Origin of the sequence: Pseudoalteromonas rubra, assembly GCF_005887095.1 — a bacterium.
GTDB classification, from domain to species: domain Bacteria; phylum Pseudomonadota; class Gammaproteobacteria; order Enterobacterales; family Alteromonadaceae; genus Pseudoalteromonas; species Pseudoalteromonas rubra_E.
Genome location: NZ_PNCI01000058.1, coordinates 1 through 57671 on the forward strand (window position 1 = coordinate 1; position 57671 = coordinate 57671).

52 protein-coding genes and 1 pseudogene (1 of these 53 running past the window's edge) are annotated in these 57671 nt (G+C 49.5%); 31 read left to right on the plus strand and 22 right to left on the minus strand.

What is annotated here, in order from left to right; all coding sequences use genetic code 11:
- Window positions 1–50 precede the first annotated feature (50 nt).
- Together CWB99_RS20425 and CWB99_RS20430 are read right to left on the minus strand one after the other, a co-directional pair.
- Window positions 51–1160, minus strand: coding sequence for a GNAT family N-acetyltransferase/peptidase C39 family protein (locus tag CWB99_RS20425; RefSeq protein WP_138552187.1), 1110 nt, complete (start codon window positions 1158–1160; stop codon window positions 51–53).
- Window positions 1160–2608 (minus strand): RimK family protein, encoded by a 1449-nt coding sequence (locus tag CWB99_RS20430; RefSeq protein ID WP_138552186.1) that lies wholly within the window; start codon window positions 2606–2608, stop codon window positions 1160–1162. The genes CWB99_RS20425 and CWB99_RS20430 overlap by 1 nt, the downstream gene beginning before the upstream one ends.
- A gap of 268 nt (window positions 2609–2876) precedes the next feature.
- On the opposite strand from CWB99_RS20430, the gene CWB99_RS20435 reads away from it, so the two are divergent.
- Window positions 2877–3608 (plus strand): hypothetical protein, encoded by a 732-nt coding sequence (locus CWB99_RS20435; protein WP_138552185.1) that lies wholly within the window; start codon window positions 2877–2879, stop codon window positions 3606–3608.
- 41 nt (window positions 3609–3649) lie between these two features.
- On the opposite strand, the gene CWB99_RS20440 is transcribed toward CWB99_RS20435, so the two are convergent.
- Both CWB99_RS20440 and tkt read right to left on the minus strand, forming a co-directional pair.
- The gene (locus CWB99_RS20440; RefSeq protein ID WP_138552184.1) at window positions 3650–4291 is read right to left on the minus strand and encodes a hypothetical protein; all 642 of its coding nucleotides are present in this window, start codon (window positions 4289–4291) and stop codon (window positions 3650–3652) included.
- A gap of 208 nt (window positions 4292–4499) precedes the next feature.
- On the minus strand, window positions 4500–6494 hold the full coding sequence (gene tkt, locus CWB99_RS20445) for a transketolase (RefSeq protein WP_138552183.1): 1995 nt from the start codon (window positions 6492–6494) through the stop codon (window positions 4500–4502).
- Between the two features lie 361 nt (window positions 6495–6855).
- Between tkt and metK the strand changes: the two genes are divergently transcribed.
- Window positions 6856–8007 carry a methionine adenosyltransferase gene (gene metK / locus CWB99_RS20450; RefSeq protein ID WP_138552182.1) on the plus strand — a complete coding sequence of 384 codons (1152 nt, stop codon included), beginning with the start codon at window positions 6856–6858 and terminating at the stop codon, window positions 8005–8007.
- 63 nt (window positions 8008–8070) lie between these two features.
- On the opposite strand, the gene CWB99_RS20455 is transcribed toward metK, so the two are convergent.
- Genes CWB99_RS20455 through CWB99_RS20465 form a run of 3 tightly spaced genes read right to left on the minus strand, consistent with a single transcriptional unit; the run spans window position 8071 to window position 11166 of the window.
- Window positions 8071–8922 carry an HDOD domain-containing protein gene (locus CWB99_RS20455; RefSeq protein WP_138552181.1) on the minus strand — a complete coding sequence of 284 codons (852 nt, stop codon included), beginning with the start codon at window positions 8920–8922 and terminating at the stop codon, window positions 8071–8073.
- Between the two features lie 56 nt (window positions 8923–8978).
- Window positions 8979–9665 (minus strand): START domain-containing protein, encoded by a 687-nt coding sequence (locus CWB99_RS20460; protein ID WP_138552180.1) that lies wholly within the window; start codon window positions 9663–9665, stop codon window positions 8979–8981.
- Window positions 9649–11166 (minus strand): CYTH and CHAD domain-containing protein, encoded by a 1518-nt coding sequence (locus CWB99_RS20465; RefSeq protein WP_138552179.1) that lies wholly within the window; start codon window positions 11164–11166, stop codon window positions 9649–9651. The genes CWB99_RS20460 and CWB99_RS20465 overlap by 17 nt, the downstream gene beginning before the upstream one ends.
- A gap of 287 nt (window positions 11167–11453) precedes the next feature.
- Here CWB99_RS20465 and CWB99_RS20470 point away from each other — a divergent pair, with 287 nt between their 5' ends.
- Window positions 11454–12077 (plus strand): TIGR04211 family SH3 domain-containing protein, encoded by a 624-nt coding sequence (locus CWB99_RS20470; protein WP_138552178.1) that lies wholly within the window; start codon window positions 11454–11456, stop codon window positions 12075–12077.
- A gap of 210 nt (window positions 12078–12287) precedes the next feature.
- Here CWB99_RS20470 and CWB99_RS20475 read toward each other — a convergent pair whose 3' ends face one another.
- The 3 genes from CWB99_RS20475 to CWB99_RS20485 are packed head-to-tail and all read right to left on the minus strand — an operon-like array spanning window position 12288 to window position 15735.
- Window positions 12288–12773 (minus strand): FKBP-type peptidyl-prolyl cis-trans isomerase, encoded by a 486-nt coding sequence (locus CWB99_RS20475; RefSeq protein WP_138552177.1) that lies wholly within the window; start codon window positions 12771–12773, stop codon window positions 12288–12290.
- Between the two features lie 14 nt (window positions 12774–12787).
- Window positions 12788–15223, minus strand: coding sequence for a Lon protease family protein (locus CWB99_RS20480; RefSeq protein ID WP_138552176.1), 2436 nt, complete (start codon window positions 15221–15223; stop codon window positions 12788–12790).
- A gap of 53 nt (window positions 15224–15276) precedes the next feature.
- Window positions 15277–15735, minus strand: a complete 459-nt coding sequence (locus CWB99_RS20485; protein ID WP_138552175.1) for a zinc ribbon-containing protein — start codon at window positions 15733–15735, stop codon at window positions 15277–15279.
- A gap of 209 nt (window positions 15736–15944) precedes the next feature.
- On the opposite strand from CWB99_RS20485, the gene leuS reads away from it, so the two are divergent.
- From leuS to CWB99_RS20570, 17 genes and pseudogenes are all read left to right on the plus strand, one after another.
- On the plus strand, window positions 15945–18533 hold the full coding sequence (leuS, locus tag CWB99_RS20490) for a leucine--tRNA ligase (RefSeq protein ID WP_138552174.1): 2589 nt from the start codon (window positions 15945–15947) through the stop codon (window positions 18531–18533).
- 32 nt (window positions 18534–18565) lie between these two features.
- Window positions 18566–19066, plus strand: a complete 501-nt coding sequence (gene lptE, locus CWB99_RS20495) for an LPS assembly lipoprotein LptE (protein ID WP_138552190.1) — start codon at window positions 18566–18568, stop codon at window positions 19064–19066.
- Window positions 19066–20103 (plus strand): DNA polymerase III subunit delta, encoded by a 1038-nt coding sequence (gene holA / locus CWB99_RS20500; RefSeq protein WP_138552173.1) that lies wholly within the window; start codon window positions 19066–19068, stop codon window positions 20101–20103. The genes lptE and holA overlap by 1 nt, the downstream gene beginning before the upstream one ends.
- Window positions 20100–20744 (plus strand): nicotinate-nucleotide adenylyltransferase, encoded by a 645-nt coding sequence (gene nadD / locus CWB99_RS20505; RefSeq protein WP_138552172.1) that lies wholly within the window; start codon window positions 20100–20102, stop codon window positions 20742–20744. The genes holA and nadD overlap by 4 nt, the downstream gene beginning before the upstream one ends.
- A 99-nt stretch (window positions 20745–20843) precedes the next feature.
- Window positions 20844–21161: a ribosome silencing factor gene (gene rsfS / locus CWB99_RS20510; RefSeq protein WP_054014211.1), complete on the plus strand. Its 318-nt coding sequence runs from the start codon at window positions 20844–20846 to the stop codon at window positions 21159–21161.
- Window position 21162: 1 nt separating this feature from the next.
- Window positions 21163–21633 carry a 23S rRNA (pseudouridine(1915)-N(3))-methyltransferase RlmH gene (gene rlmH, locus CWB99_RS20515; protein WP_138552171.1) on the plus strand — a complete coding sequence of 157 codons (471 nt, stop codon included), beginning with the start codon at window positions 21163–21165 and terminating at the stop codon, window positions 21631–21633.
- An 8-nt stretch (window positions 21634–21641) separates the two neighbouring features.
- Window positions 21642–23513, plus strand: a complete 1872-nt coding sequence (gene mrdA / locus CWB99_RS20520; RefSeq protein WP_138552170.1) for a penicillin-binding protein 2 — start codon at window positions 21642–21644, stop codon at window positions 23511–23513.
- Entirely contained in the window at window positions 23510–24616 is a 1107-nt protein-coding gene (gene rodA, locus CWB99_RS20525; protein ID WP_138552169.1) for a rod shape-determining protein RodA, read from the plus strand. Before mrdA ends, rodA begins: the two co-directional genes overlap by 4 nt.
- Window positions 24616–25377: a septal ring lytic transglycosylase RlpA family protein gene (locus CWB99_RS20530; RefSeq protein ID WP_138552168.1), complete on the plus strand. Its 762-nt coding sequence runs from the start codon at window positions 24616–24618 to the stop codon at window positions 25375–25377. The genes rodA and CWB99_RS20530 overlap by 1 nt, the downstream gene beginning before the upstream one ends.
- 54 nt (window positions 25378–25431) lie before the next feature.
- Window positions 25432–26595 carry a serine hydrolase gene (locus tag CWB99_RS20535; RefSeq protein WP_138552167.1) on the plus strand — a complete coding sequence of 388 codons (1164 nt, stop codon included), beginning with the start codon at window positions 25432–25434 and terminating at the stop codon, window positions 26593–26595.
- A gap of 140 nt (window positions 26596–26735) precedes the next feature.
- Entirely contained in the window at window positions 26736–27014 is a 279-nt protein-coding gene (gene ybeD, locus CWB99_RS20540; RefSeq protein ID WP_040644649.1) for a DUF493 family protein YbeD, read from the plus strand.
- Window positions 27015–27028: 14 nt separating this feature from the next.
- Entirely contained in the window at window positions 27029–27682 is a 654-nt protein-coding gene (gene lipB, locus CWB99_RS20545; protein WP_138552166.1) for a lipoyl(octanoyl) transferase LipB, read from the plus strand.
- Entirely contained in the window at window positions 27679–28644 is a 966-nt protein-coding gene (lipA, locus tag CWB99_RS20550) for a lipoyl synthase (protein WP_046004199.1), read from the plus strand. Before lipB ends, lipA begins: the two co-directional genes overlap by 4 nt.
- A gap of 341 nt (window positions 28645–28985) precedes the next feature.
- Window positions 28986–29834 (plus strand): hypothetical protein, encoded by an 849-nt coding sequence (locus tag CWB99_RS20555; protein WP_138552165.1) that lies wholly within the window; start codon window positions 28986–28988, stop codon window positions 29832–29834.
- A gap of 569 nt (window positions 29835–30403) precedes the next feature.
- A complete protein-coding gene (locus CWB99_RS20560) occupies window positions 30404–30616 on the plus strand; it encodes a hypothetical protein (protein WP_138552164.1) in 213 nt (70 codons plus the stop codon).
- A gap of 1165 nt (window positions 30617–31781) precedes the next feature.
- Window positions 31782–34052: pseudogene (locus CWB99_RS20565) on the plus strand (LodA/GoxA family CTQ-dependent oxidase).
- Between the two features lie 11 nt (window positions 34053–34063).
- A complete protein-coding gene (locus CWB99_RS20570; RefSeq protein ID WP_138552163.1) occupies window positions 34064–35221 on the plus strand; it encodes a tryptophan 7-halogenase in 1158 nt (385 codons plus the stop codon).
- 84 nt (window positions 35222–35305) lie between these two features.
- Here CWB99_RS20570 and CWB99_RS20575 read toward each other — a convergent pair whose 3' ends face one another.
- Together CWB99_RS20575 and CWB99_RS20580 are read right to left on the minus strand one after the other, a co-directional pair.
- Complete coding sequence (locus CWB99_RS20575) at window positions 35306–36088, minus strand: hypothetical protein (protein WP_138552162.1); 783 nt, start codon at window positions 36086–36088, stop codon at window positions 35306–35308.
- A 401-nt stretch (window positions 36089–36489) separates the two neighbouring features.
- Window positions 36490–36786 (minus strand): hypothetical protein, encoded by a 297-nt coding sequence (locus CWB99_RS20580; protein WP_138552161.1) that lies wholly within the window; start codon window positions 36784–36786, stop codon window positions 36490–36492.
- A gap of 43 nt (window positions 36787–36829) precedes the next feature.
- Between CWB99_RS20580 and CWB99_RS20585 the strand changes: the two genes are divergently transcribed.
- Complete coding sequence (locus CWB99_RS20585) at window positions 36830–38005, plus strand: type III PLP-dependent enzyme (RefSeq protein ID WP_138552160.1); 1176 nt, start codon at window positions 36830–36832, stop codon at window positions 38003–38005.
- Window positions 38006–38547: 542 nt separating this feature from the next.
- On the opposite strand, the gene CWB99_RS20595 is transcribed toward CWB99_RS20585, so the two are convergent.
- Complete coding sequence (locus CWB99_RS20595) at window positions 38548–38898, minus strand: helix-turn-helix domain-containing protein (protein WP_249332024.1); 351 nt, start codon at window positions 38896–38898, stop codon at window positions 38548–38550.
- A gap of 278 nt (window positions 38899–39176) precedes the next feature.
- On the opposite strand from CWB99_RS20595, the gene CWB99_RS20600 reads away from it, so the two are divergent.
- Window positions 39177–39881 carry an XRE family transcriptional regulator gene (locus CWB99_RS20600; RefSeq protein WP_138552159.1) on the plus strand — a complete coding sequence of 235 codons (705 nt, stop codon included), beginning with the start codon at window positions 39177–39179 and terminating at the stop codon, window positions 39879–39881.
- 66 nt (window positions 39882–39947) lie between these two features.
- Here the strand turns inward: CWB99_RS20600 and CWB99_RS24830 are convergent, their stop codons facing one another.
- The 4 genes from CWB99_RS24830 to CWB99_RS20615 form a co-directional block, all read right to left on the minus strand.
- Window positions 39948–40604, minus strand: coding sequence for a calcium-binding protein (locus CWB99_RS24830; protein ID WP_138552158.1), 657 nt, complete (start codon window positions 40602–40604; stop codon window positions 39948–39950).
- A gap of 174 nt (window positions 40605–40778) precedes the next feature.
- Complete coding sequence (locus CWB99_RS20610) at window positions 40779–41666, minus strand: CHAD domain-containing protein (RefSeq protein WP_171045411.1); 888 nt, start codon at window positions 41664–41666, stop codon at window positions 40779–40781.
- Window positions 41667–41831: 165 nt separating this feature from the next.
- Complete coding sequence (locus CWB99_RS24205; RefSeq protein ID WP_171045412.1) at window positions 41832–41993, minus strand: hypothetical protein; 162 nt, start codon at window positions 41991–41993, stop codon at window positions 41832–41834.
- 99 nt (window positions 41994–42092) lie between these two features.
- A complete protein-coding gene (locus tag CWB99_RS20615) occupies window positions 42093–42560 on the minus strand; it encodes a VOC family protein (RefSeq protein WP_138552156.1) in 468 nt (155 codons plus the stop codon).
- Window positions 42561–42793: 233 nt separating this feature from the next.
- Here CWB99_RS20615 and CWB99_RS20620 point away from each other — a divergent pair, with 233 nt between their 5' ends.
- Window positions 42794–43549 (plus strand): Nif3-like dinuclear metal center hexameric protein, encoded by a 756-nt coding sequence (locus CWB99_RS20620; protein ID WP_138552188.1) that lies wholly within the window; start codon window positions 42794–42796, stop codon window positions 43547–43549.
- Between the two features lie 7 nt (window positions 43550–43556).
- On the plus strand, window positions 43557–44369 hold the full coding sequence (locus CWB99_RS20625; protein WP_138552155.1) for a methyltransferase domain-containing protein: 813 nt from the start codon (window positions 43557–43559) through the stop codon (window positions 44367–44369).
- A 214-nt stretch (window positions 44370–44583) separates the two neighbouring features.
- On the opposite strand, the gene CWB99_RS20630 is transcribed toward CWB99_RS20625, so the two are convergent.
- From CWB99_RS20630 to CWB99_RS20640, 3 genes are all read right to left on the minus strand, one after another.
- Complete coding sequence (locus tag CWB99_RS20630) at window positions 44584–45492, minus strand: winged helix-turn-helix domain-containing protein (protein WP_138552154.1); 909 nt, start codon at window positions 45490–45492, stop codon at window positions 44584–44586.
- Between the two features lie 158 nt (window positions 45493–45650).
- Window positions 45651–46340: a DUF4336 domain-containing protein gene (locus CWB99_RS20635; RefSeq protein ID WP_138552153.1), complete on the minus strand. Its 690-nt coding sequence runs from the start codon at window positions 46338–46340 to the stop codon at window positions 45651–45653.
- Window positions 46341–46482: 142 nt separating this feature from the next.
- The gene (locus tag CWB99_RS20640; protein ID WP_138552152.1) at window positions 46483–47064 is read right to left on the minus strand and encodes a TetR/AcrR family transcriptional regulator; all 582 of its coding nucleotides are present in this window, start codon (window positions 47062–47064) and stop codon (window positions 46483–46485) included.
- 127 nt (window positions 47065–47191) lie between these two features.
- Between CWB99_RS20640 and CWB99_RS20645 the strand changes: the two genes are divergently transcribed.
- A complete protein-coding gene (locus CWB99_RS20645; RefSeq protein ID WP_138552151.1) occupies window positions 47192–48235 on the plus strand; it encodes an alkene reductase in 1044 nt (347 codons plus the stop codon).
- Between the two features lie 55 nt (window positions 48236–48290).
- Here the strand turns inward: CWB99_RS20645 and CWB99_RS20650 are convergent, their stop codons facing one another.
- Window positions 48291–48686: a rhodanese-like domain-containing protein gene (locus CWB99_RS20650; protein ID WP_138552150.1), complete on the minus strand. Its 396-nt coding sequence runs from the start codon at window positions 48684–48686 to the stop codon at window positions 48291–48293.
- 598 nt (window positions 48687–49284) lie between these two features.
- On the opposite strand from CWB99_RS20650, the gene CWB99_RS20655 reads away from it, so the two are divergent.
- The 3 genes from CWB99_RS20655 (at window position 49285) to phaC (ending at window position 52367) form a co-directional block, all read left to right on the plus strand.
- Complete coding sequence (locus tag CWB99_RS20655; RefSeq protein WP_138552149.1) at window positions 49285–50034, plus strand: SDR family oxidoreductase; 750 nt, start codon at window positions 49285–49287, stop codon at window positions 50032–50034.
- A 90-nt stretch (window positions 50035–50124) separates the two neighbouring features.
- Window positions 50125–50472 (plus strand): phasin family protein, encoded by a 348-nt coding sequence (locus tag CWB99_RS20660; protein WP_046006440.1) that lies wholly within the window; start codon window positions 50125–50127, stop codon window positions 50470–50472.
- 125 nt (window positions 50473–50597) lie between these two features.
- A complete protein-coding gene (gene phaC, locus CWB99_RS20665; RefSeq protein ID WP_138552148.1) occupies window positions 50598–52367 on the plus strand; it encodes a class I poly(R)-hydroxyalkanoic acid synthase in 1770 nt (589 codons plus the stop codon).
- Between the two features lie 73 nt (window positions 52368–52440).
- On the opposite strand, the gene CWB99_RS20670 is transcribed toward phaC, so the two are convergent.
- A complete protein-coding gene (locus tag CWB99_RS20670) occupies window positions 52441–53307 on the minus strand; it encodes a M1 family metallopeptidase (protein ID WP_138552147.1) in 867 nt (288 codons plus the stop codon).
- Window positions 53308–53434: 127 nt separating this feature from the next.
- On the opposite strand from CWB99_RS20670, the gene CWB99_RS20675 reads away from it, so the two are divergent.
- From CWB99_RS20675 to speB, 3 genes are all read left to right on the plus strand, one after another.
- On the plus strand, window positions 53435–54757 hold the full coding sequence (locus CWB99_RS20675; RefSeq protein WP_138552146.1) for a hypothetical protein: 1323 nt from the start codon (window positions 53435–53437) through the stop codon (window positions 54755–54757).
- A gap of 159 nt (window positions 54758–54916) precedes the next feature.
- Window positions 54917–56830 (plus strand): biosynthetic arginine decarboxylase, encoded by a 1914-nt coding sequence (gene speA, locus CWB99_RS20680; protein ID WP_138552145.1) that lies wholly within the window; start codon window positions 54917–54919, stop codon window positions 56828–56830.
- Window positions 56831–57671 carry the 5' portion of an agmatinase gene (gene speB, locus CWB99_RS20685; protein WP_138552144.1) on the plus strand. The gene runs 80 nt beyond the window's last position, so only the first 841 of its 921 coding nucleotides appear in the window; it begins with the start codon at window positions 56831–56833; the stop codon falls past the right edge of the window.

Genomic DNA, 57671 nt, shown 5'->3' on the forward strand with positions numbered 1-57671 from the left:
ATTTGCTCCTTCAAATTGAACAGGTATTAAGTGAAATTGGTATAATATCGTCAGAATGACTCATGTAGTACTACCAGCGCACTGAGCTTACTGGCACCAAACGAGGCCATTCTTTCAAAGTCTTCCCGTGCAATTGGTACCTGCTGACAGTCAATTGCCTGCTGCTCATCTTCCACATCTGGGTCATTGACATACAAGCAAAGTGCATCGATGCCAGTGATTAAAACCCAGTGCGGTGCTTTCTTGCCGTTTAACCGGTAAGTGCTTATCAAGGCCAAGATCGAACTTCCCTGAGACAGCCACAGCTCCACCTGTTCAAGTTGAAGGCTCGCGCAATGAACGGGAATATCCCGATATTCACACTCTTGTTTAAACTGCTCGTGTACCAGCGTCATTACCTGTTTTTTCTGCTCGCTGCGCACTCCATCAATAAACAAAGGCTGCGCCGTATTAACCACCACTTCGGTGGCAAAGCCACGCCTTTCAGCAGCCAGTGCCAAGCCAAACGGATGGCAACCACCATGCCCTGAGGTCATAAAAATGGTTGTGGCTTCTCGCCAAATCTCCAGTTCAAGACTCTGATCTCCCATGCAACTTGCGTCTATGCTGGCCATCGCCATCATCAAAGACGCAGGCCCGCAGGTAAACTCCGTGGTTTGTTGATACCAGGGTGCCACCTGCAAAGTTGCCTGTTCAGCGCGCTTGCGAATACACTTTTGCATTCTCAGCGCATCATCGTGATCTTCGTAATAATTATGATATTCACCAAACACCCGATATCCCAGCTTCTTGTACAGAGCAATGGCTGCGGTGTTACGCTTAGCGACTTCCAGTCGCATGTAAAACCAGCCAAACTGAGCTGCCTGAGATTCCAGTTCAGTCATCAACTGACTGGCAATACCTTTACCCTGTTGCTGTTGCGATACAGCCAGTGAATATAGACGAGCAAGTCGTGTTCCCTGATGCAACCACAGCAGTCCATACCCCACCAGCTCACCTGCCAGTCGGGCAGTCAGCAACAGGCTGTGCTCGAACCCGATATGATGCTTAAACTGACGACGACTGAGCCTGTCACTGCTAAAGCAACGCGCTTCCAGCTCAACCAGCTCGGCCAAGTCCTCTGGCTGGGCTTTTTCTACCACCATAGCGGCCTGCAACATTACTTTTTACCCCTCGCTTCAAGACGACGTAAAAACTCAGACATGATCTGCATGTAAAGCTCATCGCCCAGATACTTATCTTCCACACCCTGATCAATGCTGGGGTTATCGTTCACTTCCAGCACATAAGCCTTGCCTTCATGCTCTTTGATGTCGATGCCATACAGGCCATTGCCCACCACAGCAGCCGCTTTCAGCGCCGCGCCCAATACCGCCTTAGGCACTTCAAAGGTGGGCAAAGTATCAAATCCACCCGAGAAGTTACGCTTTGAGCTGTGGTTGTAGATCTGCCAATGATTACGTGCCATATGATACCGGCACGCATAGATGGCACGTCCATTCAGTACCCCTATACGCCAGTCATAGTCGGTATACAGATAGGCCTGAGCCAGCACAATGGCCGACTCGCCCAGTAAGAGATTCAACCGAAATTGTAGCTCCTCTTTGGTTTTTACCTTGTATACGCCCTTAGAAAAGGCACTTTCCGGCATTTTAAGCACCATAGGTAATGACAACTGTGCGACCAGCTCTTCTATTACCGCTTCTGAGCACTGGCTGACAAAACGCGTCTCCAGAGACGGCACTTTTTTATAGTTAAACGCATCGTGCAAAAACACTTTATTGCAGCAGCGTAAAATAGAGCTTGGGTCATCAATCACCACCAAGTCTTTTTGCTCAGCTTCCTGAGCAAGGCGATAAGTATGATGGTCAATGGCTGTGGTCTCGCGGATAAACAACCCATCGAACTGACTTAAGTTATATAACTCAGCCGCCTCGACCAGGTGCACTTTGATACCCAGTTTAGCCCCAGCCTTAACAAAACGACTGACTGCATTTTTGTTACTCGGTGGTAGCTGCTCCTGATGGTCGATCAGCATAGCCAGATCCCAGCGGTGTTTTTTACTACTTTTTCGTTTCTTCCACTGCATTGCGTGGACCCGGCTTAGCACCTGAGCGCAAAATGCTAGCTCGTCTGCATCAACAGACGAAAAATCACCACGCAGCACCTGTATCTGTACCCCTGCGCCCAGAGGCTGGACATCCACTCTTAGCAAGGGGGCCTGAAACTGCGCAAACACCTGTGCTGCCAGCTTGGTATAGTCCGCCTGTTGCGTTTCACCCATGCAGACCAACAATGACAGAGGCTGTAATACCTCGATGCCCTGTTGAGTGCACCAGGCTTGAGACAAATATATTGTGCAGCCTTCATCTCCCAGCTCATTGATCACTTTGACACTCGGCAGCGCCTGGTGATTGCGTGCCTCAGCCAGTAAGGAGCAATAATAGCCCTGACTTAAGTACCTGCGACAGTCGCACAGGTTTATCACTCTGAGCTTAGATTCGCCGAGTTTAGGATACTCTTGCAGGTAAGTTTCGAAAGTCACCACATTGTCATTCAGTGGCAAGATATCTGCATTTTGATCAACAACAAATAGCGTAGACAACATTTTAGTCCTTAGTGTGGCCGAGCTTATATGCTTTTAACACAGTGCAACAGGCCACCTGTTTATGATGGTTTTTTTCAACCGGTATAACGCTATTTGTATGTAAAAAGCACGCCAGAGACAAACGATCAATTTTGATGCTTAAGATGAGCAATTCTTTTCTCATGTTCGCTGCCAGGGCGCCTTTGTCTTTGTATTGCAAACAAAAAGTTGCAATTTAAGGGACAGTGCTGCACACTTGCGCCATTTTTAACGGAATAGAATAAAACGCATGAAAAAAGTAATCTTAATACCCGTAGCAATGACCGTTCTGGCTGGATGCTATTCCACACCCAAAGCACACAATGATATGGTCAGATTGAACAGCTCAGAGGTCAACGAAGAGGCGCTCAAGCTTGAGCTTGCTTTCGGCAAGGCAACCACACATGTAATGCCTCATGAAGGTGGCTTAGACGCGGATAGCGAGTCGAAAGGGCTGAGTTCTGCCAAACTGTCGCTGGGTTTCGGATTTGAGCTTGACGCCATCATTGCCAGCGATGTCAGCTATGGGCTCAAATATCAATTTTATGGTAAACATCGTGAACATGCGCAAAGTGGTGACTGGAGTCATGCAGTACGGCTTGGTTTTGTCACCAATAAGGACGACGGTACCACCGACACAGAGAATACCTACCGACACTGGAGACTTGATAAGCAACTGCTGGATGTGTCCTTTATAAGCGGGTACAGAATTACACCACAGCTTTTAGCCTATGGCAGTGTCTTTTATCAATCTGGTGATATGGAAATTATTTACTGTGCAAAGCGAGAGGGCTGCAGTACAGATGTGGCCAATAAAGTACTCGACTATGATGGACATAACTACGGCCTGAGCTTAGCCATAGAACATGCCTTCTCGCCCAATTGGTATGGCACATTAGAGACAATCTACCACCGCTCCAGCTGGTTTGACCGTAACAGCAACGAAATGGGCATCAATGTAAGCCTCGCCTATCGGTTCTAACCAAACCCTATGTGCTTATATTAAAGTGCATCTAGATACATTCAGCGAGATAAAGTTTTGCTAGCTGGTTTCGCTGAATGACCCCGATTTTTCAAAACCCCTGCTTGCTTTATCCTAAAAAGCTCATCCACATAGACGCCCTGTCGGCAAATAGCTTTGCCATTAGCGTGTTCAAAAGCAGGCTCCGGAAACACTTCCTTTGCATACGCCTCATTGTACATCACTGTGCTATATTCGATTCTCGGGCTGAATTCTATATTCTCTAATGGCTTAGGTTTCACTGCTTCTTCGTATTCAAAGGGGGTACCGCAATAGGCCCAGCCACCCGACTTTGTCTTATAAACATCAAAGAACTGGTACTTTTCGTGGTATATCTTTCCGTCATGCTCTGAGACAAATAACAGTACATACTTATACCTTGAAAACGCAGGGGTGCCGTAGTGATCGTAGACTTCAAACGAGATTACATCGGAATTAAACTCTCCATGGACCTGCTCCAGGATTTTGTATTTCGCTTTGAATGCCTCGTCCATTAGGATCACATCGTCGCTCACAGTGGGCTCAAACTGATAAAAGTCCACCTGCTCCCCAACAAATGCAAAAATACCACTTTCACTCTTTATACTCGCAGTGGCAAACACATTAAGAGAAATTAGCATTAGGGTGGTAAATAATATTCTCAACCTATGACTCCTGATGACCAGTAATCGTTTAATGATAAGAGCACGAGGTTCAGGCCATACCCGAAGTAGTAGCCCCCTCACTCCAAAACACTTAATTATCACAAAGAACAATAACCTATCATCAGCTCATCAAAGGCTCAAGCCAATTCAGAGCACAAAAAAGCCGCTTAGGTTTCCCTAAACGGCTTTTTCAATGCAAACTTTGAGCTTAGTTGAACAGGGCAGTCGCCTTGGCAACTACGTTCTCAACGGTGAAGCCGAAGTGTTTAAACAGCTCAGCCGCTGGTGCCGACTCACCAAAGGTGCTCATGCCAACTACCGCACCGTTCAGGCCAACATACTTGTACCAGTAGTCTTCGATACCCGCTTCAATCGCCACACGACGTGTTACCGCAGCTGGCAATACAGACTCTTTGTACTCAGCAGACTGTGCATCAAATACATCAGTAGATGGCATAGACACTACGCGTACACGTTTGCCGCTGTCACGAAGTTGTGCAGCTGCTTCCACAGCCAGTTGAACTTCTGAACCAGTTGCGATCAGGATAAGTTCTGGCTCACCATCACAGCTCAGTACATAACCACCTTGCTTAATGGCTGCTACCTGCTCATCGCTGCGCGCCTGTTGCTCAAGCCCTTGACGGGTAAATACCAGTGACGTCGGGCCGTCTTTACGCTCGATAGCCTGCTGCCAGGCAACCGCAGATTCAACCTGGTCACACGGGCGCCAGTTAACCAGATTTGGGGTCATACGCATGCTTGCCAGCTGTTCAACCGGCTGGTGAGTTGGGCCATCTTCACCCAGACCAATTGAATCGTGGGTGTAAACAAAGATGCTAGGTTGCTTCATCAAAGCAGCCATACGTACTGCGTTGCGTGCGTATTCCATGAACATCAGGAAGGTTGCGCCGTAAGGGATAAAGCCTTTGTGCAGAGCAATACCATTCATAATGGCCGACATACCGAATTCACGTACACCGTAGAAAATGTAGTTGCCTGAGGCGTCGTCTGCCGTTAGGCCTTTGGAGCCATCCCACAGTGTCAGGTTAGAACCTGCGAGATCTGCGGAGCCACCCATAAACTCAGGCAACAGCGGGCCAAATGCATTCAGTGCATTTTGTGATGCTTTACGGGTTGCAGGGTTGGCCGGATTAGCCTGGAGCTGTGCAATGTACTCAGCACTTTTCTGTGCCCAGTCAGCAGGTAACTCGCCTTTAGTACGACGCTCAAATTCCGCTGCCAGTTCAGGATAATGCATCTGGTATTCTGTGAACTTAACCAGCCACTCACTCTGAATTTGCTGACCATGTGCAGAAGCATCCCATTTGCCGTAAACAGACTCAGGAATTTCAAACGCCTCATGCTCCCAGCCAAGGAATTCACGAGCTGCTTTGATTTCGTCATCACCCAGAGGTGCACCATGGCAATCATGGCTGCCCGACTTGTTTGGTGAGCCGTATCCAATGACTGTTTTACAACAGATAAGCGTTGGCTTGTCTGATTCTGCACGTGCAGCCTCGATAGCCGCTGTGATTGCGTCACTATCATGGCCGTCGACACCCGCAATTACGTGCCAACCATATGCTTCAAAACGCTTCGGCGTGTCGTCGCTGAACCAACCTTCTACTTCACCGTCGATTGAGATGCCATTGTCATCCCAAAATGCGATCAGTTTACCCAGACCCAGCGTACCAGCCAGTGAACAGGCCTCGTGAGAAATACCTTCCATTAAACAGCCATCGCCAAGGAAAGCATACGTGTAGTGATTTACAATATCGTACTCGTCGCGGTTGAACTGAGCTGCCAGCGCTTTTTCCGCAATTGCCATACCGACGGCATTAGTGATGCCCTGCCCCAGCGGGCCTGTGGTCGTTTCAATACCAGGCGCGTAGCCATATTCAGGGTGACCTGGTGTTTTGGAATGCATCTGGCGGAAGTTTTTCAGTTCATCAATAGATAGATCATAGCCAGACAAATGCAACAGAGAATAAATGAGCATGGAGCCATGACCATTTGATAATACAAAGCGGTCACGATCAACCCAGTCAGGATTATTTGGGTTGTGCTTTAAATAATCGCGCCACAATACCTCTGCGATATCGGCCATACCCATAGGGGCACCCGGGTGACCGGATTTGGCCTTTTGAACTGCGTCCATGGACAGAACGCGTATGGCATTTGCAAGTTCTTTGCGAGATGGCATGAAGTCTCCTACCTTTTATGTCTTTTGAGTGGCAAATCTGTACCTATAATACCCGTGTAGCGACGTTGTCATGTATGCCGGATGTAAGGCAACTTAAAGTGTGACACGTCAAAGCTGCAGGTAACTCGATTAGAAAATTGGTCCCCATTCTTACCTATTAGGGTAACCACTGCAATTAAAAATCAATGAAATATCGGGCTACTCGCGGACTTTTTTACTGCGTTTTTTGCAAAGGTTTAAAATTAGACGTCTAGGCGTAAAAAAGCTATGCAGCCGAGCGTGTTTTCGATAATATATCGCTCTGATTTTTTCGCGCTATTCCTGTAGTTTGTGAAGCGCAATATTTGTGAGCATAAATACAATGGCAAAACATTTATTTACTTCTGAATCTGTTTCTGAGGGTCATCCGGATAAAATCGCCGATCAGATCTCTGATGCGGTACTAGATGCTATCCTTGAGCAAGATCCAAAAGCACGTGTTGCGTGTGAAACTTACGTTAAAACCGGTATGGTCATGGTCGGTGGTGAAATCACTACCAGCGCCTGGGTTGATATCGAAGAATTAACGCGTAAAACGGTACGTGAAATCGGCTACACCCATTCAGATATGGGCTTTGATGCTGACTCGTGTGCAATCCTGAACACCATTGGTAAGCAGTCTCCTGATATCAATCAGGGTGTTGACCGTACTCGCCCAGAAGAACAAGGTGCGGGTGACCAGGGTCTGATGTTTGGTTACGCTTGTAACGAAACAGACGTTTTAATGCCTGCACCAATTACCTATTCACACCGTCTGGTTCAACGCCAGGCACAAGTACGTAAAGATGGCACTTTGCCTTGGTTACGCCCTGATGCTAAGTCTCAGGTTACTTTTGCCTATGAGAATGGCAAAGCGGTTGGTATTGATGCCGTGGTTTTGTCGACTCAACACTGTGACTCTGTGTCTCAGGATGACCTGGTAGAAGCAGTAATGGAAACCATCATCAAGCCAGTATTGCCAGCAGAGCTTATCACTGAAGCCACTAAGTTCTTCATCAACCCAACTGGCCGTTTTGTTATCGGTGGCCCTATGGGTGACTGTGGTCTGACTGGTCGTAAAATCATCGTAGATACCTACGGTGGTATGGCTCGTCACGGTGGTGGCGCGTTCTCTGGTAAAGATCCATCAAAAGTTGACCGTTCAGCCGCGTATGCAGCGCGCTATGTTGCAAAGAACATTGTTGCAGCAGGTCTTGCTGACAAGTGTGAGATCCAGGTGTCTTATGCCATTGGTGTTGCAGAGCCAACCTCTATCAGTGTGGAAACCTTCGGCACAGGTAAACTGGAAGAAACTCGCCTGATCGACTTAATCCGTGAACATTTTGATCTGCGCCCGTACGGTCTGATCACTATGCTGGACCTTGAGCGTCCAATCTACCAGCCTACTGCGGCTTACGGTCACTTCGGTCGTAACGAGTTCCCATGGGAAGCAACAGACAAAGCTGAAGCACTAAAAGCAGCTGCTGGCTTATAATTGTAAACCTTGATTTACAGAAAAGGCGCCTTAAGGCGCCTTTTGTTTAAGAAATCAGAATAGTTAATTCCCTGAGATCAAAAATTCCTCAATATCTTCTTTAATATCTACATATTCATCGTCATGAATATTTAATATAATCATCACCTTATCTTTAAAAGCATGCCAATCAGCACAGTTACGAAAGTATTTACCTTCAAAGACCAGATTTTCAGCCAATTTTAGAATAGCGAAAGCTTGCTGCTCGCTATCGTCGTGCTCTTCATCCAGGTACAGGGGATCATGATGACGCAATATGATCTGACACATGGCCTTGGGAATATTCCATGAGCTGGCCAGATAATAACCCACCACAGCATGATTAGTTGGGTATAGCAGCTCTTCATAGCAGGCTAGCGTATACTCCGGCCGCTGTATGGCACGAGTCATGACTTCCTTATAGTTGTCATAGCGCATAGCCATCGCGGGTATACCGGCATCATGAAACAAGCCAAGCAGCTGTAAGTTTTCGACCGGCACATTGGCGCGTACCCGCTTACCGATTAGCATGGCTATCTGAGAAATATCAATGGCATTGTCCCAGAATCGCTCTAACGAGATACAGCACAGGCTTTGATCGAATGCTTCTTTCAACAAATAGCCCGTCACAATCTGGGTGATACTATTAAGGCCCAAAAACATCACGGCCTGTTTGATGTCTGACACCGTTCTGGACATGCCGTAGGCAGGAGAGTTAATAACTTTTAACACAGCAGCGGACGTCGCAACATCCTGAGAAATGATGTTCGCAACGCGATTGAGCTCGGGCTCTTCACTGTTGAGTTCACTCTGAATATGCTCCAGAATTTCAGGCTTTGCTGGCAGGTTAAATCCGGAACGCAACTCCGCCAGTGTTTTTTCATCGATATTGACCATAACAGTAAATACGTCAGACTAGTTTGCTTTTAGTGTAGACGATGAATTCGCGATGATCATTCGAACGGGCAGGTATTTGTGGGTATAAGGGCCCAGGGCTCCATGCTGTCCGGATGCGTCTTCAATAAGTTATATAGCGCATTAAACGAAGCCCGGGTATTGCGCAGTGCAACTTTATCAGTAAACCATTGTGGTGCCTCGCCCTGAATGTCAGCTGAGATGTGGTAATCGATATAAACTGCGTTGTCTTGCTCCGTCAGTACCCATTGCACCATGACAGGCTGAATACGAATAACACCCTGCTCAGTTGGGTAATCTGAGACAGAACGTATCTTTAATACATAGCTTTCTTTGGACAATTGCAGCAAGCAGGCGTGTGTCACCATGTCTCGTTTACGAAGCGGCCAGGGTAAATCAAATTGGGTCAGAACGCGCGTCTGATTAGCTGCAGGGCGAGATAAAATCGTCACTGTGCTGACATGTTTCACCCATAAAGGAACGCGCTCGGTATCATTTAGCAGATTGACCACAGATTTTGCACTGATCCCGGGCCATCTGCCGGTTACACGTATTTTCAGGGGTTGATCAAATGGCTTATGGTAGGTGATCGACAGCAACTCCGATTGATGCCAGGGTTGCCATCGCTCTGACGTCTGTGTACTGTGACCCCGCATAGCATAAACGACAAGCCACAGTAGCAAACACAAACAGGCTAAACCTTGCTTATCACCAGTAGGGTTCACTGTTTAACGATGCCTGACGACTTTGCTCCATTGCACTGACGAGAAAGTCGGCTTTTTGTTGCAACCAGACCAAAATGTCCTGCAACGCTTCACTGGACTGGCCCTCACACAGCTGGCGCAAATAGAACAAGGTTTCAAGTTCATATATGCCATAAACAATATCAACCCATGGCGCTCTGAACGCCTGACGGGTTTCTTTGTCGTACAATTTTCCCAGACAATGGCCACTCAGTAGCATATTTTCCAGCGGCTGACGACACGCCAGGTACTCTTTGACTGTCATAGCACTGTCCGCAGGGAACAGCGTAGTGAGTTTATTCCAGTCATGATCATAAGCTCGCTTTGCCAATGCCCCAACCGGGCTTTGCGCTGCCGTGATGGCATTCTGATCCCAGTTTTTACGCCATGATTTGTCCAGTAACCAACGGGTCAGCGCCAAAATCAAACGGTTATATCGCGAGCAATGGAACAAGTCTTCAATGTCAGTCACCGTTGGCTGAACGTCTTTCATGTCCGTGATCACCTGAGCCAGTTCAGGCGCATTGGAGATCCGCTTATAATAGGCGTGCCGCTTCGACGTATAGGTTTTCAGGTGTATAGCATTCTCCACCCAGCCTAATTCTGATAAAAGCCACTTAAGCTCTTTACGCAAAAATTCTGTTGAAGACTTGTCGACAAACTCTTCAAAGAGCCAGAATGCGTGCCGGATCAGGCTGATCCCATCTATCACACGCTTGAGTGTTTTAAGACTTGGTGCGTCCAGGTAACACTGCTCATGCTTTTGGACAAACTGAATACCATGGTTGACCGTTGCTATTAGCGCCTGCTCCTGTGAGCAGCCTCTGGGCAATTTGATGACACCCAGTGTTTTATTGGCCTTTAGTGGCTTATCGTCAGCAAGACGATAACCTCTGGCCGCTTTGGAATACAATCCAAGACGCAAACCTATGTGCTGTAACAAGTGATCAGCCAGCAAAAACAGGTCATTTTTATCGCCTTCCACAAGCTCTATCTCAAGCTCAGAAATAGGCTCAACCGAACCTTGCGCACTGATCTCGCCTTTATCAAGGACGACTTCAATTTCACTGCCTGCTTCGGTTTCAATCAGCCAGGTACGGCGGATAAAATTAGTACTGAAGATCGGGAATAAATTACTGGCAATCGATTCAAGCTGCACACCCATAGGCCAAATACTGCTGTCAAAGGCATGAATATCAGGTCGACTCCCCTTGATTGGTAAATTGTATTCAGGACGTTGATGTAACCCACCCACCACTTCACCGGCCAGCTTTATCGTCTGTTCGCACTCGTCGTCATTACAGCGTGTTCGCAAACCTATATCTAATGCACGCAACTCCCGACTGGGTGTGTCAAAATAAGCATTTTTTAGGTTCTTAGCAGGTTTATTGCTGACTTTTTTAGCAAACTGGGTAATTAGGGCTGGGATCAGCGGAACTTCATTGTCTGAAACCAAAAATTTCAGTTCTATCTCAGTGTCCATCAGGAGTGTGATTTACCTATGTAATTTTAGAACCCACAAAATATACAAAGGGTCCGCACTTTGCAAACCTTTTAGTAATTATTAGCGCATTATCACCACCATTACCAACCGGTTCCGTGAATTACAGGTGTAAACGAGCGCGCACACGACGTCTCGCCGCGACACATGATATACGCCAAAAACGACCTGCAAGCGAATTCCGGACAAAACCTGCCCCTTGCCTTTGTGCTGGGAAATCCCTACTATTTTGGTAACTTTATAAAGATATCAATATTTAAGGCCTGCGAATGCTGAAAAATATCGCTTTGCCGCTGCTGCTGTCTGTGCTGTCTCTGAGCGCAATGGCGGAGCAAACCGACCTGCAAGATGAGCCCACAGTGGCGCAGTCAGCAACCGACAATAACGGTTATATTGTCGACGACTTATACCTGTTCATGCACACCGGTCCCGGCAAGAATTATCGAATCCTGGGCTCGGTCGAAGCGGGTACCCCGATCACTATCCTAAACTCAGAGCAGGATGATTATATCCAGATAAAAGATGACAAAGACCGCGAAGGCTGGGTCCAAAGTCAGTTTGTCACTTCTGAACCGGGGTTACGTCAGAGACTCGCAAGTGCTAATCAGGCACTGAGCGATAACAACGCGCAGCTCAATGCCTTACAGAGCAGAATTCCACAGCTTGAGCAGGCCAACTTACAGCTGCAGCAAGACAACACAGCGCTCAAAAGCAACATCACCGAACTGGAGCAAGCGCTGGAAGCTCAGGTACAGGCAAGCCTGAACAAATCACAAACAGAGCAACATATGTTGCTAAGCTATGGTGGCGGAATTGGGATCGCAGGTATTTTAATTGGCGTGATACTCACGCTGGTGCTGTCAAGGCGCAAGCGCTACGACGGCTGGGCGTAAAAGTCGCAATACAATATACGCATAAAAAAAGGCCTTTCGGCCTTTTTTTATACCAATTTGCTTAATTAAGTGTTCTATTTTGAGGCGAGAAAATAGGGTCGATAACCAGGCGAAAACTTTGCTATTTAGTTATTCTAAATGAGAAGTTTTCAACGCCGTTAGTGCCATATTTGCTCCTTCAAATTGAACAGGCATTAAGTGAAATTGGTATTACTTGCCTGCGATGGCGAGTAACTCAACTTCAAATATGAGCAACGAGCCCGGTGCAATTTTCCCGGCCGCCCTGTCTCCGTAGCCCAGATCCGGGCCGATAAAAAAGCGAAACTTATCACCCACAGTCATCAGCTGAACGCCCTCAGTCCAGCCCGGTATGACCTGGTTCAGGCCAAAACTAATAGACTCACCGCGCACCACGGAGCTGTCGAACACTGAGCCATCCAGCAAAGTACCATGATAATGTACGGTTACTTTGTCTGTCGCGCTCGGATGCTCAGTCCCGTCGCCTTTGTTTAACACTTCATATTGCAAACCAGAGTCGGTTGTTGTGACTCCACTCTTTTGCCCGTTTTGCGCCAGAAATTCAGCCGCCTCAATACGGTTACCTGCCGCCGCCTGTTTTTGCTGTTTACCATTTTTAAAAATGAGCCAGCCCAGCACGACGATGACCAGCACGAGAATAATATTGGTTGTTGACATAGTGACTACCTAAATTATGAATGATCTTTTTCTTGTTCGCTGGCTGCTTCGCCCTCGGCGTCTTTATCATCGCCATTCACCACATCGGCGATTTGCTGCAAGCGCGCCAATGCCAGCGCATTAATACTCTGATCCGGATACTGACCATTGGCAAGCGCCCCGGCTTCACGTTGCATCAGCAAGGACAGCGCCTCATCCACGGTTGCCACGGCATAAATATGGAATCGGCCTTGCTGGGCTGCAGCCAGCACCTCGTCATCCAGTACCAGGTTGATCAGATTTGAGCGAGGGATGATCACACCCTGACGCCCCGTCAGGCCGCGCATTTTACACAGCTTAAAGAAACCTTCGATTTTCTCATTCACTCCGCCGACAGCCTGCACCTCACCGTGCTGGTTAATGGAGCCCGTCAGCGCCAGTGACTGGTCGATAGGAAGCTGAGTAATGGCAGAAATAAGGCCACACAGCTCAGCCAGCGACGCGCTGTCTCCGTCAATAAAGCCATAACTTTGTTCGATGGCAATGTTGGCGCTCAGCGTCAGGCTAAAGTTTTGCGCATATTTATTGCCCAGGTAACCGGTCAGCAGCATGACCCCTTTCGAGTGGATCGACTTGCCTAATTCGGCCTCGCGTTCCACGTCTATCACCCCATCGGCACCGGCATACACAGTCGCGGTGATCCGCGCTGGTGTACCAAAGGCAGTGTCGCCTATGTGTAGCACCGTCAGGCCGTTCACTTTACCGACCGCTTCACCGTCTGTGGCGATCAGGGTATGACCTTCTTCTATGTCGCTGAGCATGTTCTCACTCAGCTGACCGGTGCGATATTGCTTGCCCACAATGGCTTCGTCGATATGCGGCGCGTCGATTTCGCTGAGCCCGTCCTGCTTGGCGTAATAACTCGCCTCCGCCACAAGCTCAAGTACATCGGCAAAGCGTGCCGACAGCTTGTTCTGATGCTCTGCCTGGCGATAACTGAATTTCAGTAACCGCGCAAGTGCTTCGCCCGTTAAGGTACACTTAAGTGTCTGCTCACAGTACTCCTGCACCTTGGTCACAAACTGATATTGTAGTCGGTCACTGTCTGGCAAATAGTAGTCGAAGTCGGCCAGCACCCGGAACAATTCACCGAACTCTTCGTCGTACTCACCTATGGTGTAATACAAATCACGGGAGCCCAGCAGGATGATCTTCACATCCAGCGGGATCAGCTGAGGTTTCAGGGTAAAACTGCTGCCTACCGAGCTGTCCTGATAGGGCAAATCATTTTTAATCTGGTGCGTTTTCAAAGACAGCTTGAGTCCATCCCAGACCTGTGCATTGGCCAGCACTTTGTCGGCGTCCATGATCAGGTAACCGCCGTTAGCGCGGTGCAGGGCACCCGGCTGAATAGAGCGATAACTGGTGATCAGGGTGCCATGGGCGTTGGCATACTCAATTTTGCCAAAGATGTTGCCAAAGGTCGGGTTAGGCTCGTACACCACAGGCGCGGCCTGCCCTTCTTTGAACTCCACCAGAATATTCGGGGCAAAGAAGTCGCTCAACATGCCCTTGGCATCAAAGTCATCTTTATTTTCGTCTCCTGCTGCACTGTCGTCGTCCAGCCAGTCGAGCACCGCATCAACAATTTCGACCCGCAGATCTTTAAGATAACGAATGACACCAATGTGACTGGCATACTTATGTTCCAGTGCCTTTAGCAGTGGTTTGGTTGCTAATTCAATGGTGGTTTTTTTCAGTTCCCGGAGCTTTTCAGAAGATTCCCGCTTCCAGCGCGGCAACTCAATCAGCGCTTCTATCAGACAGTCTTCAAGTTTTTCAATGGCATCAAAAAAGTGCTCCTGTATCGCTTCTTCCAGTGCCATAAATTCTGCGTCATCAAGCGCTTTGCCATCCACCACAGGCGCAAAACTCACCACCCCTTTTTCTTCCATCATGGCAACGCTTTTCTTAGCCGCCAGCTCTTCCACCGCGCTCAATGCCGCGTTGTATTTATTATCAAAGTCTCTGTCCAGCGATTTCTTCTTGCGCTGATAACCCGGGTTATCAAATGCCGCAGGAAACGTGTCCACCACTTCATCAAGGAAGGAGTCAATGTCATCAGCCAGTACTTTGCTCTCACCGGCCTGCATAAACAAGGCTATGGGCTCTCTGTGGTCGTCGTAGTTATTGACGTATAACCACTCTTTGGGGGTCGGACGGGTTTTGCAATGTGCCTCGAGTTTGTCTTTGACCATAGTAAAACGACCCGTTGCCGCTTCACCCATCACAAACACGTTATAACCCGGCAGTTCCATACCCAGCGCAAAATCCAGCGCACTTTGCGCCCGGTTTTGACCGATAAAAGGCAAAGGATCCGGATAAGGGTTTTGCATGCAGGTGGAGATGTGTGGCAAAGACACACTCGGAGCCAGCTGTTCGCTGCTCAAAGGCTTAATGGTTTTCGTCATTCCTAACTTCTTTCTCTTGGCCGGCCGCACAACTGTGTCGCGCAGGGCTGTGATTAAGGGGTAAGTGCCTTACGAGCAAACTCACCGTGCCCACACTCGCTGCACGACGGAATTTCCAACGCATAATAGACATTCGTTTTATGGCCGCAATTTTTACATACTAATTGCCCCAATGCTATCCATTCCCCCTGTTTGTAGATGCCATCGTGTTGAAAGTCTTGCACTAATGCTTGCCACTCAAGCTGAGTTCGGTCTTCCAGCTGAGCCAGTTCATACATCACACTGGCTTTGAGCTCTTCCCAGGCCACGTCATCATAATGGTCTTTATGTTCACTCAGGTGAGCCAGATCGCGCTTCAGGTAATAGCGATAATCCGCCAGTTTATCCTTTGAGAGCTGCTTAATTGCCGCCTGTGCGTCCATAAACTCCTGCACCCATTTTTTTAGCTCATGCTCTTTGACATCTTTTAGCCACACTGAAAAGTCATCCAGCCAGCGCTTGTAATCCGCCATGTTTACCTCCCGACTCACGCTATTTTACAGCACTTTTAACTTACCACTTTCTCAGTATAGTTCAGCTGACGTCACAGTCCTGAAACAAATCACTGCCATAGCGCCAATGTGCTGTAATAATTCCGCTGTGAAGCGCTGTGATCAGCGCGTTTTTTCGGGTATGCTATCGGCAATTTTCAAATTAGTTTGCAAGAAGTCTGGAAACGTCAATGCAAGAGCAATATAACCCGCAAGAAATCGAACCTAAAGTTCAATCCCATTGGGAACAAAACAACAGCTTCAAAGTTGTTGAAGACGAATCAAAAGAAAAATACTACTGTCTGTCTATGTTCCCTTACCCAAGTGGTCGTCTACACATGGGTCACGTTCGTAACTACACCATAGGTGATGTGGTCTCGCGTTTCCAACGACTCCAAGGCAAAAACGTCATGCAACCAATGGGTTGGGACGCATTCGGCCTGCCTGCGGAAAATGCCGCCATCAAAAACAACACGGCGCCAGCAAAATGGACCTACGAAAACATTGATTACATGCGTAATCAGTTGAAGCTGCTTGGCTTTGGTTATGACTGGGACCGTGAAATCGCGACCTGTCACCCGGATTACTACAAGTGGGAACAATGGTTCTTCACTAAATTGTACGAAAAGGGCCTGGTCTACAAAAAAATGTCAACGGTAAACTGGGACCCGGTTGACCAGACGGTACTGGCCAACGAGCAGGTGATTGACGGCCGTGGCTGGCGTTCAGGTGCCATCGTTGAACAAAAAGAAATTCCACAGTGGTTTATCAAGATCACCGACTACGCGCAGGAACTATTGGACGATCTGGACCAGCTTGAACACTGGCCTGAGCAGGTAAAAACCATGCAGCGTAACTGGATCGGTCGCTCAGAGGGTCTGGAAATCGACTTTAAGCGCGCCGACAACGATGAGCAGTTCACTGTTTACACTACCCGCCCGGATACCTTTATGGGTGTAACTTACGTCGCTGTGGCTGCCGGGCACCCGATTGCTCAGGAAGCGGCAAAAAACAATGCAGACATCGCTGCGTTCGTTGAAGAATGCAAAAACACCAAAGTAGCAGAAGCCGACATGGCCACCATGGACAAAAAAGGCATCGCGACTGGCTTTTACGCTATCCATCCGCTAACCGGTAAGCAGGTGCCTATCTGGGTTGCTAACTTTGTCCTGATGGATTACGGCTCAGGTGCTGTCATGGCCGTACCAGGTCACGACCAGCGCGACTACGAATTTGCCAGTGCTTATGGCCTGGAAATCAAACAGGTTATTGCTCCGGCTGCCGACAGCGAACTACAAGCTGATTTAAGTGAAGCGGCGTTTACCGAAAAAGGCGTGTTAATCAACTCAGGTGAGTTTGATGGTCTGGATTTTGAAGGTGCCTTCAACGCCATTGCCGACAAACTGGAAGGCATTAATGCCGGTAAGCGCAAGGTCAATTTCCGCCTGCGTGACTGGGGTGTAAGCCGCCAGCGTTACTGGGGCTCGCCAATTCCAATGCTGAACAAAGCAGACGGTAGTGAACTTGCTGCGAGCGAAGACATGTTACCGGTCCGTCTGCCAGAAGACGTAGTAATGGATGGCGTGACCTCACCAATTAAATCAGACCCTGAGTGGGCCAAAGCAACCGTCAATGGCGAGCAGGTTTTCCACGAAACAGATACCTTTGACACCTTTATGGAGTCATCCTGGTACTATGCGCGCTACTGTAGCCCACGTTACGATGAAGGCATGCTGGAGCCGGGCGCAGCAAATTACTGGCTGCCGGTTAACCAGTACATTGGTGGTATTGAGCACGCTATCCTGCACCTGTTGTACGCGCGTTTCTTCCACAAGCTATTGCGTGACTTTGGTCTGGTCAATTCCAGCGAGCCTTTTGAACGTCTGTTGTGTCAGGGCATGGTACTGGCAGAAACTTACTACCGCAAAGATGAAAAAGGCGGTGACATCTGGATCTCACCAACCGACGTTGAAACAGAAACTGACGACAAAGGTCGTATCACTAAAGCATGGCATAAAGACGACGGTGAGCCAGTGTTCTCTGCGGGCATGAGCAAGATGTCTAAGTCAAAGAACAATGGTATCGACCCACAAGTCGTTATCAAGCAATACGGCGCTGACACCGTACGCTTGTTTATGATGTTTACTGCACCGCCAGAGCAGACTCTGGAATGGTCTGACTCAGGTGTAGAAGGCGCGCACCGTTTCTTACGTCGTGTCTGGAAATTTGCTGTCGATGTGAAAGCCGCCGGCACCGCCGAACTGGACCTGAGCGCACTGAACAGCGCGCAAAAGACACTGCGCCGTGAAATCCACAAAACCATCGCTAAAGTGACTGATGATGTTGAACGTCGTCAAACCTTCAACACCGCCATTGCGGCGATTATGGAGCTGTCGAACAAACTGGCCAAAGCGCCACTGAAAGACACGCAAGACATCGCACTGGCCAATGAAGCGCTGGAAGCCATGATCATCATGCTGGCCCCTATCACGCCGCACTTGTCTCATGAGCTGTGGGAACAACTTGGTAAGCAAGGCGATGTGTTGGATGCACGCTGGCCACAGGTTGACGCGGCAGCCTTGGTTGAAGACGAGAAACTGATCGTTGTTCAGGTCAACGGTAAATTGCGTACTAAGTTAACTGTAGCAGCAGACGCAACTCAGGAGCAGATTGAAGCGCTGGCCTTTGCCGATGAGAACGTACTGAAGTTTACCGACGGTAAAACCATACGTAAGAAAATCTACGTACCGGGTAAACTGTTCAATGTGGTAGCCAACTAATGGCTACCCTGCTGAATACACCTTTATTCAGTATGACAAGACGCTGGCATGTTATCATGCTGGCGCTGTTTGCCTGTGTGGCCTTGTCAGGCTGTGGGTTTCAGTTAAAGAAGGCCTCTTATTTACCTGAAGATCTCAGAACCTTGTATCTGAGTGGTAATGACAGCAAGTCGGCTTTGTATACCAGCCTTAAGCAAGAACTCAGACGTGCTCAGATCACACTCCTGCCCTCGCCGAAGCTCGGCAATGGCCAGGATGCAGTAGAGCTGCACCTGTACCAGGACTCGCTCGAACGTCAGACACTCAGCCTGTTCAAAAATGGTCAGGTAGCGCAGTATGAGTTGGCCTATAGCGTCCGATATCGCCTCACTCGCCCGGGTTCAGAGCCTGTCGAGCAGGAATTTGAGCTTTACCGCACCTATCAGGACGACCCGGACAATGCACTGGGCAAATCTCAGGAGCGAGAGATCATTCTCAGTGAGCTGCGTCAGTTGGCCAGCCGCCGTATTATTCGCGAATTATCTCAACTCTAATGCGTTGTTATGCAAACCAATTAGCAGGCCAGCTAAAACAGGGCCTGCACCCATTCTATCTGATTTTTGGTGAGGAGCCTTTTCAGGAAGCCCAGTGTGTTACCTCTGTGCGCCAGGTTGCCAAAAATCAGGGATTCGATGAAGTCATCAAATTCAGCCTGCTACCCGGTTTCGACTGGCAGGAGCTGGTAAATCAATATAACAGCATGTCACTGTTCAGTGCCAAAACACTCATCGAATTTGATCTCAACCAGCAAAAGCCGCCGACGCAGGGCGCAACCATTCTGAAAGAACTGGCTGCGCATCCAAATCCAGACGTGATCCTCATTCTCAAAGGGGCTAAAGCCGCTCAGGAGATTCAGCGCAGCGCCTGGTTTAAAGCATTGGATAAGCAAGGCTTGTTTGTGCCCTGCTATGCACTGACCGGATATCATTTACAGCGCTGGCTGGATGATGAGTGTAAACGGCTTAAGCTGAACTTGCATAATGATGCAAAACGCAGCCTGCTGCAGGCAACCGAAGGGAACCTGCTCGCAACGTATCAGGAGCTGGAAAAACTATCGCTGCTGTATAAGAACGCGCCTATAGATCAGGAAAAACTGCTCAGCGGCCTGCTTAATCAGGCAAAATTTGACATCTTTGACCTCAACGATGGATTACTGCGCGGTAACCCTCGTACGTTGATCAAGGTATTAAACAAGCTGGCACACGATAACGTAGAGCCCGCAAGTATTGCCTGGACGCTAAACAATCAAGCCCAGTTGCTGTTAAACCTCAAACACCTGATCCAAGCAGGTACGCCAACACCCGATGCGTTCAAAAAGCACAACGTCTGGAAAAATCAGCAACAAAACACCCAACAGGCACTCGACAGACTCAATACGGCTCAGCTTGAGCAACTGCTGGTGCTGCTGGCTGAATTCGACTCTGCCTACAAGCGTAATATTCTGGTTGCGCCTTACCAGGCGCTGGCACACATCGCATTGAGCTTTTGTCAGTCGTTACCGTTTTCTCTGCCCTATCAGGAGCAGTTATGATAGCGCTGTTTGGTGGCACCTTTGACCCGATCCACCTGGGTCACATCAATATGGCCACACAGTGTGCCAACACGCTGGGCTTGTCTGAGTTACGTTTTCTGCCCAACGCCGTGCCTGTACATAAACAGGGTCCGGACGTCAGCACAGACGACAGGCTGGCCATGTTGCAGCTGGCCACAGCCCATGACCCAAGATTTACCATAGACCGTCGTGAACTGGAACGTGATACGCCTTCATACTCTCTGCTCACACTGCAGGAGATAAAAGCCGAATATCCGCAACGTGCCATCGTGTTTTTGATGGGGATGGATTCTTTCAATAGCCTGGACAAATGGTATCGATGGCAGGAAATCATCACGCTGTGTCATATCGTGGTATACCAAAGGCCGGGGGACGACTTTGCCCCGTCAAAGGCATTACAGGACTACCTGACAAGAGCGCGTTGCACTGAGCCTGCCCAACTTAGCGCTCAATTCAGCGGCCTGTGCTATTTTTTGCCGGGTCAGCCATTTGACGCTGCGTCCAGTACCATCAGAAACGCGATAAAACGACGCCAAGTAGTTGAACCTTGGCTGAATAATACAGTCCTAGAGTATATTCAGGCACATCAATTGTACCTAAGCAATCGCGACAATACATAAACCCGGCAGAGATGGACGTGTAACCCCAGTTACAGACTTGAGTTTCCCCCCGCTAACCGTGTTACAATTGCCGCTTATTTGTAGCAAAGAGACAGAGATTTGGATTCAAAACAATTACTAGATTTTGCCTTAGACAAAGTCGATGACATGAAAGCCCGCGATATTGTTCACCTTGATGTAAGAAATACCTCTTCCGTCACTGATTATATGGTTATCTGCTCTGGTAACTCCAAACGCCATGTGCAATCAATTGCCGATCATGTCGCAAAAGAAGCACGCCATGCTGGTGAAACACCGCTGGGCCAGGAAGGTCAGGACACAGGCGAGTGGGTGTTGGTCGATCTGGGCGATGTGGTTGTCCACGTCATGCAAGATCAGACGCGTGACTTCTATGACCTAGAAAAGCTCTGGGGTTAATGTGAAGATCCAGCTCATTGCAGTCGGTACTAAAATGCCTGGCTGGGTCGAGACCGGCTTTAAGGAATATCAACGGCGCTTTCCCAAGGACATGCCGCTGGAGCTGATTGAAATCTCCGCCGGTAAGCGAGGTAAAAATGCAGATATTAAACGCATTTTACAGCAAGAGGGTGAAAAAACTCTGGCCGCGATCCCCAAAGGTAACCGCATAGTGACACTAGAAGTGACGGGTAAACCCTGGGACACCCACCAGCTGGCCGGTAATATGGAAAAGTGGCAACTCGATGGCCGCGATGTTAGCTTGCTGATAGGCGGACCTGAAGGCCTGGCGCCGGAATGTATCGCCGCTTCCGAGCAAAAGTGGTCGCTGTCCAATCTGACACTGCCGCACCCCCTGGTGCGCATTGTGGTAGCGGAAAGCCTGTATCGAGGCTGGAGTTTGAACAATAACCATCCTTATCACAGGGAATAGTCACCATTATGCTCAATCACAGGCCGACGATCCGCGACCATAGCGCAGAAGCAAACCTGTTTGCGCGTCGCGCCTTTATTGGCTTTGTATTCGTGGTTACTCTGATCGGTATCTTGCTGCACAATGTGTACAAGTTACAGGTTACTGAGCACGAAACTTATCAGACCCGCTCCAACGATAACCGTATAAAAGTCATTCCAGTCGCACCTAACCGAGGGTTAATTTACGACCGCAATGGCATCATCCTGGCCGAAAACCGCCCTGTCTATAACCTGGAAGTGATCCCCGAAGACGTCGATGATCTCGACACGGCATTAACTCAGGTCCGGGCCCTGATCGACATCAGCGATCAGCAAGTGGAAGAGTTTCGTAAAGACATACGTCATAATCGTCGCTTCAAAAGCCAGATCCTCAAAGGCCGCTTGAACGAAGAAGAAGTGGCCATTTTCTCGGTCAATCAACATAAGTTTCCCGGCTTCAGTATTGAGGCCCGACTGGCGCGCTACTATCCCTATGGCGATACCCTAACCCATGCGTTGGGTTATGTTGCCAAACTGAACAAAAAGGAGCTCGACGAGCTCGAGTCTGAAGGCAATGCCAGCAACTATCGTGCAACCCGGGATATCGGTAAACTGGGCATTGAAAAGTTTTACGAGTCACGCCTGCATGGCGTGGTCGGCTCACAGCGCGTTGAGGTCAACAATCGTGGCCGGATCATTCGCACTTTGGGCGTTGAGCCACCGCAGCCCGGTGAAGATCTGGTCCTGACCATGGATATCGGCTTACAGCAAATAGCCCAAAAAGAGCTCGAAGGTGTCCGTGGCGCCATTGTGGTGCTCGACCCCAAAGACGGCGGGGTGCTGGCCATGTATTCCAACCCCAGCTATGACCCTAACCTGTTTGTCCATGGCATCAGCAGCAAAGAATATCGTGAGCTACTTAATCCCGACAGACCCCTGATTAACCGAGTTACTCAGGGTCGCTATGCACCGGCCTCCACGGTTAAGCCACATCTGGCCATTCTGGCACTGGAAGAAGAGCTGGTGACGGAGCAAACCAAACTCTGGGATCCGGGCTTTTTTCAGATCCCCAATGTCGATCACCGCTGGCGCGACTGGAAACGCTGGGGTCATGGCCATGTCGACGTATATAAAGCCATCGAAGAATCCTGTGATACTTATTTTTATCATACGGCTTATCAACTTGGCATCACCAAGATCAGTAACTTTATGAGTCAGTTTGGTTTTGGCGACCTGTCCGGCATTGATATCTACGAAGAAACAGGTGCCATTATGCCCACCACAGACTGGAAGCGTCAGCGCTTTAAGGAGAACTGGTGGCCTGGTGATACCATTTCAGTCGGCATTGGCCAGGGTTACTGGACTGCCACACCAATCCAAATTGCCAATGCAGTATCCATTTTGGTAAATAAAGGGACACACAGACCGCCACATCTGGCACAGGTTGCCCGCCATGACAATGAAGTCACACAAATGTACACCGATGAAAAGCCACCCGTGGTATTAAAAAACCCGGATCACTGGCGTATTGCGCTAGAGGCCATGCACAACACGGTTTACAAAACCACAGGTACGGCGCATAAAGCATTCAAAGGCGCAACCTATGACCCGGCAGGAAAAACGGGTACGGCACAAATCGTCAGTATTGCCCAGGGCGAAGAATATGACGCTGAAAAATTGCAAGAACGACACCGGGACAATGCCATTTACACCGGATTCGCCCCCTATAATGACCCACGTATTGTGGTCGCCATTGTGGTTGAAAACCAAGGTGGTGGTTCAGCCATCGCGGCCCCCATCGCGCGGCGTCTGATGGATTATTATTTTGCCACTTACCCCAGTGATACGGAGGGACAATGAGCCCGTTGAATCAACAGCGTACTATCTGGCAAAGACTGCATATCGACTTGCCGCTGCTGCTCGCTATGCTGGCGATGATGGTCGGCAGTATCACCATTGTCTACAGTGCCAGTGGCCAGGATATGGATATGGTGGTGCGTCACAGCAAACGTATGTTTGCCGCCTTTGCGGCCATGCTGTTGGTGGCCCAGCTGTCGCCAAATACCTTAAAAAGACTGGTGTTTCCCATGTACACCGTTGGCCTGCTGATGCTGGTCGCGGTCTTGTTTGTCGGTGTCAGCAGCAAAGGGGCCCAGCGCTGGCTGGATCTGGGTATTACTCGTTTCCAGCCGTCTGAAATCATGAAAGTCGCTGTGCCTATGATGGTCGCCTGGTATATTGGACGCCACCATATGCCACCACGTTTTATGCATATTATCGTGGGCTTTGCGATTGTTCTGGTACCGACCTTGCTGATAAAAGAGCAGCCCGATCTGGGCACCTCTATACTCATCGCCAGCTCAGGGATATTTGTGCTGTTTCTTGGCGGTCTCAGCTGGAAACTGATTGGCTCTGGCATGCTACTCGCCGTGCCCGGCGGCTTTGCGCTGTGGCATTTTGGCATGCATGCCTACCAGAAGCAGCGGGTACTGACCTTCTTAGACCCTGAGAGCGACCCACTTGGTTCTGGCTACCATATTATTCAATCAAAAATTGCTATCGGCTCTGGCGGCATAGAAGGCAAAGGCTGGCTGCAAGGTACCCAGTCGCAATTGGAGTTTCTGCCCGAGCGTCATACTGACTTCATCTTTTCGGTGTTAAGTGAGGAGTTCGGGCTCACCGGTGTAGTCATTTTACTGAGCCTGTATTTGTTTATTATTGGCCGTGGCCTATACATTGCAGTAAACGCGCAAGATGCCTTCAGTAAACTGCTGGCTGGCGCACTGACGCTCACCTTTTTCGTATATATTTTTGTTAATATTGGCATGGTATCGGGTCTGCTCCCTGTTGTGGGAGTACCGCTCCCCTTGATCAGTTACGGCGGCACCTCCATGGTGACCCTGATGGCCGGATTTGGCATTATCATGTCGATAGCCACAGATAAGAGGATGTTATTGAAGTGATGAAGAGGACGTTTAAACGAGCCGCACTGCTCGGTTTCGTTGTCGTATTAAGCGCCTGTAGCAGTCGCTATCATGTGAAGCAGGATAAAGCACCATTGCGCGCGCCCACAGAGCTGGAGATGCAAGATGCTCTGGTGACCAGCGAAGCCAAAAGTGTCAGTGCGGGTCGCCCGTACGAAGTACTGGGCAAGCGTTACACACCGATGTCGGATGAAAAAGGCTATCAGGCGCAAGGCACTGCGTCCTGGTATGGGCATAAATTCCATGGCTACTACACCTCTAATGGCGAGGTGTTCAACATGTTTGATATGACCGCCGCACACAAAACACTGCCGTTGCCGAGCTTTGTCCGTGTTACCAACGTCGAAAATGGCAAGAGCGCCATTGTCAGGGTGAATGACCGTGGACCCTTTCACGATGACCGCCTGATTGATTTATCCTACGCTGCGGCCTATAAACTGGGCTTTCACCGTCAGGGTACAGCACAGGTTAAGATAGAAGCCCTTACCATGGCGCGCGATACACCCAGGCTAACCTATGTGCAGGTTGCCGCCGCCAGCAACATTGAAAATGTACAGGCGCTGGCCAGCACCTTGTCGCAGCAATTTCAGCTTGGCACACCCATTGCCTTTGAGGACAATTTATACAAGCTGAGGCTAGGCCCGATCACCGACGATAATACGGCGCAGAAACTCTTAGAAACGTTGCGCCAGGGTGAATTTAATCGCGCCTTCTTGCTTTACACAGAACATGAACTTTAAAATATTCAGTAATGACATTTAAACATGCCGATCAACAACCAAAAAGCGAGCATAATGACAGTTTTCAAACCTAAATTTATTAAACACTTAGTGGGTGCCGTGTGTTCGTTCACCCTGTTTTCGGCCAGTGCGCAGATCTTACCTTCACCGCCTCAGATTGGCGCCAAAGGTTATTTTCTGGTCGACTTTACTACGGGTAAAGTCATTGCCGAAGGGAATCCGGATACCAAACTGGCCCCGGCAAGCTTAACCAAAATGATGACCAGCTATGTGATTGGTACCGAGCTGCTGGCCGGTAACATTTCCAATGACGATATGGTCACCATCAGTGAAAAGGCCTGGGCGAAGAATTTCCCAGAATCTTCCAAGATGTTTATCGAAGTGGGTAAGCAGGTCAGTGTTAAAGACCTCAATTACGGTGTGATCATCCAGTCGGGCAACGACGCTTGTGTCGCTATGGCAGAGCACATCGCAGGCAGTGAAAGCGCGTTTACTGACCTGATGAACGCCCATGCTGAGAAACTGGGCATGAGCAACTCTCATTTTGCTAACAGCCACGGCCTGGACAGCACAGAGCAGTACACCACACCAAGAGACATGGCTACGCTGGGCGCGGCACTGATCCGTGATGTACCGGAAGAGTACGCCATCTACAAAGAGAAGTCGTTCACCTTTAACGGCATTAAACAGTACAACCGTAACTCCCTGCTGTGGGATGCCAGCCTGGATGTCGATGGCATCAAAACCGGTCACACCTCAGAAGCGGGCTATAGCTTAGTTACCTCAGCAACCAAAGGCGACATGCGTTTGATAGCCGTAGTGATGGGCACAGCCAGTGAGCGTGCCCGTAAGGTAGAAAGTAAAAAGCTCCTGAACTACGGTTTCCGCTTCTTCGAAACCATTACCCCTTATAAAGCAGGCGACAGCTTTGCGGATCAACGTATCTGGATGGGTAACAAAGAAACCGTCTCTCTGGGTATTGCTCAGGACACGCCAATTACCATTCCGCGTGGTCAGCGTAAAAACCTGAAGGCGCACTTCGAGCTGGATAAAACCCTCGAAGCGCCGCTGGCAAAAGGCAGCAAGGTCGGTACTTTATTCTTGCAACTGGAAGGCGAAGACATCGCTCAGTACCCGCTGGTCACGCTTGAAGAAATCGAAGAAGGCAGCTTCTTCAGCAAGATCTACGACTACTTACGTTTACAGATCATGCAATAACCCCGTTATTAGTGGGCTTATAATCACAGACGCCTCCCACCGGAGGCGTTTTTTTTTGTCGCAAAAATGCTAGAATGCCCGCCAAGATATGTAGTGTGCCGGGGTCTGTTCAGGCCCAGCCAAGTAGTGAGGATACCGTTGTGGTAACACCTGTAAAAAATACTAAGTTTGACGAGTACTTAGAGTTCCCTTGCCCGTTTACTTTTAAGATCATGGGCCTGGCGAACGTCAACCTGACCGATCAGGTTGTGGCAAAGATGCAAACTTTGGCACCTGGTGACTATGCACCTAAAACTAAGCCAAGCAGCAAAGGCAACTATGAATCCGTCACCCTGGTTGCCACTGTGACGTCTAAAGAGCACATCGAGCAGATCTACACTGAGATAGGTTCACTGCCAGACGTCCGATACGTGCTATAAGGCGCAAACCAGATATGAGCAACCGCAGTATCATAGTTCGTCAGCTGGGCCGTCAGGCCTATGAGCCAATCTGGCAAAAAATGCAGTCCTTTACCGACACCCGTGACGACCACAGCCCGGATGAGATCTGGCTGGTTGAGCACGAACCGGTATTTACTCAGGGTCAGGCAGGCAAAGCTGAGCACCTGTTGGCACCTGGCGACATTCCGGTCGTCAAAGTCGATAGAGGTGGCCAGGTCACCTACCATGGCCCGGGTCAGCAAATGATGTATGTGCTGTTTAACCTGCGTCGGCTAAAGATTGGAGTGCGCGAGCTAGTCACCTGGCTCGAAGAAATCATCATAGATATGCTTCAGGACTATGGCATTGAAGCCTATGCTAAACCAGATGCGCCCGGCGTTTATGTCAGTGATGCCAAAATCGCCTCTTTAGGGCTGCGGGTCCGCCGGGGTTGCTCATTTCATGGTCTGGCTCTGAACGTCAACATGGATATGAGTCCATTTTTACGCATCAACCCGTGTGGCTATGCCGGCATGGAAATGGTGCAAACCAGTCAACTTAATGGCCCTGCTACGCTTACTGATGCGGGCAATGGCCTGGTAGAACATATGCTCAAGCGCCTCTCGGCCGAGCAGGTTATACACACCCAGGGGTTTGAAAACGAATGAGTAAACCAGTGAAAATTGAGCCAGGGGTAAAGCTCCGCGACGCAGAAAAAATGGCGTTGATCCCGGTTAAAGTAATGCCAACCGAGCGCGATGAAATGCTCCGCAAGCCGGACTGGCTGAAGATCCGTCTGCCAAAATCCAGCGAGCGTATTGATGGCATCAAACAGGCAATGCGCAAGCACGGTCTGCACTCCGTCTGTGAAGAAGCCTCATGCCCTAACCTGTCTGAGTGTTTTAACCACGGTACTGCCACCTTTATGATTTTAGGTGCCATCTGTACCCGTCGTTGCCCGTTCTGTGACGTGGCACACGGTCGTCCGCTCAAGCCAGATGCCGCAGAGCCAGAAAAGCTGGCACTGACCATCAAAGACATGAAGCTGAAATACGTGGTGATCACTTCGGTTGACCGGGATGACCTGCGTGACGGTGGTGCCCAGCACTTTGCCGACTGTATTCGCGAAATTCGCAAACACAACCCGGGCATTACCATTGAGATCCTGGTACCGGATTTCCGTGGCCGGATGGACCGCGCACTGGAGATCTTAACCGAGACGCCACCTGATGTGTTTAACCACAACCTGGAAACCGCGCCACGTCTGTACAAAATGGCCCGTCCGGGTGCCGACTATAAATGGTCACTGGAACTGTTACGTCGCTTTAAAGAAGCGCACCCTGAAGTGAAAACCAAGTCTGGCCTGATGGTCGGTCTGGGTGAAGAGATGTCAGAAATCGAAGAAGTACTGCGCGACCTGCGTGAGCACAACGTCGACATGCTGACCGTTGGCCAATACCTGGCACCGTCTAAGCACCACCTGCCGGTAAAACGCTACGTGCCACCCGCAGAATTCGATGCGCTGAAAGAGTACGCCGACGAAATAGGCTTCAGCCACGCCGCCTGCGGCCCGTTCGTACGCTCCAGCTACCACGCAGATCAGCAAGCTGCGGGTAAAGAGGTTAAGTAACCCCTCAATACAAACAAGAAAAGCGCGACCTGAGTGTCGCGTTTTTTATTCATGTAAGCAGCCCATCCCTGCCAATTTCAAAGCACATACCGCTATACACATAAAAACCAGCTTTAAATCAGCAATAAGCATATTTTTCAAACTTTTAGAAGTACCTTTCATTCTTTTAAATGGGTGTTTCCTTACCCACTCTGACTCTGTCGAAAACCAAAAGCAGTCTGCTGTCAGCGCTAAATCAATAAAAAATCAGTGCAAAGTCAGGCATCACACACAAAACACGGTACTGTGAGACGGCTTCACCTTACTCAGACCACATAGCATCAGAAAAATAAGGAACAATCATGCACGCTGTCTATCGCATATTTCCTCTGTTACTCGTCGGGTTAACAACCAGCCACAGCAGTAACGCACACAATCAGGCACCTGCTTTCAAAGGGCCATATCTAGGTCAACCTTCTCCCGGGCTAACACCGCGTGCCTTTGCGCCAGGCGTGATTGCAACAGATACTCACCTCGAAACAGAAGTGTTGTTTTTACCAGATATGACTGAACTCACATTTACTCGCTCTGGGGGAGAATACGGACAAAGCACCCGGCTTGCCATGCAATACAAAAATGATACCTGGCACTGGAAGTCAATTCCTGCAGGCAAGACAAATGCCTACCAATCACGCTTTAGCCCGCCTGTCTCTGAAATCAAGAAATTCGCGCCATTCAAAGATATTCCTGTCATTGGCTACACTCGTTCTGCCGCCGATACTATTTATTTCTATGTGTTGAACTTTGATGACGGTAGCGGACATTTAAGCTACTCACGCAAAATCAATGGCAGATATGAAACACCGGTAAAAATGAGCAACACCGTTAATAAAGGTAAGTACATTGCCCACCCTTTTATTGCTCCTGATGAATCCTATCTCATGTGGGATGCTGAAAAAGACGGCGAAAACACGCCCGATATATTTATAAGCTTCCGCCAACCAGATGGCAGCTGGGGAGAAGCCATCAATATGGGCGACAAAATAAATACCCCACTGTACGAACAGCGCCCAAAGGTGACGCCGGATGGTAAATACCTATTCTTCTGGCGCGGTGATGTAAAAACAGAACAAGACGGCAGCCGCTATGTTGTGGGAAGTCCCTACTGGGTGGATGCGCACATCATTGAGCAATTAAGACCTAAGCTATAAAACTGTATAGCTCTGATACCAAGCCGCTATCATCTCAATAACACGCGCCCGTGAGGTGCGCATTTTAGCCAAGATCTGATAGCCATCGGGTGTACGGTAATATTGACCGTTGTATCGAACTCAACTTCGTCATACCAGCCCTGGGCCAGTACCCATCTGTAATACTCTTAGTGAGTGGCTTCAGCTATTTTATTTTAGGCTAAACAAAAATAATAAGCCCTGTAATTGGTCTGCACTTGGAACGTCAACAATTCAAACCACTTAGTTACAGCCCACATACACTGTTATCCATCGCTGTTCCCAAAGGCTCAGGCACAGCTGACACCTGGCTACCAAACAAGGGCAAAAGCCGCGATATCTCTGTGATATTTGTTGCATTAAATTGTTCTATCAAACACCTAAAAAACAACATGCTAGGCGTTGCATCTGTATAATTTGTATGCTTTATTAAGTGTCGCAATTCATATAATTGCGCTTTAAATATGGAATAACTGGAAATAATAAGCAGTAACTCACAGTACGAAATCAATAACTTCCGCGTATCGGCCACCGCAGGGGTCACCGCAGGTATGACGCTGGATATTCACTTTGTGAAGAATCAGGGTGCTAAAGAAATCGCCCAGCAGGCCTCTCGATTCCTGATTGTGCATAACCCAGATACAGGCAGCAAAATTCAGGTACCCAGAAGTGCACTGGTGAACAAAGACATTGCCAAAATCAAAGATCCAAAAACAGAAGCCATTTTAACCATCAACGCCAAAACAGGTGCAATTCTGGGGTAATTCGACACCCTTACATCTCGTGTCATTGCCAGCCAAACAGCCAGGTAATGACACTTCCTGCTTACCGCTGCTGTCACACGATACCTGCTCTCCCTTTATTCAGCACTCATCAACTCCTTCCTCCGCGCGTAACACCCTGTAATAGTCACCGTGCAGCTTTGCATCTAGAGTTTATGCGGGCCTTGATCGGCGCAGCTATACTCAGACAGGGCAGGCACAAAATCCCCCTGCCCGGTCGGGACAGGTAAACGACGGATGCTCAACGCATACGTCATTGCAGTTACCTGACAAGGAAACACTTTAAGCGGAAACCGTTATGAGCGATAAGAAAAAACGTAATAAGCAACAACAAGGTGAACTGGTAAACCCTAAGTATTTGAAAAAGAATATGAAGAATGCACCGACGGCCAATAATGTAAAATGCTGGACAGGTGATGATGACTTCCAACCCATTGAGCTGGCAACCCAACGCCTGAAAGAAATGTTCGTGGAAATGGGCCAGAAAACCCGTATTGAACGCGGGCAGCAGCCCGCAGAGCGCGCTGTATTTCGTAAGCAGCACGGCATAGCCTATGGTACATTCGAGATCCACAGCAAACTCGATAAAGCGCTTCAGGCCGGCGTATTTGCCAACCCCGCCAGTTACGACTGTGTGGTGCGCTTTTCCAGCGATACCACGCCGAATAGTCCAGATCTGCATACCACTTTAGGGGTCGGGATCAAATTGTTCGGTGTGAAAGGCAAAAAGTTGCTGGGTGACAGCGACAATGTCGACTTTATTATGCAGAACATCGACCGCTTCTTTGTTCGCGACGCCTCACAAATGTGTGCCTTTACCACTGCCGGCGTCATCGACCGCGACTACCCGGCTTACCTTAGCGAAAATAAAGAAACAGCCGACATACTGGACGAGATGACCAAACCCGAGGCCAGTTGCCTGAGTACTCATTACTGGGCGATACTGCCGTTTAAACTTGGCGAGCAGAATGTCGTTAAATACCGTATTCGTCCGGTTGATACCTATCGGGGCGCACCTGCACAAGGGAATGACTATCTGGCGGAGGACTTGCAAATTCGCTTGCGTCAGGGAGAAGCCAAGTTTGTGTTTGAAATCCAACGTCGCCCACCCAATGCTTCCGAGGAAGACTTCCCAATCGACAACGCCATGGTGGTGTGGCCAGAACAGGATGCACCGTTCGAACCAGTTGCAACCCTGACACTGCCGCAGCAAGATATCTGTGCCATCGGCCAGGCCGAGTTTGGTCGCAACCTGGCTTTCAATATCTGGCGAACCCTGGCCGAAAACGAGCCACTGGGATCTATTGCTCAGGCCCGAAAAGTCGTTTATCAGGCCAGTGCCAATACCCGCCACCAGGCCAACGGCCAGCAGATGAACGAACCCAATGCCATCGACCCAAAGTTTACCCCGAACAGCGATGAAGACAGCACTTGTATTGTCCGTGCCGGTATTTACCCGCCCATTGGCGTAATGCGAGTAGGCAGCAGTAAAGAGTACTTTATTGGCCCACAGGTACCTAACCCCAAGCCGCGACTTGAAGAAGATGCCTATCGCGATGACCAGGGCCTGCTTAAGCGTCAGGCGGCTGAGTTTCGTATATACGGCTTTAACGCGGCGGGCAAGCCCGTAAAAGAGCTAACTATGGATAACGCCAAGATTCAATGGCAGGTGCACCTGGCCAATCAGAAGTCATCCTGGTATGAATTTCAGTTGGCGCTGGATGTGCCGGAAGCCGCCGACGCGCCGCCCAGCCTGCTGCGCAACAATAATGTAGCAGATCGCAACCGTCTGCTAATTGATGGTGGTACGCACAAGCTGAATAAAGCCAAAGTGAAAGAGGGCCCGCAATTCCAGGGCGAGTTTATGGGCGAGGAAGTCTACCTGGGTGAGCTTAAGTCAGATAAACAGGGCCGCCTGATTGTACTTGGCGGCAATGGCGTATCGCGTAATATTAATGGTGACATTGCCATTACCTTTGCTAATAACCAGGGCTGGCACGACGACATTTCTGATGGTCCGGTTACCGCCGAGGTTGAGTATGAAGGCGTTAAATTGCAGGTTGACCCGGCCTGGGTAGTTTGTGCACCACCTGATTATGCACCAATGCAAAAATCCGTGCGCACTATGTGGGACCTTATGCGCTCTGTTGCCGTTAACGCTGGTATGCTGACTCGCCCGGCACGTCCGTCTTTTAAGCACGATATTTTACCCATTTTCGAGCGAATGACCGACTTGCAATGGGTCAACGCTGGTTTTGCCGCCGGATTTGGATTTAAAGCACCTTTTAACTACACCAGCGAAGAGTGGAAAGCAAAACTGGGTAACCCCTCCCCCGCCTATAAAGAGCTGCGCCGTACCCTGTCGAACAATTTTCGCCGTTATGGTCAGCCTGGTGCACAGGCCGCACAGCTTTGGCCCTGGTTGTATGGCGATGCACTGTCTATTCCACCAACGGGTTCGGAGCGTCAGCACTCGACGCTGTCAGCACTGCAACTGTCTTTCCTGGACCAGTGGGTTGAGGGCGACTTTACCGCCGATTACATAGACCCTGCAATTTGCCCACATGCCGCTGAGCCAGACGACATAGATAAAGTGCCAGTGGCGGAGCAACCGGATATGTTAACCCGGGGTGCATTAGATTTCTGTCTGGCCGACGCTTTCCACCCTGGCTGTGAAATGACCTGGCCAATGCGTACTGCCGGCATGTATATGGCTCCGTTTAGGATCAAACATGCCGATAAAGGGATCTGTAAAGACACCACCTATTATGGCGCCTAGATCAACGGCGATACCATTACGCTGGCACAGGGCCCGATCCTCGGAGGTCAGGTGGCCGGTGGCATTACACGCTGGATGGCAATCCCCTGGCAAACCGACACAGCCAGCTGCCGAGATGGCTACACGCCTGATTACGACCCGTATCTGCCTACCTTCTGGCCGGCACGAGTGCCGAACAACATCCTGAATGTGGCACGGTATGAAGAAGCCATCAACCCGGCACTGGATCCGCAAACCCGCGTTGAGGCATTCAATTACCGCACCGACTGGCTCGATGCCCTGCCCTTGTATGGTCAACCCGCCACCTATACCGCACAGATCAACAGCATGATCACCAACTTCGATAAGCTGGCTGTGGTACAAGGCCGACCGGGCGCAGCAGACGATGCAGATCTGCCGGATACCATGCAAGTTGGGATCACAGCTGAAGATCACCGTAAAGGCCTGGCCAGTGAAACCGAAACCACAGCGCAGGGCAAGCTGCAAACCATTGCGGAGCTGGCAGCCAACCTGGTACCCAGCCCGGATGGCCGAGATGCGGCACGACCTGTGATGGCAACTTCGCGTTCTCGGGTCGACCTGGGGGTCATTGAAAAGGTCAGCCGCTTTGCCGTAAATTTCCCTAAGGACTTTAAATAAGGCCAAACGCAATGACACAGGTAAAACACTGTCAGATTGCGATCATTGGCGCCGGGATAGCAGGCTGTATTGCCGCCCTGGCGCTGAGTCGCCACTTTCAGGTATTGTTGATTGACAAGCAATCGGCCTGCCCCGACAAAGTGGGGGAATGCCTGCCGCCGGCTGCGGCGCGGATCTTGCGAAACTTAAACCTGCTCAAGGAGTTTGAGCAGCGCCAGGATTTGCATATTCCAAACTATGGTATTCAAAGCCGCTGGGGGAGCGAACAAAGCCTTATCAACGACAACCTCAGTAATCCCGATGGTCTCGGCTGGCAACTGAACCGGGCCGGATTTGAAAACTGGTTACGCGAGCAGGTCGTCGCGCAAGGCATTGAGACACTCTGGCCTGCCAGATTACTGGATGCGCAGCCAGGCAGCGACGGCTGGCTGCTGTATCTGGCAACCCATGAATCAGGGCGTGCACAAGACAACCAGCAAAGCATCGCGGTCCCCTGTCACTTCGTTATTGACGCAACCGGACGCCACAGCGCGTTTGCCACTAAACTTGGCCTGAAACGCAAAGTCCTGGATAAACAAATAGCGCTATGGGCAAGTATGGCATGTCATGAAGCACATCAACTCGCACGCATAGAAACCAGCCCAGATGGTTGGTGGTATAGCGCTAAGTTACCTGAACAACGCCGCGTATTAGCGCTACAAACCGACAGCGATCTGCTCGAAAAAGGTCTGCAGCATGACCTGGCTCTATTTTGCCGCCATGCCCGCACGCAGCCCGGACTGCAGTCACTACTCCCACAAGGTATTGAGCAATCGGGCACCATACAGCTGCACGGGGTAGTGTCTGCCAACAGTACTTGCCTGACTCAGGCTGCAGGGCATCGCTGGGCCGCGCTGGGTGATGCCGCCTGCAGCTTTGATCCTTTATCGTCACAAGGTATGTTCAATGCCATGGCAACCGCCATGCAACTAGCCAATAGCCTGGATGAGTTTGGCCTGAGCAACGCCGACGCCGCCATTGAAGTCACCCGCCTGCATCAGGCACAGATCAAGTCTGTCTGGCAGCACTATCTGAGCCATCGTGCGCATTATTACGCTCAGGAACGACGCTGGCCTGACTCACCTTACTGGCAACGTCGCCAGATACACAAAAACGCCGAGTTCAGTTGAGCTCGGCGTGAGGTTCGCAATTCAAGTCCTTTTTAAATACCTGTCCATTTTTGTATTTGCTCGTTTGGGGGGAGCAAAGTGGTATTATTTTACAATCAGCTGATCTTCATAGGTGTAGATGCTGTTTGGATCCGTCAGATTAAAGACCTTCACCGCCATGGTTTTACCCACTGCGTTTTCACATTCCAGGATTTGATACAGCACTGGATGCTTCGCCTTGTTGTCAATGACGGTATCCAGAGTAAACACGTCTGAATGGAATGGACCCTTGCGGTCTTCACCATGGAACAAGCCCAGAGATACACCGCGATCTGCCAGGACGCTGCAGCGTGCATCATTATTCTGGTTGTCCACTGTCAATCGGCTGCTGATGTGATACGCCGTATGATAACCATATGAATAAGGTTGATAAACAAAGTCACCTGCTGGTGTCAGTTCAACCTGCCAGTCGACAACTGGTGCACCCGGCACGTTAACCAGTACCTTGTACCAGTCACCCGCCGCATCATAACAGCTGACATGCAGAACTTTCTTTTCGGTCAGTGTCGCTTCAGGGATCGCAACACCCATTTCAACTGTATTGCGATCCGCAATCGTCTTCACACCCAGGTTAACAATATGACGACCATCATTTGCAGAATACAGGTTTGCAGATTCACAGTAAGCACCTTCACCACGCAGTACAAGTTGCGCTTCAAAGTTGTGCGCAAACTCACCGGTTAGCAATGCTGAGCTTACCGGGCCTGAGGTGTAGTTAGTCAAACGCTCGTATCCATCAGTATCAAACACGTTTTGATAAGCCGTAGCATGGCTACCAAATGCACTGAACAAAGCGACTGCAGCAAATGACAAAGATAAGGTTTTCATGTTTATGTCCTTTTAGAAAGTAACGAGTAAAAAATGCTAATGGTTAAGAGTAAAAAATGTTAATGGTTAAACTGTGCAACGCGGGTCAACAGATTGACAATCATGCCTGACCCTTACTGGCTAACTGAGGTCACCATAGCAAGAGAAATTCGCCCCGGACAAATTTCAAAAACAAGTAGGATTACTTGTTGAAACACAAAAAATACCCATTAATTTCAATGTGATAAAAAACATTATGATAAACACCCTAAGCATTACACAGTTTTGCTTAGCATTTCAAAACTCACCCCTAATAGACCCTGTTTTATTCTGTTCAAAAAATAATGAAACTTCATCATGGGAGGTTTTTTCTCTCTTTCATAAGCGGGCAAAGCTTGATCTACGACAAGTAAATTTGTCACTCAAAAGCAAAATTTCTCGTCGAAATGTGGCTTGCACAACAGCACCAAGCGCCCTACTATTTGCGTGTTTTCTGAAGATAGCCAATCCGAGTACATCGCGGTGGTGTGTTTAGCATGACGGGTCAATGAGCCGGTCATGATGTGGTCACCCCGTGGCAAGGCGATAGAGCAACTATCCAGGATCTGTAACTGGTTCGGGTAAAGGTAATACGCTGATGCGTCGTCAATACCTGAGTCGCTTTGCTCAAGACCTGAAGGGGTGATCCCGTGCACCACAAACAAGCATGGATCACACATAGAGCCTGCAGGTCGTAATTCGCTGATACTATTTGGAGTCGCTATGCCTATTCAGCCTCAAGTACAAAATTTTGATATCGACGCTACCCTTGTTACCGATTTAGTTGCGCAGTATGGCTCACCCCTGTTGATGCTCGACTGCGAGCAAGTACGCAACCAATACCTGGCACTTGCCGATGCGTTACCCGGCGTACGTTTACACTATGCATTAAAGCCTTTGCCTCATCCGGCAGTGGTGCGCACTTTGCTGCAACTGGGTGCCTGTTTTGATCTGGCAACCAGCGGTGAAGTCGACCTGGTTCGTGAGCAGGGGGTTCCGGCTGAGTGCACGATCCATACGCACCCAATCAAGCGCCGCAGCGACATTGCTGATGCACTTGAGTATGGCTGCCAGGTGTTTGTGGTCGACAACCTCAATGAGCTGGCTAAGTTTCGCGAGTTTGCCGAACAAGCTGAAGTGCTGATCCGGCTGAGCTTTCGCAACAGTGAGGCCTATGCCGACCTGTCGAAAAAATTCGGTTGCAGCCCAGCAGATGCAATGAACCTGATCCGTCAGGCGCAGCAATGGGGTATTCGAGTGAAAGGTCTGTCATTTCATGTTGGTTCGCAAACCGCCAATGCCGACAAATATGTCACGGCTATTCAGGCATGCAAACAGCTGATGGACGACGTCGTGGCTGCTGGACTGCCTGCGCTAAGTTGCCTGGATATCGGCGGAGGTTTTCCGGTATCGTACGCGAGCAACCAGGTGGATATTCGTGCTTTTTGTGCGCCAATCAACGCAGCACTGGCCGAGCTACCAGAGACGGTACAGCGCATTGCCGAGCCAGGTCGGTTTATTGTTGCCGGTGCGATGACATGTGTTGCGTCGGTAATGGGCCAGGCACAGCGTGAAGGCCGTACCTGGTATTATCTGGACGATGGAATTTATGGCTCTTTCAGTGGGTTAATGTTCGACATGGCATGTTACCCGTTACGTACGCTGAAAACCGCTGATGTGGTCTACCCAAGCGTACTGGCGGGCCCAACCTGCGACAGCATAGACGTGATCTGTGATGCCGTTGAACTGCCGAAACTGGAAGATGGCGACCTGGTTATCACCCGCATGATGGGTGCCTACACCAGTGCGACAGCCACCGACTTCAATTTCTTCAAACGTGCTACGACTGTGGTACTCAATGAAGTGATCCAACTTCACCAGGCCGAATTCGGCAGCTAACCGCCCACCATACAGAGGTCCACCCGGGCCTCTGCTCCTCATTACTTCACTAATTTACGCAACAAAACGCCGCGCTGAACTCGATAAGACGTGCCTGATAGCTTGACCGATAGACACTAACACTAAACGCGCAATAATTTACGCAGGCTTTTTCATAGTGGACAGCAGACGGGTCAGCGCACTCAGTAAAGGCAAGAATGCCAGCGTATTTATACCATCTCGGCCACAGATGCCAATGATCGCTTCGCGAGTTTTTCAAACTAGGGCAACCCTCCGGTGGACTACGCGACACCTGGAGTCAGTGTTTTATCAACGCGCAGTGGCGGCGGCACAACCACAATATCAGGCACCTAAATGGCATCACCTGCCGCGTGTGCCCTAATTATGATGAGCAATGGCAACCCCAGAACAGATGGCCGCGCATCCGGTGATCCGGATGGCAATGCCGACAGTGTAGTGCATTTATAAATGACAGGCAGTGGTTCGGTCTCTGCACTGACCTGCTGCCAACCCCCTGTGGTCGGCAGCGATAATTGACTATATTAAACCGTTCTTCCCTGCGCTTGCATTGACCTGACACCGGCAATCGCCTGCATAATATCCATAAAGTAGACATCCTCCAGCAAAGAAATGACGTCATTCCACCTTGGGTTAAACTCATTGTTCTCCCAGCGCCTTAAGGTGCGCTCCTCGATACCATAACTCGCAGCTGATTCGGCCTGAGTATAACCCCGTAATTTGCGGGCATACTTTAATAGCTGGGCACCGCGCGGCGCTCTTAAAAGATCAAGCTGCCCGGCATTGTCTGCGTGCTGAGGCGGCATGGACCCTCCCATGGCAAACGGGTTGATCACTGTTTCTGTTGGGATGTTGCAGGTTACTGTACTGGTCATATCCACTTCCTTACTTTTTTACGCAATCTTGTCATGTTACCCAACCACCTTAAGGCAATTGGGTCATTATCTACTATCAGCAAAGGCTGTTAACGCGGACTGAATCCTTAAAACACCGCCAATGCGTAATTTATGAAAGATGATAGTGCAATTATTTACGCAGATCAATGCGTAACTTTCAAATTTTTGCGTAAAAATTTGAATTGCCTTTTACCAGCCAAGTTCCTATAATGCCGTATTGCTTAAAAATGGGACATCCAAGGGCGTGGTATCAAACAATGGAAAAACAACATAATACCGAAGCTGACATCTCAGCATTTGCAGAACGCGTTGAATATGCAATTAAGCCGCATAGCATTCGTGCTTTCGCGTCAAAAATTGATATTTCTGAAGGAACTTTACGACGCATATTGAAAGGAGAGGATCCTAAGCTCAGTATTGTTGCACGCATTGCTCAGGTTGCGAATGTCGATCTGATGTGGCTTATCCAGGGTGAAACTACCACAGATTGCCCGCAATCACCCATCATCACTCAGCCTCTGGTTAAACTGGATGAATTTAACGAAGCCTTTGTGTTAGTACCTGGCTATCATGTATCCGTCAGTACCGGCCACGGCGCCTTCAATGACAACGCTCAGGTTGCCCGCCACCTCGCATTTAGAAAGAAGTGGATAGACTATAAAAACCTCGATAAGAGTGAGCTGGCAGTGGTGTTTGCAAAAGGCGACTCGATGGAGCCCACCATCCACAACAACAACACCATTTTGGTTGACTTGAGTGACAAGAAACTCAGTGAAGGCCTGATCTACGTAGTCAGGCTCGGTGAAGAGTTATATGCAAAGCGGCTACAACAGTATCTGGATGGCTCTGTCAGATTGATCAGTGACAATAAAGAATACGTCGAACAGGTGGTGCGCGCTGACGAGCTGGAGCAGTTAGAAATTATCGGCAAAGTGGTGTGGATTGGCAAAGATCTGGCTTAAAAGCGGATTTTTTAGCGACCCATATTTTAACAGGTGGCGTTACCAGGCTTATTGAGGTGCCGGAGCTCAGTACTGGGCCCCCTGCTCTTTTGCGCTGGTCACTATGTCTCCCTGAAAGAGCTGATTGCGCCCGCTGCCACCATTGAGTATGTCATAACCCGTACCACCGGCCAGAATATCATCCCCGTCTCTGCCCTCGAGCACATCTTTATCATCACCACCGATCAGAACATCATTACCAGTACCACCAACAAGCTTGTCACGGCCTGAAAAGCCTCTCAGTTCATCGTTTCCTGGCCCACCAAAGAGCCTGTCTTTGCCTCGTCCTCCCATTACCTCATCATCACCATCACCCGCCCACACATGCAGTTCGTTCGTCATGGTACGACCATCGAAGCTATCGTCCCCCGACTTCAGGTACACATGAATTTGCTCAACCTGACTGGCATAAATAAACGCACAGCTGGCATTATCAGAGGTTGCCCGCATGATTTTAATGCGCCGTCCATCCCCTGTGAGACGATATGTTTCAGCCTCTTCAGTGCCAGTGATATTTAACACGACAATATGATTTGCAGATTTAGCGGTGCGCAGTGACATGCGCTTTAACTCCACCACGGCTCCCCCGCTAAGACCGGTACACACACCGTCTGATGCAGCCGCGCTGCTTACAAAACCATAGCTTAACGCAGCCAGGCACATTGCTATAAGTCGTCCTATCATATCCCTATCTCCTAGCTGGCTTCACTTCTGATGCAGCTAAACACCAAACTCGTTCAATCACTACTTTCACTGTAGCCAGACAGTGTGTACGAAATGTGCAGATTGCTGACCAAACCGAGTTTTAAACTACGCCCGTTACCAACCGTCTAAAATAAAAGAAGCTAGTCAACGCCTTTAAATCTGCTTTTGTGCAGACAAACTTGTCAATGTCCGTTCATAATGACGTGCCCACTGTTGTATTAACGCCCCGACGCCAAGTGCACACAGTGAATAATTGGCCGTTGTCTCGTGTTTTCGGGCCAGATAGCTTTGCAGTAGCTCGCTATGGGTTTCAAGATCATGCAACTTACCCAGATTTTTTTGGCTTTTACGTAGTGGCTTAAGCTTGATGCGCCTGAGCCAGGGACGATAAAGAGAAACCACATACCGCAGTACTTTCACTCTGATACGGACACGATGTTGGTGTATCAGGTCAAGCTCAGGTAAATGCTTAATCCGTTTCTTAAGTTTATTCAATTGTCTGACAGCGATCTGGCGCAATGTGCTGCGATACGTCTTACGTTTTATCGAGAAATGGACTTCCTTGATTTTTGCTTCGGCTGCAGCAAACTGATGTTGATAGTCGCGGCTATGCCAGTATCGGCGCAGTCGCACACATTGCGAATAACGCAGCCGATTTACCTCGCGGCTCACTTCATTCAAGGCGGATGCCAAAGCAGGACAAAAACGCTCAGTCACAGGCATCTGGGCTATCTGTTCACCCAGAACCTGAAAGTCTCTGGGAATATCCGTCGGTCTCGTCAATTGCTTTATACAAAGAGTGAGCTGGTGACGAACGGGTTTAGTCAGCCAGTCACTATGTACTTTGATAAGCGACCGGGCTTGTCGTAAGACAATACGATACTGGTGAACCGCTTCAGGGTCATGACTACATAAAAACACACGCCGGTTTTGCTCAGCAATTGCAAGGCACCCTAACAATGCGTCAGTAAAAACATGCAGGGGCTTTCCCTTGTCTGGGTTGAACCTAAGTGAACTTGCCGGCACGGGTGATAAATTCATATCGCTTATCCAAATAACAGAGGCTGGCTTGCAGTATTCAGTCAGCCAACTCATACGCAGGATAGGATAAGTATAGCGTATTCAGTAGAGTATGTTTGTGAGTTGGTAGGGTCGGTAAGAGCCTGACATTGCAGGCTCAGAGCTAAGTGCACTATACAGCTGACGTTAGCACATGCACTCCCAGAAACGGTTGCCAGTTTCTGATTCAGCAGGGCGACAACGATAGGTATAAGGTGCACCGCCTGCTACATTAGGGGTCTGTTGATTAGCAAGCTGCTGTGACTCTGCCAGACGTTTTAATGACGTTTTCTTGATTTGAAGTTTCATTTTCTTTTCCTTGAGTTGAATTTTTTATGATAGTTGAATAAATCAACAAGAATAACCTGCCATTTCAAAAACAATAAATCAACAATTATTTTACTTTAATTAAGAATCGTCCGTCATCCATTCCGACATTCTCGCCATAATTTCATCCTCGCTTAAGTCTTCAAGGTGCGTACCAATTGTCCAGACATGACCAAACGGGTCTTGCAGCGTCCCGGCTCTGTCACCATAAAACTGGTCAACGACAGGGCGAAGCTCGGTAGCCCCCGCGGCAACAGCCTGAGCAAACGTGCTATCAACATCGGGCACATACAGCATCAGACTGACTGGTGTCCCGCCTAACTGCTGCGGACTCTTAAAGTGCATATCGGGGCACATATCAGATAACATCAAGTGAGAATCACCAATTTTCAGCTCTGCATGTGCCACACCACCGTCTGGCATGGGCAGCTGCATAACCAGCTCGGCGGCAAAAGCCTTGCGATAGAACTCAATTGCTTGTGCGGCATTTTCGGTGATTAGATAAGGCGTCAGGGCATGGTAGCCATCGGGTATCGCTGATACTGTCATGGTGATTTCCTCACAGATTGCAGGCAGCGCCACCCTTAACAACGGCATAGATACATGCCCTCCCTTAAAGTGGTACTGCCCGTCAGGCATTTGCATCTCTTAAAGCTAGTTCAGTTCGGTCAAATGTCGAGTGCCAGGCATCAAAGCGATGCCAGCGAATTTTGGTTAGTGCTTTTTCGTCACTGTAAAAAACGCTAAACTAAGGCTTTTTGATGTCCGACAGTGAGAGCATGATGCAACGTAAAAAGCTGGTAAATCACCTCAATGAATATCTAAAGCCTTTTCAAATCAAAGACTATTGCCCAAACGGCTTACAGGTCGAGGGCAAAACTGAGATCCGCAAGGTGATCACAGGTGTCACAGCCAGCCAGGCGCTTATTGACGCAGCGATCGACAGGCAAGCCGATGCCATACTGGTGCACCATGGCTACTTCTGGAAAGGCGAAGACCAGACCGTAACCGGTATGAAAAAGCGCCGCCTGCAAAGCTTACTGGCACACGACATAAACCTGTTGGCCTATCATCTGCCGCTGGATGTCCATCCTGAAGTGGGCAACAACGCACAACTGGGTAAACTGCTGGGCCTGACTATTGAGCGTCCGTTAGAGCCCTGGAACAGCAACAGTGTGGCAGTAAAAGGCAAGCTGAGCGAGCCCATGGCTGCAACCGACTTTGCCGCTTTGATTGAACAAAAGCTGGGCCGTAAGCCACTTCTCAATCAGGCAGGTGACCACCTGATAAAGACCATTGCCTGGTGCACTGGTGGTGGACAAAGCTTTATCGACCTGGCGGCAAGTCAGGGGATCGATGCGTATCTGACAGGAGAGGCATCGGAACAAACCATCCATTCGTCAAATGAGCAACAGATCCACTTCTTCGCTGCAGGACACCATGCAACCGAGCGCTACGGTGCCAAAGCTTTGGGTGAATATCTGGCTGCGCAGTTCGATCTGGACGTTGAATTCGTTGATATCGACAACCCGGTATAATCGCACCATGGCCAAACACATACAACGCACCCTCAACAGAAATGAGGATCGTAATTTCAGCGAGTTAACCGGTAAATTTAAGAACAATATTTATGGCACATCAAAGGGCAAACTGAGAGAAGCGGTACTTCAGCGAGACCTCATCCAACATGTGTCCTGGCTGGGTGTCGACTGCGAGAAAACCGTGCTTGATGTTGGTGGCGGTCAGGGCCAGCTGGCAATGTTTTTGGCACAGCAGGGTCATCACGTCACGCTGATAGATATCTCAAAGGAGATGCTGGTTCAGGCGCAAACGCAAGCCGAAGCCCTGGGGGTCAGCGACCGTATTACCCTGATCCATGCCCCGTTACAGGCACTGCCGGATCTGAACCTGGGTCAGTTTGATTTGGTACTGTGCCATGCTGTGCTGGAATGGCTGACTGAACAACAACAGGCGTTAAAGCTGTTGTCAGACAGGTTAACCACTGAGGGCTATCTGTCATTAATGTACTACAATCGTGCAGCTCAGCGCATGGCCAACATGGTGTATGGCAATTTTGATTATGTGCTTAATGGTTTGCAGGTCAAGCAGAAAGTCGGGCTAAGCCCCAACCGCCCACTTGAACCGGACGATGTAAACAGTTGGCTCAGTGCTTTGCCACTGCAAAAATTGAGTCAGTCAGGTGTTCGTTGCTTTCATGATTATTTGCGAGAACCAGACAAAGCAAATAGTCAGTTTGACGCGCTACTAGCGCTAGAACTCAAATATAATCAGCAAGAGCCCTACGCCTCACTTGGCAGGTATACACACTTAATGATGCAATACCATCACACGATTTGAAGGTAAAAATAGCCATAAAAAAAGACCCTGGCACCTATAATCCAGTGCCAGGGCCGAGACATGTGTTCAGGTCTTTAATCCTGTCGTCATACACCCACATTGCTCAGCGGACGTATGTCAATGCCAAAGGTCGGGAGAGCAACGATTTAAACGTGGCACAGCGCAGTGAAAAAGTCATCAACTGTCCTTTGAATCATTTTGAAAAGCATTATTTTCAATCACTTAAGTCTATATTCTTTGTGGCAAAATGAGACAATATTTTACCGTACAACTGTGGTCGCTTAGTCGCGACCCCCTGACCACCGCTGTTTTCGATGATCTGTAACATCTCCGCACTGTCGATCAACGTGTAGAAATAATAGGGGGTTTGATCGCCATTCGCCCTGAGCTGCTGCAACAATTTCAATCCCGCCAAAGGCTCCTGCGCCCTGCCCATATCGGAAATAATCAGGTTGTACTCATACATTTGCAACAACAACAGGGCTTCTTCAGTGGTTCTCACGGGATAAACACCAATATGGTGACGCTCAAAGTAGCGTTTTTCCTGCAGGTTATTCTGGGGGTTGTCGTCCACCCAGAGTATCCGCCCGATAGCATCCAGCGGTTCACCATGGCGTAATACCGGTGCTTGCTCGGTGCTATGAGTCATCAGGCCAACAAAGCAAAGACAGGCGATCACCAATACAGGTAACCAGTATCGGGCAGGCAAGGCATTGTGCTCTCTCACAGACATCATTTGCATCGGCTGAGTCGTCATCGCAGAGGGATCGGAGCTGCCCATTGCGCCTATTAAGGAACCAGTGGCCTGATGCTCAGTGACCTCGATGGCAGGCGCAAAGCGATAACCCTGACCACGCACAGTGACGATGCAGTTTTGTTGCAGCCCTGCACGGTTTAACTGGCTGCGCAGATCTGAAACCAGTTTAGGCAGTGACCAATCTGAGACCACAGTATTTGGCCACAGTAATTTTACCAACTCGGCATGCGAACACACCTGAGGCCGACGCTGTAATAGGTAGTTGATAAGCAAAAAGGCGCGGTCATCCAGCTGCGTTGACCGCTCATTGATGATGACGCATTGCGTCGCGATATTCAAACGCGCATTGGCGAATTGAAATTCCATAATTCTGACAATATTCTTGTTATTATCGCACCAGCGTAGCGGATTTTTTATTCACATACCAGATACAAACACTTGAATACTTATCAACTTTGGTCGTACTGGTGCAATATTTCGTTTCGATTTTTTGATTTATAAATAATAAAATCAAACAATTAAACTTATTTACCCAGCCAATCAAATGCGCGTTGCAAAAAAGCAACCGCGTCTTCTTCGATGATCAGACCATGTGCCATCACCAACCGTTGTGGCGACCAACTTAACATCTTGTTCAAATGCGCCCGCGCCGTATCGTGATGGAAAATAAAACTCAGCCGCCAGTCTAGTGGTGTCTGGCCTTCAGGTGCAACCACACCCGCGCCTTTTGCCACAAAGCGCTGAAAGGTATTCAGACTTTGTGGGTCAAAATTTTCAATCAGATCGGTGACCAGTAAAGTGCGACTTTGTGGATGATAGAACACCGCTTCTTCCATCGCCGGAGAGCCAGTAAAAAGCAACGTTTTCAGTGTATTATCCCAGGGGTAATGATGGTCATTGTCTAGGATCTCATCAAAGCTAAGTGTCTCGCACTTGTCTTTGACTTCCTGCGTACCAAAGGTTTGCGCTTGTGGATAGGCCTCCTGCCACGGCGCCATAAACAGATGGTGGAGATGATTGGGTGCGATCAGATAAGTCACAGGCCCCAGTGTATCTACCTGCTCTCGCAGCTCTGGTGTCAGGCGGATTGGGCTATGTACCCACAACCCGCCGCAAGGTAGGCGCACTATCGTCATTCGGGTAGTGAAAGGCATGGTGAAAAAAGATACCGCTTCACCATCGAAGATCCAAATATTGTCGTCCAGCTGTCTCATATTCATCTCCCTGGGGATCTAACTTCCCCTTAGTTCACTCATAAAAAGTAAGAAAAAGTAATGAGATTTGAGACTAACATACTTGCTGATATTTTATCCAACATGGCACAGAGCCAACGAAAACGGACACGTACACTTTACTTTACTGACAAACGTCTTTGAGTATTTGCGCACCCAGATCACGCATGACCTGAGGCTCAGGGTGCGTATGAGCGAAGGTGCGTAACCCATAAATACTGACAATCAGGCCACGTGCTCTGTCCAAAGGAGAGCGTGTGCCTGTCAGCTCACCTTGCTCGGCAATACGTTCAAACACCGCACACAGAGCATTACGCCACATGGCACATTGCTCACTGAGAATAGCCTGGGCTTCCGCGTCCTGCTCGGCCAGTTCGTTCAGCGCTTTTTGCGTCAGACAGAGCTTTTGCGGATCGCAGCTCACACATTCAGCCACGACATGAGCCAGGTAGGCTGCCAGCCCGGCTCTGGCCGATGGGTGTTGTGAAAACAGCGTCTGTAATTCATCACCACGATCCCGGTTGTACTGCTCCAAAGCAGCCAGCAGCAGACCGCGCTTATTCTGAAACGCGCAGTAAATCGACCCCGGATGCAAACCGGTTGCAGCTTTGAGGTCCTGCATACTGGTTTTTGCATACCCCTTTTCCATAAATGCCGTCATTGCGGCTCTGAGCACCTGCTCTTTGTCAAATTCTGCACTGCGCATGTCATTCTTCTCCTGTTCAGGCATAGTGCATTTTACTCATTTTTGAATAAATGTTCAAAATATACTTGAACGCTTGTTCAAATGATCATATCTTGAATAAGCATTCAAAAACTAACCGGGTCCTACTATGACGAGCAAACTGTTTGAAACTTATGCATTAAATGAGCAAATTTCGCTGAAAAACCGCATTCTAATGGCACCACTCACCCGCTGTATGGCTGATGATCAATTGGTGCCGACCGACGCCATGGCGCAATATTATGCGCGTCGCTCAGAGGCTGGTTTAATCATATCTGAAGCCACAATTATTCGACCTGACGGGCAAGGCCACCCAAATACACCGGGCCTGTTTACGCCTGAGCAAATAACTGGATGGCGCAAAGTGACGGATGCCGTTCACGCCAATGGCGGCAAAATATTTGCCCAGCTATGGCATACCGGCCGGGTTGCGCACCCGCACTTCTTTGATGGTGACAAAGTGTTGGCTCCCAGTGCAGAAAAAGTAGAAGGTACAGTGCCACGTATGCGCGATTTGAGTTATATCACCCCCACACCAGCCACGGTTGAAGAGATCTCGGTGCTTGTCGCAGATTATGCACAGGCAGCCAGCAACGCCATTGATGCTGGATTTGATGGTATCGAGCTGCATGCCGCCAATGGTTACCTGATTGACCAATTTTTGCACCATGACAGCAATAAGCGTACCGATGAGTATGGTGAAACGCCGCAGAACATGAGCCGCTTTGCACTGGAGGTGATTGACGCCATCAGCGGCCGCATTGGTGCTGAGCGAACGGCCGTCAGACTGACACCGGGTGCTTACTTTAACATGCAGGCCGATCCACGCGACAAACCGGTCTTTGACTATTTGCTGGCACAACTGGAACAGCGCACACTGGCTTATGTGCATATCGGTATTTTTGACGACGCCATGGAGTTCGATTTTCTGGGTGGCCGAGTTTCTGACTATGTCAGAGCAAATTACAGTAAAACCCTGGTCGGCGTAGGCGGCTTTACCCCACAAACTGGCGAGCAGGCGCTACGTGACAATCGCTTTGACTTGCTGGCAATTGGCAGACCTTTCATTGCCAACCCGGACTATGTGGAAAAAGTCAGACAAGGTGACGCGCTGACCCCTTATTCCGAAGACATGCTGACAAGCCTGGTATAATACCCTCTAAATTCGCTGCGGGTGAAAGACACCCGCACGCTTTCTCTGGTGAGCACTACTGCCCGACAGGTTTTGTCTGTGTTATCACCGGAAGTTGCTCAGCCTGCCAGCTCAGATAATCGCCGCTTAGGTGCAGCAAGCTGAACCCCTGCTCCGTCAGTGCTTGCTCAAAAATAGCTGCCCGGCGTCCGGAGCGGCAATAAACCACCAGCGTCTGAGGTTTTAGTGTCTCCAGCAAAGACTGGTGCTGAGTGATCTGATCAAAAGGAATGTTAATCGCGCCTTTAAGGTGACCGGCCTCGAACTCTTTTTCGCTTCTGACATCCACAATGACGTGGGGCTGAGCCGACATCTGATTTCGTAATAACGCCTGCTGACTGATGATCTCAGTGGCTGCCTGAGCAAACAGACTCACCAGACCAAACAGCAAATATAGACCTTGTTTAATCATATAACACCTTCTGCCTTTTAGACTTTCTACTAGCCGCTAGCATAGCAAAGCCACGGCACGTTTGCCCCAGGAATATTGTACCCACAACGAACCAATTAAAAGGAATAAGTATCGCTTAACAAAAATTATTCTCTACATCAGAGACACTGTTCAACTTGGTAATTTTTCACTTTTAAAACTTACCATTTATTTTACAATCACTTATTTATTTGATCTGGCTCATTGGTCAGACAACTACGGCTATAGTCTAATACTCAGTATCAGGGATTGCATCTATTACTAGTGTTTAGGTGAGAGTGTTTGCTCCGGTTGTATGGAAAAAGGAACACCAACCAAAAACTTGAGCTTTTACTCTATTTTGCTATATTTTTTATCATGCTTGATGATGGTGTACATTGAACCTCTAGAAGGGACGCGCTAATAACGACGAATAAACAGGTGCAAATTTGTCTTGAGAATTAAATATATCGGTTATTAATTCGTCACAATGACGGATGACAATAACCTCAGTTCGTAAACCTTTCGGTTAGTGTAAAAACAACCGAAAACGTGGCTTAGAAGTGCGATAGTTGAGCCGCCTTAAGTTCGGAAGAGCAATATGGAAAGCAAAAAAATCGCAGTCGTCACTGGTGCACTGGGTGGCATCGGTTCAGCTATCGTCAAAGAGCTGGTAAATGCAAACTGTTTTGTTGTGGCTGTTGCCAGCCCGCGACGTACCTCAGCGGATATTGACGCCTGGCTCAATGAGCAGTCAATCAACCCAGCTGCGGTACATGGCATATTCCTGGATGTAACTGATCATCAGGCGTGCCAGGAACAGCTAGATGACGTCATCGACCAGTTTGGTCGCATTGATATTCTGGTTAACAATGCAGGCATCACACGGGATACCTCATTCAAAAAGATGACCCTGGCACAGTGGCAGGAAGTCATCGACACTAACTTCAATTCCATGTTCAACATGACCCACCCGGTTTTTGCACACATGTGTGGTAACAAATCAGGTCGCATCATCAACATTTCGAGCGTAAACGGCCAGAAAGGTCAGTTTGGTCAGGCGAACTATTCAGCAGCTAAGGCCGGTATGATCGGATTTAGCAAAGCACTGGCTTACGAAGGCGCCCGCGCAGGCGTGACCGTAAACGTAGTTGCCCCGGGTTATACGGCAACACCTATGGTCGAAAAAATGCGCGAAGATGTGCTTGAAAGCATCAAGGCACAAGTGCCGATGCAGCGCTTAGCCACGCCACGTGAAGTGGCTCAGTCGGTCGCTTATCTGGCGTCTGATCAGGCGGGCTATATCACAGGTGAAACGCTGGCGATCAACGGCGGACTTTATATGAACTAAGCGGCGTATATCAGGATTGAGCATGCGCTCTGAAGTACCTGGGCAGTAACGTTACCTATACGGACTTTTTTGATAAACAGGAAGCACACCATGTACAACGATCTAATGAAAACTTTTACTGAGCAAAGCGAGCAGTTTTTCTCTCCGGCTATCAAGTTCAACCAACTGGTTGCTAAAAACATTGAGCAACTGGCACAAATCCAGCTTGATGCAACAGAAAACTTCACTAAAACCTCTGTTGAGCAACTAAAAACGGCTGCTGAAGTAAAAGATGTTAAGTCTTTCATCGACTTCAATGCCAGCCAGCTTACTGCGATGAACAAGCTAAGCCAGCAAATGATCGACGACGGTCAAAAGCTGACTCAACTTGGCAACGAATTCAAAGAGCACCTTGACGCTATCTCTAAAGACAGTGTTAAAGCCACTGCTAAAGCTTAATCGCTGTCGTCTGCCCCTGCCTGTTGCGGGGGCATTTTTTTAGCCTGTTTTTTGTAGTGGCTGATCCGCTATACCAAACACGACACAAGACACGTGCAATCAATTTGCCTATTAGGACACGAGTAATGGATACCGATAACACAGATCTTAATAAAACGCTGACTGCCTGGTGGCAGTACAATCAAGATCTCTACACCATATTCAGTAATAACCTGCTCAAAGAAAACCCCGTTCAACAAGCCCTGAACGAGCAAAGTGCCCGGGATTTTGGTGTCTGGTTGAACGAAATAGCGAAGCAGCCAGAAACCTTTGTTCAACATCAGTTTGACTGGTGGCAGGAACAAATCAAAATCATGCAACAAACCTGGGGTCAGGGATTCGACACTGAGCAACCAGATGTCATCGAAACAGAGCGTGGTGACCGCCGTTTTAAGGCCGACGAGTGGCGTGATAACCCCTGGTTTAATTACATTAAACAAAGCTACCTGCTGTTTGGTCAGTCCCTGCTGTCTTCTATTCGTGAAACGCCAGGGCTGGATGATAAGCTCAAGGAACGCCTTGAATTTTTTGCCCGTCAGGTCGTCAACTCAATCTCCCCCAGTAACTTTATCTCCACCAACCCTGAGTTGCTTAAGCTCACTTTGGATTCCAAAGGCGAAAACCTTATTAAAGGGTTGGAAATGTTTAAAAAAGATCTGGCTAAAAGTGGTGATATGTTGCGTATCAGCATGACTGATGAACACGCTTTTGAGTTAGGTAAAGACATTGCCACGACCCCGGGTAGAGTGGTATTCCAGAATCATCTGTTCGAATTGATCCAATACGAAGCAACCACTAAAGAGGTGTTTAAAACACCGCTGCTGATAGTACCGCCGTATGTTAACAAGTACTATATTCTCGACCTGAAACAACAAAACTCGCTGGTAAAATGGTCTGTCGACCAGGGCCATACCGTGTTTATGATCTCATGGAAAAACCCGGATGCCAGCATGGCTGAAATCGGCTTTGAGGACTACATAGTCGATGGGGTAATTGCTGCGCTAGATGCCATTGAGAAACAAACCGGTGAGGCCTATGTCAATGCGGTAGGTTACTGTATTGCTGGCACTTTGGTAACCACAGCAATGGCTTACTTTGTCTCAAAGCGCATGAAGCATCGTATTAAAAGCGCCACCTTATTGACAACCCTGCTGGATTTCTCACAGCCCGGCGAAATTGGGGTGTTCGTCAATGAGCCGACCATTTCTGCGCTGGAGAAATACAACCTGCAAAATGGCATCATGCATGGCCACCTGCTTGGCGTGTCTTTCAGTATGTTGCGCGAAAACAGCCTGTACTGGAATTACTACGTTAATAATTACCTCAAAGGTGAAGCGCCCATGGACCTGGATCTGCTTTACTGGAATGGCGACAGCACCAACCTCACCGCGAAGTGCCATAACTTTATGCTGCGCGATCTGTATCTGGAGAACCGCCTTGTACAACCACGCGAGGTAGAAGTCAGAGGCACAAAAATCGACCTGAGCAAAGTGAAACAACCGGTCTATATGTTATCGACCCGGGACGACCATATTGCGCTGTGGCAGGCGACCTTTCAGGGCATTCAACACACCAGTGCCAAAACCACTTTTGTTCTGGGTGAATCAGGTCATATCGCCGGGGTTATCAACCCTCCAGCCGCTGAAAAGTATGGTTTCTGGTATGGTCCGGACGCAACCGGTGACGCCAATGCCTGGCTCGACAAAGCCAAACATCAGAGCGGCTCCTGGTGGCCTCACTGGGGCAAATGGTTAAGCCAGTACGTGGATGAAAAAATCCCTAAACGGGCCACCAGCAAAAAAGACAATCCAGGTATCTATGCTGCACCTGGCGAGTACGTCAAAGTTAAGATCTAGTACCAATCCGGACTGCCCTCGGGCAGTCTCTCACGATAATAGCCATCCGCGACTAGCTGGTGGCTAATACCACTTACTTTTGCCGGGTGAACACACTGTGTTTGGCCGATACCATGTGTAAACCACTCAACCTGACGGCCTGTTTACTTAACCTTGGAAAGTCCTTTCTCAATTTATAACTGTGATATAGGTTGCTGAAAATACTGCTGCGAGACAAGCTGTCTAGTTGGGCGAGAAACACTTTTGCACTGTCGGGCTGACCATCCGGAGCATTCGCTCTGCAACATGCCTGATAGCGCTTGAGCAGACTGACCAGGGTCAGGCTGGGATCTTTTTGTCGCAGAGCCAGCTCTGCTTCGATAAAAAATGCCGCCCCACTCCAATATACCCGGGCATGTGCCCTGCGCCGCCACATATCTTCACTGACTCTGGCCAGAGGGCCCGGCGTATCCCAGGTACCCAGGCGGCCACGCTCCAGCCCGGCCATAATCCGCTGCACATATTCATCGCCATCAATGACTCCAGAATGCAGCATAATGACGTTTTGCAAATAAGTAGCCAGCCCTTCCGCCAGCCAGAAATCGGGGTAATCAAACAATGGATGATATAAATGCGCCAGTTCATGATACAAGGTCCAGTCACGGATCAATTGCTGCTCTGTCGCAAATGCACTGACATGTAGCTCGATACCATCCACATTTCCGCGGTTAACCGCTCCCCAGGGTACGGGCTCACTACTCAAATAGACGTTTTGAAGCCTGACGGGGAGCCGGGATTGCGCAACTGGGCCCAAGGTCTTTTCGGTGGCTTCAAGGCCCTGGGTCAGCCAACTGATCACAACGGCTTGTCGTTTTTCACTCAGTTGCTCAAGCTGCTGATAAACCAGTTCTGTGGCCCACCCGGGTGAGCACAATAGTAAGGCACCTATTAATATCCGCATGACCCCTCCTGAGCATCTCTCAGTCTACCATATCATATCAGGCCCACTTGTAATGCACTGTAATGGTCAACAGAGCCCGAAGCACTAGACTTTCTCGCAACATAACCAACAGCGTAGGGAGCTAATTATGGGGCAAGGCGGATTTATTACGCTCGTCAATAGTACCGATTCGGACTGGACTCGTACGGGCCAACACGCATACCAGATGAATGCCTGGGAGTTTCCCGACACCATTGCGGCCAAAACCAGTACCAGAGTCTATGTAGAATGGGATCAGGGTATTTTCCATGATCAGCAAGATGACGCAGCAGAAGTCTATTATACCATCAACGATGGCCATCACTCGTGTTTTCAGATTCAGGCCCGGGCGAAGCAGGGCTTTGAGCTTCAGGTGGTGTTCGATAATCTGGTCTCCAGTGGCAATCCGACTGGGTCAACGCTCAGGCTGGGTTGGCAGCACAACGGCATGGTGAGCTTTATTCTTGCCGGGCGCTACGGCGACTACACGGGTTCTAACTTGCAAAGTGCGGACTGGATGAGTCAGCACCTGGCCTTGCTTGGCGATAAAGAGCTGCGCGACCTATGCATTAGTGGCTCTCATGATTCGGGGATGAGTGTGTATACCTCAGGCACTGCATTTGCCCATAGCTGTAATACACTGACGCAAAGTGCTAACCTTCAGGGCCAGCTTATTCTGGGTGCACGTTATTTTGATATTCGCCCGGTGATAAGTGATGGTGACTACTACACCGGACACTATAGTGAGATTAGCCAGATTGGTTCCTGGCAAGGTGCCAATGGTCAGTCTATTGCATCGGTTGTCTCGGACATTAACGCGTTTGTTGCCCACAACAACGAGCTGGTGATCCTGAACCTCTCCCATGCTTTAAATACAGATGTGGGGAACGCACATTATCGTCCATTCACTCAAACTGAGTGGGATGGCCTGTTTGACGCCCTCTCGGGTCTGACTCACCTTTACGTGGCAGATGCCAGCAGCGATCTGACTCAACTCACACTCAATCAGTTTATTTCAGGCAGTGCTGCCGTGTTACTGATTGTAGAAGACAGTAATGTAGAGCTCGGCACACATGCAGGCAAAGGGTTCTTCCCGGCCAGCAGCTTACCTGTGTACAACCGCTATGCAGACAAAAACACCGTTGCAGCTATGGCTGACAATCAGCTAGAAAAAATGCAGCAACATGCACCAGAGGACTATTTTTTACTGTCCTGGACGCTAACACAAGACGCCGCTCAGGCCACGACTTGCGCGCTGGGGGTAACCTCCAGCATCAAAGCGCTGGCCGATGAAGCCAATCAAAATCTGGCCTACCTGCTCTATCCGGCAATCACGCCACAGGCCTACCCTAACATCATCTACACAGATAACCTGCGTAACAGCGATGCCACCGCTATGGCCATGGCTGTAAACTGGACCGTGTTGTCCTGATAGCCTGTTTTGGGGCCTGACTCAGGCCCTGCTTCATCCAGTGAAAAGCTCACTCGTTAAGAGCAAAATTTCTTGTTAGACACAGCTGTCGATTGCTCGTTTAATGCGCCCTATACACAATACCTATTTAAATTACTTTTTACCCGTTAAGGAACGTTAATGACAGATTTGATCTCTTCTGAGCAGGCACGTGAATGCTACAACGTGCGCCACTGGAGCCAGGGCTTCTTTGGTATCAATGATCAGGGAGAGGTAACCGCCATGCCGACAGTAGATAACCCAGGGCACGCCGTTACTTTGACACACATTGCCGCGCAGATTAAAGCGCAGGGCTATGGCTTACCGGCTTTAGTGCGGTTCCCACAGATCCTAGAGCAACGCGTCAATGACATCTGTCAGGCGTTTAATACAGCGATTGCTGACTACCAGTACCCCAAAGACTATCTGTTGGTTTACCCCATTAAAGTGAACCAGCAACGGGAAGTGGTTGAAGGACTGATCGCCAGTCAGGACGGCAAAGAGAAAAAGCAACTGGGCCTTGAAGCAGGCAGCAAAGCCGAGCTATTGACGGTACTGGCATTGAGCGAAAAAACCAGCGCCGTGATCGTCTGTAACGGCTACAAAGACCGTGAATACATCCGATTGGCACTGATCGGCGAAAAGCTCGGCCATCGGGTGTATATCGTACTGGAAAAACGCTCCGAGCTGGATCTGGTACTGGCTGAGGCCAAAGCGCTGAATGTCACGCCAAGGCTGGGGCTGCGTGTTCGTCTGGCTTCGCAGGGCAAAGGCAAATGGCAGGCAAGCGGCGGTGAAAAGTCTAAATTTGGTTTGTCCGCCTCTCAGGTATTAACTGTGATTGAGCAGCTAAAGCAAGCTGACATGCTGAGCGCATTGCAATTGGTGCATTTTCACCTGGGGTCGCAAATGGCCAACATCCGGGATGTACGTTTAGGCGTAAGCGAAGCGGCACGCTTTTACTGCGAGCTGCGCAGACTGGGCGCTAACCTGATCAACCTGGACGTGGGCGGTGGCCTGGCGGTGGACTATGACGGTACACGTAGCCAGTCGCATAACTCGATGAATTATAGCCTGGCTGAGTATGCCAACAATGTGGTGTACACCATAGGTGATACCTGTCAGCAGTATAACCAGCCGATGCCGACCATTATTTCGGAATCGGGCCGGGCGCTGACGGCACATCATGCGGTGTTGATCACCGATGTAGTAGGCACCGAGAGCTACCAGCCGGAGCAACTGACTGCGGTTGCCAGCGATGCACCACAGCTGCTGCGTAACATGTGGCGTTCGTGGCAGGCACTGAGCGAGCAAAGCGACGACAGAGCCCTGATTGAGCTCTATCACGATACGCAGGGCGACCTGGCAGAAGTGCACGGGCAGTTTGCCATGGGCTTGCTGTCGCTGGAGCAACGCGCCTGGGCTGAGCAGGTAAACTTGCGTATTTGCTACGAATTGCAACAAAGAATGGACAACAAAAACCGTTTTCATCGTCCGATCATCGATGAGCTGGGCACCAAACTGGCCGACAAGTTCTTTGTGAACTTCTCTTTGTTCCAGTCACTGCCCGATGCCTGGGGCATAGATCAGGTGTTTCCTGTGCTGCCGCTGAGTGGCCTGACACAGGCGCCGAAAAAGCGTGCGGTGCTGCTCGACATCACCTGCGACTCTGATGGTGCGGTGGATCATTATGTCGATGGTCAGGGCATTGAAAGCACCCTGCCTGTGCCTGAGTACACGGCCGATGCGCCCTACTTGTTAGGCTTTTTCCTGGTCGGTGCATATCAGGAGATCCTGGGTGACATGCACAACCTGTTTGGCGACACCCACAGCGTGGTTGCCCGGTTGGATGCACAGGGTCAGCTGCAAATGGACGACGTCGACGCAGGCGACAGCGTGGCAGATATGATGCGATACGTACATCTGGACGTAGCGGCATTTAAAGAGAACTTTATTGCCCAGGTGAATACCCGACTGGAAGAGGCTGATCGGGCCATGTGCCTGACCGAACTGGCATCGGGCCTGGAAGGCTACACCTATCTGGAGGAGTGCTAAGTGAAGCAGTTGTTCGACCATTGTGACCACTCGTTATACTCAAACGGCATGACGTTTTTACGTCAGCCCATGGTGCGAGACATCGCCCATATTGAGTCCGACGTCGTGGTATTGGGGTTGCCATTTGATTTGGCCACCTCAGGTCGTCCCGGTGCCCGCCTGGGCCCGGATGCGATCCGTCGCGCCTCGGTTCACTTAGCCTGGGAAGGTAAACGCTATCCATGGCAGTTTGCTTTATGGGACAAAATTAGCCTGCACGATGCCGGCGACTTTACTTATCCGGTGGGGGATCCGGAATACTTTACCGCGCAGCTGGAATTGGCGGCAGAGCAGATCCTCCATCAGGGTAAAGCCTTGCTTGGGCTGGGCGGCGACCACTTCGTCACCCTGCCCTTGTTACGGGCACACCAGAAGATACATGGCAAAATGGCATTGGTGCATTTTGATGCCCATACTGATACTTACAGTCAGGGCTCGCGCTATGATCATGGCACTATGTTCTTTCATGCCCCCAGAGAAGGGCTGATCTGCCCGGAGCACTCCATTCAGCTGGGGATCCGTACTGAGTTCGAGCAAAGTAATCATGGCTTTGCCGTGGTCGATGCGATGCAGGCCAATGATATGGATGCCCAGACCATTGCCGAGCAGATCAAGGCCAGAGTCGGTGAGCTTCCGGTCTATCTGACCTTTGATATCGACTGCCTGGACCCGGCTTTTGCACCCGGCACCGGCACGCCGGTGTGTGGTGGCCTGAGCAGCGACAAAGTGCTGAAGATCCTGCGTGCACTGCAAGGGATTAATATCGTTGGTATGGATGTGGTGGAAGTCTCGCCCTCATACG

Excerpts from the sequence above, each read along its gene's own strand:
- CWB99_RS20585 (WP_138552160.1), top strand. The coding sequence starts at position 36,830 with ATGCCTATTCAGCCTCAAGTACAAAATTTTGATATCGACGCTACCCTT.
- holA (WP_138552173.1), top strand. The coding sequence starts at position 19,066 with ATGCGTTGTTATGCAAACCAATTAGCAGGCCAGCTAAAACAGGGCCTG.
- CWB99_RS20660 (WP_046006440.1), top strand. The coding sequence starts at position 50,125 with ATGTACAACGATCTAATGAAAACTTTTACTGAGCAAAGCGAGCAGTTT.
- mrdA (WP_138552170.1), top strand. The coding sequence starts at position 21,642 with ATGCTCAATCACAGGCCGACGATCCGCGACCATAGCGCAGAAGCAAAC.
- CWB99_RS20475 (WP_138552177.1), bottom strand. The coding sequence starts at position 12,773 with ATGTCAACAACCAATATTATTCTCGTGCTGGTCATCGTCGTGCTGGGC.
- CWB99_RS20640 (WP_138552152.1), bottom strand. The coding sequence starts at position 47,064 with ATGCGCAGTGCAGAATTTGACAAAGAGCAGGTGCTCAGAGCCGCAATG.
- nadD (WP_138552172.1), top strand. The coding sequence starts at position 20,100 with ATGATAGCGCTGTTTGGTGGCACCTTTGACCCGATCCACCTGGGTCAC.
- CWB99_RS20635 (WP_138552153.1), bottom strand. The coding sequence starts at position 46,340 with ATGAGACAGCTGGACGACAATATTTGGATCTTCGATGGTGAAGCGGTA.
- metK (WP_138552182.1), top strand. The coding sequence starts at position 6,856 with ATGGCAAAACATTTATTTACTTCTGAATCTGTTTCTGAGGGTCATCCG.
- CWB99_RS20455 (WP_138552181.1), bottom strand. The coding sequence starts at position 8,922 with ATGGTCAATATCGATGAAAAAACACTGGCGGAGTTGCGTTCCGGATTT.
- phaC (WP_138552148.1), top strand. The coding sequence starts at position 50,598 with ATGGATACCGATAACACAGATCTTAATAAAACGCTGACTGCCTGGTGG.
- CWB99_RS20610 (WP_171045411.1), bottom strand. The coding sequence starts at position 41,666 with ATGAATTTATCACCCGTGCCGGCAAGTTCACTTAGGTTCAACCCAGAC.
- CWB99_RS20580 (WP_138552161.1), bottom strand. The coding sequence starts at position 36,786 with ATGTGTGATCCATGCTTGTTTGTGGTGCACGGGATCACCCCTTCAGGT.
- CWB99_RS20465 (WP_138552179.1), bottom strand. The coding sequence starts at position 11,166 with ATGGACACTGAGATAGAACTGAAATTTTTGGTTTCAGACAATGAAGTT.
- CWB99_RS20595 (WP_249332024.1), bottom strand. The coding sequence starts at position 38,898 with ATGACCAGTACAGTAACCTGCAACATCCCAACAGAAACAGTGATCAAC.
- CWB99_RS24205 (WP_171045412.1), bottom strand. The coding sequence starts at position 41,993 with ATGAAACTTCAAATCAAGAAAACGTCATTAAAACGTCTGGCAGAGTCA.
- CWB99_RS20485 (WP_138552175.1), bottom strand. The coding sequence starts at position 15,735 with ATGGCGGATTACAAGCGCTGGCTGGATGACTTTTCAGTGTGGCTAAAA.
- tkt (WP_138552183.1), bottom strand. The coding sequence starts at position 6,494 with ATGCCATCTCGCAAAGAACTTGCAAATGCCATACGCGTTCTGTCCATG.
- CWB99_RS20630 (WP_138552154.1), bottom strand. The coding sequence starts at position 45,492 with ATGGAATTTCAATTCGCCAATGCGCGTTTGAATATCGCGACGCAATGC.
- lptE (WP_138552190.1), top strand. The coding sequence starts at position 18,566 with ATGACAAGACGCTGGCATGTTATCATGCTGGCGCTGTTTGCCTGTGTG.
- rodA (WP_138552169.1), top strand. The coding sequence starts at position 23,510 with ATGAGCCCGTTGAATCAACAGCGTACTATCTGGCAAAGACTGCATATC.
- CWB99_RS20570 (WP_138552163.1), top strand. The coding sequence starts at position 34,064 with ATGACACAGGTAAAACACTGTCAGATTGCGATCATTGGCGCCGGGATA.
- CWB99_RS20620 (WP_138552188.1), top strand. The coding sequence starts at position 42,794 with ATGCAACGTAAAAAGCTGGTAAATCACCTCAATGAATATCTAAAGCCT.
- CWB99_RS20615 (WP_138552156.1), bottom strand. The coding sequence starts at position 42,560 with ATGACAGTATCAGCGATACCCGATGGCTACCATGCCCTGACGCCTTAT.
- lipA (WP_046004199.1), top strand. The coding sequence starts at position 27,679 with ATGAGTAAACCAGTGAAAATTGAGCCAGGGGTAAAGCTCCGCGACGCA.
- CWB99_RS20675 (WP_138552146.1), top strand. The coding sequence starts at position 53,435 with ATGGGGCAAGGCGGATTTATTACGCTCGTCAATAGTACCGATTCGGAC.
- CWB99_RS20655 (WP_138552149.1), top strand. The coding sequence starts at position 49,285 with ATGGAAAGCAAAAAAATCGCAGTCGTCACTGGTGCACTGGGTGGCATC.
- CWB99_RS20535 (WP_138552167.1), top strand. The coding sequence starts at position 25,432 with ATGACAGTTTTCAAACCTAAATTTATTAAACACTTAGTGGGTGCCGTG.
- CWB99_RS20555 (WP_138552165.1), top strand. The coding sequence starts at position 28,986 with ATGCACGCTGTCTATCGCATATTTCCTCTGTTACTCGTCGGGTTAACA.
- CWB99_RS20560 (WP_138552164.1), top strand. The coding sequence starts at position 30,404 with ATGACGCTGGATATTCACTTTGTGAAGAATCAGGGTGCTAAAGAAATC.
- lipB (WP_138552166.1), top strand. The coding sequence starts at position 27,029 with ATGAGCAACCGCAGTATCATAGTTCGTCAGCTGGGCCGTCAGGCCTAT.
- CWB99_RS20530 (WP_138552168.1), top strand. The coding sequence starts at position 24,616 with ATGAAGAGGACGTTTAAACGAGCCGCACTGCTCGGTTTCGTTGTCGTA.
- CWB99_RS20425 (WP_138552187.1), bottom strand. The coding sequence starts at position 1,160 with ATGTTGCAGGCCGCTATGGTGGTAGAAAAAGCCCAGCCAGAGGACTTG.
- CWB99_RS20480 (WP_138552176.1), bottom strand. The coding sequence starts at position 15,223 with ATGACGAAAACCATTAAGCCTTTGAGCAGCGAACAGCTGGCTCCGAGT.
- CWB99_RS20645 (WP_138552151.1), top strand. The coding sequence starts at position 47,192 with ATGACGAGCAAACTGTTTGAAACTTATGCATTAAATGAGCAAATTTCG.
- leuS (WP_138552174.1), top strand. The coding sequence starts at position 15,945 with ATGCAAGAGCAATATAACCCGCAAGAAATCGAACCTAAAGTTCAATCC.
- speA (WP_138552145.1), top strand. The coding sequence starts at position 54,917 with ATGACAGATTTGATCTCTTCTGAGCAGGCACGTGAATGCTACAACGTG.
- CWB99_RS24830 (WP_138552158.1), bottom strand. The coding sequence starts at position 40,604 with ATGATAGGACGACTTATAGCAATGTGCCTGGCTGCGTTAAGCTATGGT.
- CWB99_RS20670 (WP_138552147.1), bottom strand. The coding sequence starts at position 53,307 with ATGCGGATATTAATAGGTGCCTTACTATTGTGCTCACCCGGGTGGGCC.
- CWB99_RS20650 (WP_138552150.1), bottom strand. The coding sequence starts at position 48,686 with ATGATTAAACAAGGTCTATATTTGCTGTTTGGTCTGGTGAGTCTGTTT.
- CWB99_RS20575 (WP_138552162.1), bottom strand. The coding sequence starts at position 36,088 with ATGAAAACCTTATCTTTGTCATTTGCTGCAGTCGCTTTGTTCAGTGCA.
- CWB99_RS20600 (WP_138552159.1), top strand. The coding sequence starts at position 39,177 with ATGGAAAAACAACATAATACCGAAGCTGACATCTCAGCATTTGCAGAA.
- CWB99_RS20435 (WP_138552185.1), top strand. The coding sequence starts at position 2,877 with ATGAAAAAAGTAATCTTAATACCCGTAGCAATGACCGTTCTGGCTGGA.
- CWB99_RS20470 (WP_138552178.1), top strand. The coding sequence starts at position 11,454 with ATGCTGAAAAATATCGCTTTGCCGCTGCTGCTGTCTGTGCTGTCTCTG.
- CWB99_RS20430 (WP_138552186.1), bottom strand. The coding sequence starts at position 2,608 with ATGTTGTCTACGCTATTTGTTGTTGATCAAAATGCAGATATCTTGCCA.
- CWB99_RS20625 (WP_138552155.1), top strand. The coding sequence starts at position 43,557 with ATGGCCAAACACATACAACGCACCCTCAACAGAAATGAGGATCGTAAT.